This window comes from Corynebacterium sp. HMSC05H05 (genome assembly GCF_001807265.1).
GTDB lineage: Bacteria > Actinomycetota > Actinomycetes > Mycobacteriales > Mycobacteriaceae > Corynebacterium.
Genome location: NZ_KV788410.1, coordinates 54,884 through 111,204 on the forward strand (window position 1 = coordinate 54,884; position 56,321 = coordinate 111,204).

55 protein-coding genes and 1 tRNA gene (2 of these 56 running past the window's edge) are annotated in these 56,321 nt (G+C 66.3%); 23 read left to right on the plus strand and 33 right to left on the minus strand.

The genetic code is table 11. From position 1 onward, the window contains the following. From HMPREF3151_RS09435 to HMPREF3151_RS09470, 8 genes are all read right to left on the minus strand, one after another. Positions 1-1,668, minus strand: partial view of a heavy metal translocating P-type ATPase gene (locus tag HMPREF3151_RS09435; RefSeq protein WP_083290285.1) — the 5' portion only. The gene continues 939 nt to the left of window position 1, outside the view; 1,668 of the gene's 2,607 nt are visible here — the first part of the coding sequence; it begins with the start codon at positions 1,666-1,668; its stop codon lies off the left edge, out of view. After that, positions 1,665-2,159 carry a hypothetical protein gene (locus HMPREF3151_RS09440; protein WP_070475282.1) on the minus strand — a complete coding sequence of 165 codons (495 nt, stop codon included), beginning with the start codon at positions 2,157-2,159 and terminating at the stop codon, positions 1,665-1,667. The genes HMPREF3151_RS09435 and HMPREF3151_RS09440 overlap by 4 nt, the downstream gene beginning before the upstream one ends. Before the next feature lie 3 nt (positions 2,160-2,162). Then, positions 2,163-2,768: a hypothetical protein gene (locus tag HMPREF3151_RS09445; protein WP_141741393.1), complete on the minus strand. Its 606-nt coding sequence runs from the start codon at positions 2,766-2,768 to the stop codon at positions 2,163-2,165. 10 nt (positions 2,769-2,778) lie between these two features. Next, positions 2,779-3,780: a porphobilinogen synthase gene (gene hemB, locus HMPREF3151_RS09450; protein ID WP_371441215.1), complete on the minus strand. Its 1,002-nt coding sequence runs from the start codon at positions 3,778-3,780 to the stop codon at positions 2,779-2,781. Between the two features lie 48 nt (positions 3,781-3,828). Beyond that, complete coding sequence (locus tag HMPREF3151_RS09455) at positions 3,829-5,556, minus strand: uroporphyrinogen-III synthase (RefSeq protein ID WP_070475285.1); 1,728 nt, start codon at positions 5,554-5,556, stop codon at positions 3,829-3,831. A gap of 493 nt (positions 5,557-6,049) precedes the next feature. Next, entirely contained in the window at positions 6,050-6,931 is an 882-nt protein-coding gene (gene hemC / locus HMPREF3151_RS09460; RefSeq protein WP_070475286.1) for a hydroxymethylbilane synthase, read from the minus strand. Next, positions 6,932-8,257: a glutamyl-tRNA reductase gene (locus HMPREF3151_RS09465; RefSeq protein WP_083290286.1), complete on the minus strand. Its 1,326-nt coding sequence runs from the start codon at positions 8,255-8,257 to the stop codon at positions 6,932-6,934. It lies immediately after the preceding gene. Between the two features lie 46 nt (positions 8,258-8,303). Then, the gene (locus tag HMPREF3151_RS09470) at positions 8,304-8,540 is read right to left on the minus strand and encodes a glutaredoxin family protein (RefSeq protein WP_070475288.1); all 237 of its coding nucleotides are present in this window, start codon (positions 8,538-8,540) and stop codon (positions 8,304-8,306) included. Positions 8,541-8,624: 84 nt separating this feature from the next. Here HMPREF3151_RS09470 and HMPREF3151_RS09475 point away from each other — a divergent pair, with 84 nt between their 5' ends. After that, positions 8,625-9,659 carry an HAD family hydrolase gene (locus tag HMPREF3151_RS09475; protein WP_070475289.1) on the plus strand — a complete coding sequence of 345 codons (1,035 nt, stop codon included), beginning with the start codon at positions 8,625-8,627 and terminating at the stop codon, positions 9,657-9,659. Next, a complete protein-coding gene (locus HMPREF3151_RS09480) occupies positions 9,652-10,155 on the plus strand; it encodes a GNAT family N-acetyltransferase (RefSeq protein ID WP_070475290.1) in 504 nt (167 codons plus the stop codon). The genes HMPREF3151_RS09475 and HMPREF3151_RS09480 overlap by 8 nt, the downstream gene beginning before the upstream one ends. A 1-nt stretch (position 10,156) precedes the next feature. Here the strand turns inward: HMPREF3151_RS09480 and HMPREF3151_RS09485 are convergent, their stop codons facing one another. From HMPREF3151_RS09485 to HMPREF3151_RS09505, 6 genes are all read right to left on the minus strand, one after another. Next, the gene (locus HMPREF3151_RS09485) at positions 10,157-10,627 is read right to left on the minus strand and encodes an ASCH domain-containing protein (RefSeq protein ID WP_070475291.1); all 471 of its coding nucleotides are present in this window, start codon (positions 10,625-10,627) and stop codon (positions 10,157-10,159) included. 237 nt (positions 10,628-10,864) lie between these two features. Further along, positions 10,865-10,966 carry a 30S ribosomal protein bS22 gene (locus tag HMPREF3151_RS11645; protein ID WP_003855542.1) on the minus strand — a complete coding sequence of 34 codons (102 nt, stop codon included), beginning with the start codon at positions 10,964-10,966 and terminating at the stop codon, positions 10,865-10,867. Between the two features lie 208 nt (positions 10,967-11,174). Further along, entirely contained in the window at positions 11,175-11,366 is a 192-nt protein-coding gene (locus HMPREF3151_RS09490) for a helix-turn-helix domain-containing protein (RefSeq protein ID WP_034997092.1), read from the minus strand. Between the two features lie 178 nt (positions 11,367-11,544). Then, positions 11,545-12,354: a pyrroline-5-carboxylate reductase gene (gene proC / locus HMPREF3151_RS09495; RefSeq protein WP_070475292.1), complete on the minus strand. Its 810-nt coding sequence runs from the start codon at positions 12,352-12,354 to the stop codon at positions 11,545-11,547. Positions 12,355-12,383: 29 nt separating this feature from the next. Next, positions 12,384-13,259: a hypothetical protein gene (locus tag HMPREF3151_RS09500; RefSeq protein ID WP_070475293.1), complete on the minus strand. Its 876-nt coding sequence runs from the start codon at positions 13,257-13,259 to the stop codon at positions 12,384-12,386. Further along, positions 13,259-14,224: a Ppx/GppA family phosphatase gene (locus tag HMPREF3151_RS09505; protein WP_083290293.1), complete on the minus strand. Its 966-nt coding sequence runs from the start codon at positions 14,222-14,224 to the stop codon at positions 13,259-13,261. The genes HMPREF3151_RS09500 and HMPREF3151_RS09505 overlap by 1 nt, the downstream gene beginning before the upstream one ends. Before the next feature lie 33 nt (positions 14,225-14,257). Here HMPREF3151_RS09505 and HMPREF3151_RS09510 point away from each other — a divergent pair, with 33 nt between their 5' ends. Next, a complete protein-coding gene (locus HMPREF3151_RS09510; RefSeq protein ID WP_070475295.1) occupies positions 14,258-15,169 on the plus strand; it encodes a DUF3109 family protein in 912 nt (303 codons plus the stop codon). A gap of 7 nt (positions 15,170-15,176) precedes the next feature. On the opposite strand, the gene HMPREF3151_RS09515 is transcribed toward HMPREF3151_RS09510, so the two are convergent. Genes HMPREF3151_RS09515 through HMPREF3151_RS09525 form a run of 3 tightly spaced genes read right to left on the minus strand, consistent with a single transcriptional unit; the run spans position 15,177 to position 17,799 of the window. Continuing rightward, positions 15,177-15,866, minus strand: a complete 690-nt coding sequence (locus HMPREF3151_RS09515) for a response regulator transcription factor (RefSeq protein WP_070475296.1) — start codon at positions 15,864-15,866, stop codon at positions 15,177-15,179. Between the two features lies 1 nt (position 15,867). Continuing rightward, complete coding sequence (locus tag HMPREF3151_RS09520; RefSeq protein ID WP_070475297.1) at positions 15,868-17,037, minus strand: sensor histidine kinase; 1,170 nt, start codon at positions 17,035-17,037, stop codon at positions 15,868-15,870. Between the two features lie 15 nt (positions 17,038-17,052). Further along, entirely contained in the window at positions 17,053-17,799 is a 747-nt protein-coding gene (locus HMPREF3151_RS09525; RefSeq protein ID WP_070475298.1) for a phosphoglyceromutase, read from the minus strand. A gap of 281 nt (positions 17,800-18,080) precedes the next feature. Here HMPREF3151_RS09525 and HMPREF3151_RS09530 point away from each other — a divergent pair, with 281 nt between their 5' ends. Both HMPREF3151_RS09530 and HMPREF3151_RS09535 read left to right on the plus strand, forming a co-directional pair. Then, entirely contained in the window at positions 18,081-19,217 is a 1,137-nt protein-coding gene (locus tag HMPREF3151_RS09530) for a chymotrypsin family serine protease (RefSeq protein WP_070475299.1), read from the plus strand. Positions 19,218-19,284: 67 nt separating this feature from the next. Next, a complete protein-coding gene (locus tag HMPREF3151_RS09535) occupies positions 19,285-20,430 on the plus strand; it encodes a chymotrypsin family serine protease (protein WP_141741394.1) in 1,146 nt (381 codons plus the stop codon). On the opposite strand, the gene mshA is transcribed toward HMPREF3151_RS09535, so the two are convergent. Together mshA and HMPREF3151_RS09545 are read right to left on the minus strand one after the other, a co-directional pair. Next, positions 20,431-21,693 (minus strand): D-inositol-3-phosphate glycosyltransferase, encoded by a 1,263-nt coding sequence (gene mshA / locus HMPREF3151_RS09540; RefSeq protein ID WP_070475301.1) that lies wholly within the window; start codon positions 21,691-21,693, stop codon positions 20,431-20,433. A 122-nt stretch (positions 21,694-21,815) separates the two neighbouring features. Then, positions 21,816-22,802 (minus strand): MinD/ParA family ATP-binding protein, encoded by a 987-nt coding sequence (locus HMPREF3151_RS09545; RefSeq protein ID WP_070475302.1) that lies wholly within the window; start codon positions 22,800-22,802, stop codon positions 21,816-21,818. A gap of 143 nt (positions 22,803-22,945) precedes the next feature. On the opposite strand from HMPREF3151_RS09545, the gene HMPREF3151_RS09550 reads away from it, so the two are divergent. Together HMPREF3151_RS09550 and HMPREF3151_RS09555 are read left to right on the plus strand one after the other, a co-directional pair. Continuing rightward, on the plus strand, positions 22,946-24,640 hold the full coding sequence (locus tag HMPREF3151_RS09550) for a long-chain-fatty-acid--CoA ligase (protein WP_070475303.1): 1,695 nt from the start codon (positions 22,946-22,948) through the stop codon (positions 24,638-24,640). Between the two features lie 33 nt (positions 24,641-24,673). Then, complete coding sequence (locus HMPREF3151_RS09555) at positions 24,674-26,410, plus strand: long-chain-fatty-acid--CoA ligase (RefSeq protein WP_070475355.1); 1,737 nt, start codon at positions 24,674-24,676, stop codon at positions 26,408-26,410. A 344-nt stretch (positions 26,411-26,754) separates the two neighbouring features. On the opposite strand, the gene HMPREF3151_RS09560 is transcribed toward HMPREF3151_RS09555, so the two are convergent. Further along, a complete protein-coding gene (locus tag HMPREF3151_RS09560; protein ID WP_371441216.1) occupies positions 26,755-27,756 on the minus strand; it encodes a UDP-N-acetylmuramate dehydrogenase in 1,002 nt (333 codons plus the stop codon). A gap of 24 nt (positions 27,757-27,780) precedes the next feature. On the opposite strand from HMPREF3151_RS09560, the gene HMPREF3151_RS09565 reads away from it, so the two are divergent. Genes HMPREF3151_RS09565 through HMPREF3151_RS09575 form a run of 3 tightly spaced genes read left to right on the plus strand, consistent with a single transcriptional unit; the run spans position 27,781 to position 29,871 of the window. After that, entirely contained in the window at positions 27,781-28,272 is a 492-nt protein-coding gene (locus tag HMPREF3151_RS09565) for a DUF2505 domain-containing protein (RefSeq protein ID WP_034997073.1), read from the plus strand. Further along, positions 28,272-29,081 carry a class I SAM-dependent methyltransferase gene (locus HMPREF3151_RS09570; RefSeq protein ID WP_070475304.1) on the plus strand — a complete coding sequence of 270 codons (810 nt, stop codon included), beginning with the start codon at positions 28,272-28,274 and terminating at the stop codon, positions 29,079-29,081. The genes HMPREF3151_RS09565 and HMPREF3151_RS09570 overlap by 1 nt, the downstream gene beginning before the upstream one ends. A 10-nt stretch (positions 29,082-29,091) precedes the next feature. Further along, complete coding sequence (locus HMPREF3151_RS09575; RefSeq protein WP_070475305.1) at positions 29,092-29,871, plus strand: LmeA family phospholipid-binding protein; 780 nt, start codon at positions 29,092-29,094, stop codon at positions 29,869-29,871. On the opposite strand, the gene HMPREF3151_RS09580 is transcribed toward HMPREF3151_RS09575, so the two are convergent. The 7 genes from HMPREF3151_RS09580 to HMPREF3151_RS09610 form a co-directional block, all read right to left on the minus strand. Further along, positions 29,859-30,134, minus strand: coding sequence for a DUF2516 family protein (locus HMPREF3151_RS09580; RefSeq protein ID WP_070475360.1), 276 nt, complete (start codon positions 30,132-30,134; stop codon positions 29,859-29,861). The genes HMPREF3151_RS09575 and HMPREF3151_RS09580 overlap by 13 nt on opposite strands. Positions 30,135-30,178: 44 nt before the next feature. Beyond that, a complete protein-coding gene (locus tag HMPREF3151_RS09585) occupies positions 30,179-30,718 on the minus strand; it encodes a CGLAU_01105 family protein (protein WP_070475306.1) in 540 nt (179 codons plus the stop codon). Between the two features lie 14 nt (positions 30,719-30,732). Further along, the gene (locus HMPREF3151_RS09590) at positions 30,733-32,016 is read right to left on the minus strand and encodes a DUF445 domain-containing protein (RefSeq protein WP_083290288.1); all 1,284 of its coding nucleotides are present in this window, start codon (positions 32,014-32,016) and stop codon (positions 30,733-30,735) included. 98 nt (positions 32,017-32,114) lie between these two features. Then, on the minus strand, positions 32,115-32,483 hold the full coding sequence (locus HMPREF3151_RS09595) for a hypothetical protein (protein ID WP_070475307.1): 369 nt from the start codon (positions 32,481-32,483) through the stop codon (positions 32,115-32,117). A gap of 100 nt (positions 32,484-32,583) precedes the next feature. Further along, positions 32,584-33,333 (minus strand): succinate dehydrogenase/fumarate reductase iron-sulfur subunit, encoded by a 750-nt coding sequence (locus HMPREF3151_RS09600; RefSeq protein WP_070475310.1) that lies wholly within the window; start codon positions 33,331-33,333, stop codon positions 32,584-32,586. Further along, positions 33,333-35,411 carry a fumarate reductase/succinate dehydrogenase flavoprotein subunit gene (locus HMPREF3151_RS09605; RefSeq protein WP_070475311.1) on the minus strand — a complete coding sequence of 693 codons (2,079 nt, stop codon included), beginning with the start codon at positions 35,409-35,411 and terminating at the stop codon, positions 33,333-33,335. The genes HMPREF3151_RS09600 and HMPREF3151_RS09605 overlap by 1 nt, the downstream gene beginning before the upstream one ends. A gap of 21 nt (positions 35,412-35,432) precedes the next feature. Then, complete coding sequence (locus HMPREF3151_RS09610) at positions 35,433-36,206, minus strand: succinate dehydrogenase cytochrome b subunit (protein WP_070475312.1); 774 nt, start codon at positions 36,204-36,206, stop codon at positions 35,433-35,435. Positions 36,207-36,472: 266 nt separating this feature from the next. Here HMPREF3151_RS09610 and HMPREF3151_RS09615 point away from each other — a divergent pair, with 266 nt between their 5' ends. Next, on the plus strand, positions 36,473-36,937 hold the full coding sequence (locus tag HMPREF3151_RS09615) for an SRPBCC family protein (RefSeq protein ID WP_070475314.1): 465 nt from the start codon (positions 36,473-36,475) through the stop codon (positions 36,935-36,937). 549 nt (positions 36,938-37,486) lie between these two features. Here HMPREF3151_RS09615 and lpdA read toward each other — a convergent pair. Further along, positions 37,487-38,899, minus strand: coding sequence for a dihydrolipoyl dehydrogenase (gene lpdA, locus HMPREF3151_RS09620; RefSeq protein ID WP_070475316.1), 1,413 nt, complete (start codon positions 38,897-38,899; stop codon positions 37,487-37,489). A gap of 80 nt (positions 38,900-38,979) precedes the next feature. On the opposite strand from lpdA, the gene HMPREF3151_RS09625 reads away from it, so the two are divergent. The 11 genes from HMPREF3151_RS09625 to HMPREF3151_RS09675 all read left to right on the plus strand — a co-directional run bounded on the left by HMPREF3151_RS09625 (position 38,980) and on the right by HMPREF3151_RS09675 (position 51,316). Beyond that, complete coding sequence (locus HMPREF3151_RS09625) at positions 38,980-40,422, plus strand: alpha/beta hydrolase (RefSeq protein ID WP_070475318.1); 1,443 nt, start codon at positions 38,980-38,982, stop codon at positions 40,420-40,422. Between the two features lie 333 nt (positions 40,423-40,755). Continuing rightward, positions 40,756-41,883, plus strand: coding sequence for an alpha/beta hydrolase (locus HMPREF3151_RS09630; protein WP_070475319.1), 1,128 nt, complete (start codon positions 40,756-40,758; stop codon positions 41,881-41,883). A gap of 1 nt (position 41,884) precedes the next feature. Further along, positions 41,885-43,849, plus strand: a complete 1,965-nt coding sequence (locus HMPREF3151_RS09635; protein WP_083290289.1) for a prolyl oligopeptidase family serine peptidase — start codon at positions 41,885-41,887, stop codon at positions 43,847-43,849. 11 nt (positions 43,850-43,860) lie between these two features. Continuing rightward, a complete protein-coding gene (locus tag HMPREF3151_RS09640; protein WP_070475320.1) occupies positions 43,861-45,108 on the plus strand; it encodes a M1 family metallopeptidase in 1,248 nt (415 codons plus the stop codon). Then, positions 45,105-46,283, plus strand: coding sequence for a hypothetical protein (locus HMPREF3151_RS09645; RefSeq protein ID WP_070475321.1), 1,179 nt, complete (start codon positions 45,105-45,107; stop codon positions 46,281-46,283). The genes HMPREF3151_RS09640 and HMPREF3151_RS09645 overlap by 4 nt, the downstream gene beginning before the upstream one ends. Before the next feature lie 6 nt (positions 46,284-46,289). Beyond that, the gene (rfbB, locus tag HMPREF3151_RS09650; protein WP_070475323.1) at positions 46,290-47,273 is read left to right on the plus strand and encodes a dTDP-glucose 4,6-dehydratase; all 984 of its coding nucleotides are present in this window, start codon (positions 46,290-46,292) and stop codon (positions 47,271-47,273) included. A 1-nt stretch (position 47,274) separates the two neighbouring features. Continuing rightward, a complete protein-coding gene (locus HMPREF3151_RS09655) occupies positions 47,275-48,591 on the plus strand; it encodes a sugar nucleotide-binding protein (protein ID WP_070475325.1) in 1,317 nt (438 codons plus the stop codon). Positions 48,592-48,606: 15 nt separating this feature from the next. Further along, a complete protein-coding gene (rfbA, locus tag HMPREF3151_RS09660; protein ID WP_070475327.1) occupies positions 48,607-49,470 on the plus strand; it encodes a glucose-1-phosphate thymidylyltransferase RfbA in 864 nt (287 codons plus the stop codon). 4 nt (positions 49,471-49,474) lie between these two features. Further along, a complete protein-coding gene (locus HMPREF3151_RS09665; RefSeq protein WP_070475329.1) occupies positions 49,475-50,272 on the plus strand; it encodes a glycosyltransferase in 798 nt (265 codons plus the stop codon). Between the two features lie 13 nt (positions 50,273-50,285). Beyond that, on the plus strand, positions 50,286-50,975 hold the full coding sequence (locus tag HMPREF3151_RS09670) for a glycosyltransferase family 2 protein (RefSeq protein WP_070475331.1): 690 nt from the start codon (positions 50,286-50,288) through the stop codon (positions 50,973-50,975). Then, positions 50,972-51,316, plus strand: coding sequence for a DUF2304 domain-containing protein (locus HMPREF3151_RS09675; RefSeq protein ID WP_070475332.1), 345 nt, complete (start codon positions 50,972-50,974; stop codon positions 51,314-51,316). Before HMPREF3151_RS09670 ends, HMPREF3151_RS09675 begins: the two co-directional genes overlap by 4 nt. Here the strand turns inward: HMPREF3151_RS09675 and HMPREF3151_RS09680 are convergent. Genes HMPREF3151_RS09680 through HMPREF3151_RS09690 form a run of 3 tightly spaced genes read right to left on the minus strand, consistent with a single transcriptional unit; the run spans position 51,313 to position 53,862 of the window. Further along, entirely contained in the window at positions 51,313-51,933 is a 621-nt protein-coding gene (locus HMPREF3151_RS09680; protein ID WP_070475334.1) for an MBL fold metallo-hydrolase, read from the minus strand. The genes HMPREF3151_RS09675 and HMPREF3151_RS09680 overlap by 4 nt on opposite strands. Beyond that, positions 51,933-53,027 (minus strand): S-(hydroxymethyl)mycothiol dehydrogenase, encoded by a 1,095-nt coding sequence (locus tag HMPREF3151_RS09685; RefSeq protein WP_070475336.1) that lies wholly within the window; start codon positions 53,025-53,027, stop codon positions 51,933-51,935. The genes HMPREF3151_RS09680 and HMPREF3151_RS09685 overlap by 1 nt, the downstream gene beginning before the upstream one ends. Positions 53,028-53,037: 10 nt before the next feature. Continuing rightward, positions 53,038-53,862: a GDSL-type esterase/lipase family protein gene (locus HMPREF3151_RS09690; RefSeq protein ID WP_070475338.1), complete on the minus strand. Its 825-nt coding sequence runs from the start codon at positions 53,860-53,862 to the stop codon at positions 53,038-53,040. Positions 53,863-53,915: 53 nt separating this feature from the next. Between HMPREF3151_RS09690 and HMPREF3151_RS09695 the strand changes: the two genes are divergently transcribed. After that, complete coding sequence (locus HMPREF3151_RS09695) at positions 53,916-55,544, plus strand: AMP-binding protein (protein WP_070475340.1); 1,629 nt, start codon at positions 53,916-53,918, stop codon at positions 55,542-55,544. Here HMPREF3151_RS09695 and HMPREF3151_RS09700 read toward each other — a convergent pair. Both HMPREF3151_RS09700 and HMPREF3151_RS09705 read right to left on the minus strand, forming a co-directional pair. Next, positions 55,544-55,616 (minus strand) — tRNA-Thr (locus tag HMPREF3151_RS09700). The genes HMPREF3151_RS09695 and HMPREF3151_RS09700 overlap by 1 nt on opposite strands. A 65-nt stretch (positions 55,617-55,681) precedes the next feature. After that, positions 55,682-56,321 carry the 3' portion of a DNA polymerase III subunit delta' gene (locus tag HMPREF3151_RS09705; protein WP_070475342.1) on the minus strand. The gene runs 560 nt beyond the window's last position, so only the last 640 of its 1,200 coding nucleotides appear in the window; its start codon lies off the right edge, out of view; its stop codon occupies positions 55,682-55,684.

The window sequence follows — 56,321 nt, forward strand, 5'->3', positions numbered from 1 at the left end:
GGTGACTGTTTCCACGTGCATCTCCGGCAGCACGAGCGTGCCCACGCGGTTGAACACCACCGTGTCCACCTTGGATAGCACCCGTAGCGCGTTGCCGTCGCGCATGAGCACGCCATTGCGCACGGCCGCCTCGATGCCCTGGCGGATGGCCAGCGCCGGAGAGATGGCGAGGCTGAACGGGGCGACCACCACCAAGATTGCCAAGGCTGTCGACGCCGCGGTGTTGATGTTTCCCGTAAACAGCAGCCACAAGCCGAAATCCAGGACCGCAATCGCGTACGCGGCCGGGATGAGCATGCTGGCAGAGCGGGTGGAGACCATCGTGGCGGCGTTCTGGTGCCGCGAGGCCTCCTCCAGCCAGCGATGCACCGCCGTCAACAGCGTGGTGTGGCCGACGCGGCTGGAGCGGACCTTGATGTCGCCCTCGCGCAGCACGGAGCCCGCCACCACGCGCTTGCCCACCTTCAGCTGCGGGCTGTCGTGGGTGTTCACCAGCTCCCAGCCGATGGAGCCGGACCCGCCGACAACCTCCCCGTCTACCGGGATGACTTGGCCTGCGCGGACACGGACGTCGTCGCCACGCATGATCTCTGTGGCCGGAAGGCGCTCCCTGCCGCCACCCTTCTTGCGGTGGGTGACCTCGTAGATCGAGTCTGCGCCGGGGCGTCGCGCCTCCAGCTCGTCCAGTAGGTTGGTGCGCACGCGCATGGAAAAGAAGCGCCCGAGTAGCAGCAGCGTGGTCACGGTGCAGGAAACTTCGAGGTAGAGCTCCGGGCCGCGGCCGATCTCCAACGGCACCCACGTGCCGCTGGATTGGTAGCCGATGCGCCCGGCCTCCGTGAACAGCAGCATGGCAAAGGACCACAGGTAGGACGCCAAGATGGCGATCGAACTCGCGCCGTCCAGCGCCGAGAGCCCGCGGCGCACGCCGCCGGCCATGGCGCGGTGGAACGGGGAGGCGCACCACAGCGCCACCGGGGTGGTCAGCGCGAACGCCACCCACTGCCAGCCCGGAAACCCCAGCGCGGGCACATAGGTCAGCAGCAGCACCGGGATGGTCAGCACCACCGCCAGCCACAGCCTGCCCGGGGTGACCAGGTCGCGGGCGGTAAACAGCACGTCGCCACTGCGGCGCTCCGCGCGGGTTTTGTTTTGCACGAACCCCTGGGCGCGGGCCAACAGGTGCGCGGCTTCCTCCTTGCGGTGGTGCTTGGCGCGCCGCGGCATGGGGTGTTCCGTCCAATAGCGGCCGTGGGCGCGGCGCTGCAGGGTGGAATCCGTGACCACGGGGGTCACGCCGAAGTCTTCGATGGTCTTGATCAGCTGCGGCAGCGGCATGGTCGCCGGGGCGGTCACCCACGCCATGCGGGTGGGGTACACCAGGCGCGCGGAAACCCCTTCCAGGGATTCGAGGGCGTCTTCGATCTCTGTCAGCTGCGGGCCGTCTTCCACCCCGTGCAGTTCGAAGGCGTAGGACGCGTTGGGGCGCACAAGCTCGCCGTCCAGGTCGCGCCTGGCGGTCGCCGGGTCGACGCCGGCTTGGCGGGCAGCGTTGCGGGCTGCCTCGATGCAGTTGTCGAGCTCCTCGCCGCTCAGCTGATCCAGCTTGGCGCCTTCGCGTCCGGTGGTGCTGAGCTTTTCCAGGTCCTCGCCCTCATACTTGCTCATTCCACGCCTTCCCAGACGTCGCCACTGCGTTTATCCACGAACGCGTTGGCGGCCGGGCGGAACACGAAAAACAGAGCGAAGACCAGCACGCCGACCACCGCGAACGCGGCCCAGCCGGCCACGCCGACGAAGAAGCTGGCCAGCTGCAAAAACACCGCCAGGCCGATGAACCCGGCCAACCAGCGGCGCGCCACCTTCGAGCCTTTGGGCAGGTAGGCGCAGCACGAGGTAATCAAGGAGCCGAGGATGATGCTGCCCCAGGTGTAGACCCGCAGGTTGCGTGCGAAGATGCCCTCCACGTCCGCGTCCAGGTCCTTGGGCGAATCCGCCACCATGGTCAAAAACGCGATGACGAACATCAGCACCGCCGCTATCAGGCACAGGTAGTAACCGATTTTCAGCGGCTTCGGCCATGCCTGGCCGACCTCGCCGGTAAAGCGCCGGTTCCTGTCGTTCGGGTCCGACACCATCGTCGGGAACATGCCTGCCACCGCTTAGTTCTCCTTCTCCTCCGGCGCCTCCGCCGCATCAGCACTACCGCTGGACTTGTCCTTAGGTGGTTTGGTCCACGCCACGGAGTCCTTATCCACTGAATAGATCACGCCCATCACGCCCGCAACACCAAGGATGATCTGCACGACGCCGTCCACGCCGAACAGCGCGGTCGGCACCGCGGTGGAGGCCGGCACCATCATGAACAGCGTGAGCATGCGCAGCGCGAAAAACACGGAGAAGATCTGCAGCAGCCTGCGGGCGTTTTCCGCCCATTTCGCCTGTTTTTGTACCGCGCGCAGCGCGAAGACGAACAGCAGGATCACGCCGAGCTGCAGCAGCGCCATGATGAAGATCGAGCCGTACACGCTGGCGTTCATCAGCGCCTCGGAGACCTCGCCGTCGCCGTTTTTGGCGCGCTCCTTGGCCACCTCGCGCAGCGCGGACGGGTCGATCACGCTCGCCGCGACGGCGAAGATCTGGTGCAGCAGTTCCCCGCCGATCATCACGGTCCAGGCCGCGAGCATGTAGCGCACAGCTTCAGGCATGGAGCCCTTGTGCTTCTCGACGGCCTCCGGTCCCACCCTGCTCGGTGATCCCGGATTCATTGGGGGCAAGCTAACCATTGAGCCTCTTTGCTGCCTCGATGGCGTAGTAGGTGAAAATTTGGTCTGCCCCGGCGCGCTTGATGGACATCAGTGCTTCCATCATCGTCTCCTCGTAGTCGATCCAGCCGTTCTGACCGGCCGCGTTGAGCATGGCGTACTCGCCGGAGACTTGGTAGGCGGCCACCGGCACCGGGGACATCTCCGCGATCTTGGCCAGCACGTCCAGGTACGGCAGCGCGGGCTTGACCATGACAAAGTCTGCGCCTTCGGCGATGTCCAGCTCCGTTTCCAAAAGCGACTCGCGCACGTTCGCCGGGTCTTGCTGGTAGGTGCGGCGGTCGCCCTTCAGCGAGGAGCCGACCGCGTCGCGGAACGGCCCGAAGAATTTGGAGGCGTACTTCGCGGAGTAGGCCATGATGGCAACGTCGGCAAAGCCTTCGTCGTCAAGCGCCCTGCGAATCTGCTCAATCTGGCCGTCCATCATGCCGGACGGGCTGACAATGTGCGCGCCCGCGCGCGCCTGGGCCACCGCCATCTGGCAGTAGATCTCCACGGTGGGGTCGTTGTCCACCACTTCCCTGCCGTGCGCGTCGGTGGTGAGCACGCCGCAGTGGCCGTGGTCCGTGAATTCGTCCAGGCAGGTGTCCGCCATGATGATCAGCTCGTCGCCGAACTCCTTGCGCAGCAGCGCAATCGCGCGGTTGAGCACGCCGTCTTCGGCAACCGCGACGGAGCCGGTGGCGTCCTTGTCCTCCTCGCGCGGCACGCCGAATAGGTCCACGCACTTCACCCCGACTGCGAGCGCCTCGCGGCAAATCTCCACCAGCGACTCCGGGGTGTGCTGGTACACGCCCGGCATGGATGGGATCTCCCGCGGGGCGTCGATGCCGTCGGCGATGAACAGCGGGAGGATGAAGTCGGCCGGGTGCAGGCGCGTCTCCGTGACAAACTCACGGATAGCGGGGGTTTGCCGCAAGCGGCGGGGGCGTCGAATCAAGTCGTAATCAGCCATGCGCCACATCTTAGAACGCGCACCCGACACGACCCAGCTGGAGCGTTGCTAGCCAGCCGCGGCCGCGGTGTCCTCGCCGGTGCTCTTCGCAGCTTTTCGACGCTTCTTGCGCGGCGGCGGCAACTGCCCCGACGCGCGCAGCCCTGCCACGTGGTCCGCCAAGGCGTCGACGAGGTTGGGGATGTCGGCGACCTCCGGGACGACGTCGACACGCAAGCCTTGCTCCCGCGCCTCCGCCTCGGTGACCGGGCCGATGCAGGCGATGATCGTGCGCGAATGCGGCTTGCCCGCAATACCCACAAGGTTCTTCACTGTCGACGGGGACGTGAAGCACACGGCGTCGAAGCCGCCGGTCTTGATCATGTCGCGCGTCTCCGGCGGCGGCGGGGCGGCGCGCACGGTGCGGTAGGCGACCACGTCGTCGACCTCCCAGCCCTTTTCCTGCAGGCCGTCCACCAGCACGTCGGAGCCGAGATCCGCGCGCGGCAGCAGCACGCGCGAAACCGGATCGATATCCTCCACGTACTCCGGGAACGCCTCCGCCAGACCAGCCGCGTTCTGCTTCGTGCGGTGCGGCAGGAGCTCCGGCTGCATGCCTCGGGCGATCAGTGCGTCGGCGGTCTTCTGCCCCACCGCGCCCAAGTGCACGCCGGCGAAGGCGCGGGCGTCCAAGCCCAGCTCCGCAAACTTGGACCACACCGCGTCAACGGCGTTGACGGAGGTAAACAGGATCCACTGGTAGCGGCCCTCCACGATGCCCTTGATCGCACGGTCCATCTGCGCCGGGTTGCGCGGTGGCTCCAGCGAAATCGTGGGCACGGACTGCGGGATCGCGCCGTGCTGCGACAGGCGGGCGTTCATCACGCCTGCCTGCGACTTCGCGCGCGGCACAAGCACACGCCAGCCGTAGAGCGGGCGGTTTTCCCACCACGAGTACTTCGAGCGGTCGTCCGCCGCGGTGCCGAGGGTGACCACCAGCGGGCCCTCCAGCTCCGCGTCGAGCTTGCCCACGGTGCCCAGCGTCGCGTCGAACGTGCGCTGCAGGCGGGTGGTGCCGCGCGTGGTCACCGTCACCGGCGTAGACGCCTGGAAACCGCGCTCCATGAGCTGCTCCACCATCTCCGCCAGGTGTTCCTGGTTCGCCTGCAGCACCAGCGGCTGTGGCGCGGCGGCGAGCTGGTCCCAGTCCACGTCGCCGTTGTTCAGGTCGGCTTCCGTGTACGTCGAACCGAGCGCGATGCCGGCGAACGACGGCACCGTCGACGGCAGCGACATGCCCGGCACCACCTGGAACTCCATACCCTCGGCGGCCACCGCGGAGATCTCCTCCATCACGGAATCGCGCGTCAGCGGGTTGCCGGAGACCAGGCGGATCACGTCGCCGTCGCCAGCCTCGCCGCGCTCCACGATGTCCGCGGCTTCCTTCAGCGCGAGCTTCAGCTTCTCGACGATCACTCCGCCATCCAGCCCAACCTCCTGCAACTCCGCAGCAGTCGGGTCCTCGGGGCGGGGTGGCTTACGCCTCGCGCCAGCTGCTTTCGCCTCGGCGCACATCTGCTCGTAGCGCTCGTTCGCCGCGTCCATCTTGGCTTTCGGCACTGGCAGCGCCGACGCGACGACGCTTCGGACCCCCGCCGACACCTCTGGGTCCACGAGGGCGATAGAATTGGATTCCATTACCTCGCGGGCGCGAACCGTGAGCAACTCCGGGTTGCCCGGCCCAGCGCCAACGAAGATCACCTTCCCCGGCTGGGGGGTGTGAGTGGGCTCTGTCATGGAGAAATCTCTTCTAGGCACAAATAAACCGCCCCCGCGCGGCTGGGTTCGCGGTGTTGCTTGGCCTCAATACGGCCCACCGACCCGATTGCGCGGAGGGTATTGAACGTATGGTATCTCCACCATAAAATGCTTCAGCCCGAGAACAAAACCAGCGCTGTATTCCGCTCCGTCCGCACCTCCCGGAGTCTCAACCCCCGGATCGTCTAGCAGCACCGCGAGCGAGACCGCTAGACGGTCCGCAAACCTGCCGCCTCAGCCACCGTTGCACACCAATCCTGCCGGATCTGCTAGTTCCCCCGGATACCCATCAAGCACGAACTAGCAGATCACACCACTGCTGAAAATAGTTGCCAACATCACCTGGCCAAACGTAAAGTTGGACACTTGATCTGCTAGTTGCTCTTTTGTGGGAACTAGCAGATCCGCAGATGAAGGCAGGTGCACAGTCGCGCACCTGCTGATAGAGACAAGCGAGGCTTACAGCCCAGCGCTACTCCATCACGTCGGCGGCGCCGCGCTCCAGCAGCACCTCGGCAACCTTGCGGCCCAGCTCGGCCGGGTCAGTGCCCTGGGCTTCCTCCACCAGCTGGCGGGAACCGTCCAGGGCGAACACGCCTGCGCGCAGAGTCACCTTTGCGCCGTCGAACACCGCCGACGCGGCCACCGGCGCGGTGCAGCCCGCCTCCAAACGGGCCAGCACTGCGCGCTCGGCGGTGGATTCGGCGGTGGCGGCGGCGTCGATAAGCTTGTCAATCGCCTCGCGCGCCGCAGCGTCGTCGGAGCGGCACTCCACGGCCAGCGCGCCCTGGGCGGGAGCGGGCATGAACACCTCGGGCGCAAAGACTTCGGTGGCGCGGTCGCCGTAGCCGCCGCGCACCAGTCCCGCGTATGCCAGGATGATCGCGTCCAGCTCGCCGTTTTCGACGTAGCTCATGCGGCGTTCGATGTTGCCGCGCAGCGGGCGGATATCCAGGTCGGGGCGCATGGCTTTGAGCTGGGAGACGCGGCGCGGCGCGGAGGTTCCCACGCGTGCGCCTTCGGGCAGCTCGGCGAGGGTCAGTCCGTCGCGGGCGATGAGCGCTTCGCGGCTGTCCTCGCGGGTAGGGATGATCATGTGGGCGCGCGGCTCGTCGGCAGTGGGCAGGTCCTTGAACGAGTGGACCGCGATGTCCACCTCGCCGTGAAACAGCGCGTCGCGCAGCGCGGATGTGAACACGCCCACGCCGATGCGCTCCACAGGCGCCTGGGACAGGTCGCCCGGGGTGGTCACAATCTGCAGTTCGGCGGGGTGGCCGTGCTCGCCCAGCGCGTCGCGCACATGCCCGGTCTGGGTGGTGGCCAGGTGGGATCCGCGTGTACCGATTTTGAACATCTACTTCTCCTTGCCGTGCAGTTCCTCGGGCAGCGGCAGCTTCTGCGCGTCCACCGCCACCGAGGGGCTTTCCAGCCCGAACAACTCGGTGACCGCCTCTTCAACGCTCACCGTCTCCGACGTCGCCGCGAGCTCTTTAATCTTCACCGTAGGCGCGTGCAAAAGCTTATCGACGACACGCTTGACCATGCGGCTGACCTGATCAAAGTCGTCCTCGGACATCTCCGGAAGACGAGTTCGCAGACGCTGCAGCTCCTGGCCGGAAATCTCCGCGGCGTTGCGGCGCAGCCGCGTCACCGCCGGGGCCACCTCGCGCACGCGCTGCTCCGAGCCGAAGGTGTCCACTTCTTCGGCCACGATCTCCTCGGCGCGGCGCAGCGCGCGGGAGTCCTCGTTGTCGCTACCACGCATCTTCTCGTGCAGGGACTCGATGTTGACTAGGTGCACGCCGTCAATGTCTGCCACGGCGTCGTCGATGTCGCGCGGCAGCGACAAATCCGCCAGCACCAGCGGGCCGGGGATGTCGGCCGGGGTGATGGTGAACTCGTCGGAGGCGGTGGCGGAGACCACCAGATCCACGCGGTCCAGCACCGAGGCGCGGTCGGCGAAGTCCACCACCTCGGCAGGCACGCCGGCTTCGCGGGAGTGCTCCGCCAGGCGCTCGGCGCGGTCGCGGGTGCGGTTGGCCAACACCAGCTTGTCAATGCCCTGTTTGCCCAGGTGGGTCGCGGCCAACGAACTCATCGCGCCGGCTCCTAGGACGAGTGCGGTCTTACCCCGGAGGTCGTCGACAAGCATCAACTCCATCGCCTCCTCGAGCGCGACGGTGACCATGGACGCGCCCGAATCGTCGATGCCGGTTTCGGAGTGCACGCGCTTGCCGGTGTGCAGCGCCGCCTGGGCCAGCGAGTGCAGGTTCGGGCCCACAGTGCCGCGCTCCACGGCGTCGACGTAAGCGGAACGCACCTGGCCGATGATCTGCTGCTCGCCCACCACCATCGAGTCCAGGCCCGATGCCACGGTGAAAATGTGCTCCGCGGCCGCGTCCGAGTAGCGCACGTACAGGTAGCGGCGCAGTTCAGCCACGTCGACACCGGAGACGTCGGCAAGCACTCGCAGGACGTCCTCCACCCCAGCGTGGAACGCGTTGGTGACGGTGTAGACCTCCAGGCGGTTGCACGTGGAGATGATCATCGCCTCAGACAGCGACGGCTGCGTCACCAGCGCGCCCGCCGTGCCGTTTTGGACCTCCGCGTCCATGCTGAGCCGCTCCAGCAGGGCCACAGGCGCAGACCTGTGCGACATCCCCACAAGCAGAACACTCACGCAAAACCCTCCAGTCCGGTTGAAAATCACACTAAAGGATAGTCCTTTAGTTGGACAGCTCCGCGTCGAGGTCGTCGTTGTCCACTTCCCAGCAGGCGAACTCCTCGCCGTCGATGACCACCACCGGCACGCGGTCGCCGTACTCCGCAGCCAACTCGGGATCTTGGTCCACGTCCACCAACGCGAGCTGAACGCCGTGCTTTGCCACCACAGGGGCGATCTGGCCCGCCACCCGCTCGCACGAACCGCACGTGGACCGGACCATCAGCTCCACCTTTTTCATCCCCGCTCCTCCTGTGAGTGCATTTGCCAGGGCGTTGTACGATTGCACACGCTAACACCCCCACCCGAAAGGGCCCGTAGTTCCATGTCTGATCAGCGCGAACTCCTCGCGCAGTGGTCCCAGTCCCAGGGCAACCTGCGCCGCTTCCTTGAAGAGCGCGTCATGCCCCCGCTCGACGACGACGCGCAGCGCACCGCCGGCCGCGCCGCCGCAGCCGCCGCAGTGGAAGAGACCTTCGGCATCAACATCGACGACTTCGCACTCGGCGTGGACTCCGTCGGCGGCGCTTTCGAAACGGCCGGCCGCCAGAAGATCACCCCGCCCGACCCGGAGGTCCCCCAGGACACCGAGGCCGCCGCGTTTTTCGACGTGGACAACACCCTCATCCAGGGCTCGTCGCTGATCCTTTTGGCCCAGGGGCTGTTTCGCAAGCGCTTCATCACCCTGTCCGAGCTCGCGCCCGCGCTGCGCAAGCAGATCCGCTACCGCGTCTCCGGCTCCGAAAACGCCGACGACATCGCCGAGGGCCGCGAACAGGCTCTGGCCATTGTGAAGGGCAAGAGCGTGGAGGAGCTCAAGCAGGCGTGCCGGGAGATCGTGGACAACCGGATGCTGGAGAAGTCCTACGCCGACACCATCGAGCTGGCCTCCATGCACCTCGCCGCCGGGCAGCAGGTGTGGCTGGTCTCCGCCACCCCGGTGCAGATCGGCCAGGCACTGGCCGAAACGCTCGGCTTCACCGGCGCGCTTGGCACCGTGGCGGAGGAAAAGGACGGCAAGTTCACCGGGCGCCTCGTCGGCGACATCCTGCACGGCCCCGGCAAGAAGCACGCCGTGGCGGCGCTGGCGGCGCTGCAGCAGCTGGATTTGTCCAAGTGCACCGCTTACTCCGACAGCATCAACGACCTGCCCATGCTGGAAATGGTCGGCTCGCCGGTGGCGATCAACCCGGACCGGGCGCTGCGCAAGCACGCCAAGGCCCAGGGCTGGGCGGTGCGCGACTACCGCTCCGTGCGCCGGGCGGTGCGCCTATCCGCCCTGCCGGTGTTGGGCGTCGCGGGTGCCGTCGCTTTGCGACGGTTGTGGAACACGCGGCAAGAAAGGACTCACCGTGGATGATTCTTTTGCGCTGCGCACCCCGCGGCTCAGGTTGTCTGTGCCCTCAGACACGGATATCAACGCCATCTTTGACATCCACTCCGACACCCGCACCTACGAGCACCGGCCCGAGCTGGCCATGAAGACCAGAGAGGAAGCCGTAGAACTGGCACAGTCTTGGCAACAGCATTGGATTGAAAAGCAGCTGGGCTATTACACCGTGCACACGCTCGACGGCACGACCATCGGTTTTACAGGGGTACGCCACAGCGAAGAGGCTGGCGAGGACGTCCTGAACCTCTACTACCGTTTCGCACCCGAATCGCAGGGCAAGGGCTACGCCAAGGAGGCCGCAGCCGCTGCGATTGCCAGCGCACGCGAGCGTTTTCCACAGCTGCCCATCGTCGCCATCATCGATCCGTCCAATCAGGCGTCCATTGGCCTTGCGCTCAAACTCGGACTACAGCACGTCCCTGGGGCAGGAGTTCCAGGCGACTACGAGGTGTACCGACTGTAGATCAACGGTGGGTGCTCGGCCACGGCTCCATTGGTGTGATCGGGTAGCGCTCATCGACGGTAAAGCGTTGGCACACCACTTGGGTGTCGTCGTCGATATCAAGGTCGCCGATGTACTCCACGAATTCCGGTGAACGCCAATACCGTTCATGCCCAACGCGCCATTCACCGGCGTCTGCGTAGCCCTCCCCCTCAGCGATGGCGTGCTCGTCACTCACGTCCGCCAAGCGCCGAACCTGCACGTCCGTCGTACGGATGACGCACACCACGTTGTCGTGTGAGTCAAGGACGGCCTCAAGGGAGCCCACTTCCTCGTTTGGCTGGAAACCGTCGGAATATTCAACCAGCAGCGATGCCGTCGCGGTTTTCATACCGTCCAAGATCGCTTGAACAAGAACGTCTCGAAGCGGGCCCGGGAAGGCGAACTCGCCACGAGGCAGCTCCGAAACGGGGGCTAAAGCGTCCTGCGTCATACGGCCCCATATTACGTAGCCAGAGGGATGCGTCTCCCTGGCGCGGGTTCTGGGACCCTAGATGCTTACCCCAGGACGCTTACTTCTCGAGTGACGCGGCGGCCGCGGCCGGAGGTTCGTCGAGAAGTAAGCGTTTAGAAGTAAGCATCCTCGGGCGGTAAGCATCTAGGAGTAAGCATCCTGCCGCAGAAACGAAAAACCCGCCTCCCTCAACGGAGGCGGGTGAAAGCGCACGGCTTACTTGCCGAGCTTACGACGCTGCACGCGGGTGCGGCGGAGCATCTTGCGGTGCTTCTTCTTGGACATGCGCTTGCGGCGCTTCTTAATCACTGAACCCATTGGGCTACCTCTTTCCTGTTCAACGTGCGTACGTACGCGGCCGGCGCAACCGCTTCCGCGGCCCGCGGGAGGTGCACACTCCCACAAGAAGTGGCCGACCTGATCGTTCAAAGCATACCGGCAGGGCTTTTCAGGGCCAAAAACCCCCGCCGCACCGGAAACCGGCACGGCGGGTGTGTTCTCGAGGTCCTGTAAACGAGACCGGCAGCTATCCCACGTCGTAGACGGAGGACTCCAGGTACTCGCTCACTGCCGTCTCGTTCACGCGGAAGGAGCGGCCCACGCGGACGGCGGGCAGCTCACCGGAGTGGACGAGGCGGTAGACGGTCATCTTGGAAACACGCATGATCTCCGCGACCTCGGCGACCGTCAGGAACTTTCCTTTATCTTCGTTAACCACTTAATTCATACCTCTCGGCACGCAAACGCGCTGCAGGCTTCCCCTCCCGCAGGACGAACACGCACGTGCTTGAACCACCCTAACGTGAAACCAGCGCCGAGTGCGACTTAAGTGGAAGAAAATTTTCAAAGTGCAGGCAGTGAACCCACAGAAACGGTTGTGAAAGTTGGGATTTGGGCTACTTACCCAACTCGTCCGAACGCTCCGCGCAGATCTCGGTGGCCCGGTAGAACGCGCCGCGCAGGCCAGACTCCTCCAGCTCGCGGATCGCGCGCACCGTGGTGCCAGCCGGCGAAGAGACCTTCGCCCGCAGCTGCACGGGGCTGTCCTCGCCCTCGAGCATCGCGCCGGCGCCGGCGGCGGTGGCGCACGCCAGCCGCTCCGCCAGGTCGCGCGGCAGACCGAGCGACACGCCCGCATCGACGAGCGCCTCGGCCACCAGGAAGAAGTACGCGGGACCGGATCCGGAGATCGCGGTCACGGCGTCCATCTGCGATTCAGCAACTTCCACGACCTGGCCCGCGGCGGCCAGCAGCTCCACCACAGCCTTGCGCTGCTCGTCGCTGACAAACCGTCCGCAAGCGGCGGCGAGCACACCTTTGCCCACCAGCATCGGCGTATTCGGCATCACGCGCACGATCGGGGTGCCGGCGGCGGAGACGGCACCTTCCATCGCACTGATAGTTACGCCCGCGGCCATGGAGACCAGCACGGTCGAAGATCCCGAGTCGGTCAGCTCCTCTCCGACCTCCGCGATGACGTCCAGGATCTGTGCGGGTTTGACGCACAACAGCGCCACGTCCGCGTCGCGCACGGCCTCGCGATTGTCGGAAGTGGTGCGCACCCCGTAGCGCTCCGACAGCTCGGCGCTTCGGGACGAGGACCGGTTTGTCGCGGTGATGGAGCCCGGCTCCACCCCATTGGCGACGAGGCCCGAAATGAAGGCCTCGCCGATGTTGCCTGCACCAATGACGGCGATGCGTTCCATGTCGCTCCTCAAAAAGATGGTCGGGAGTTTTACAGCAGTGCCGGGCCGAAGGCCACCACTGCGGCGGCCAGGCCGGCGATGATCATGGTGACCTTGTCGCGGCTGCCAGCCATCGCGCCGACAGCGGCAACCACCGCGGCCACGGCGCCGACGCCAACCAGCGCGGCCACAATCGCCATCGTGTTGGCCCACAGCCACTTGAACGCGAGGAAGCCCAGCACGCCCAGCAGCACGCCGAAGAACACCAGCAGGACAAGCAGGATCGGGTTAACCGATGCCTCTTCGACCTCGTAGTCGGTGTCGTACTCAGCAGCCGGCCCGTCGAAGAGTTCTTCGTCTTCGCGCTGCGCCTGCTGCGGCTCCGGCGCGTCTACGGTGCGGATCTCGTTGGTGTCGTCCGGCTGCGAGAGCTTCTGCTTTGCGACGGGCTCCGCCTTGCCCTCAGCTTTACCCTCAGCCTTTCCTTCGACTTTGCGCAGCACGGTGGTGTCGTCGGTGGCCGGCTGCACCTTGGTGACCGAGGATCCCGCTGGCGCTGCCTTGGGCGCCTGCGGGGCCGGTTTCTCAGACGGCTTTTCGGCTGGTTTGTCGGCTGGCTTTTCTGCGGGGCGCAGCTTCACGGACTCAGCCCGGGCCGGCTTCGACGCCACCTTCGGTTCAGGCTCCGGCTTCGGCGCCTGGGTGGGGGTCTTTTTGGGGGTATCCGAAGGTGCGTCGATAGGCACGCTGGAGTGCTTCACCTCAGCCGGCTTGGCGTCGACCTTCTTAAACGAGTCGGTCAACTCGGCGACGGAGACACCGCCGTCCTCCAGGCTGCGGCGGCGGCGTGGGCGGCGCGCACCGGACGGGTTTTCCTTCTCGGCGCGCGCGAGGAGCTCGGCAACAGTGAGCTGTTTGTCGGCCATTAGTTGTCGTCTCCTTTATTTGCTTCTTGCTCAGCGTCCAAAGACCCCTTGTCAATGCGCTTGAGAATCACACCCTCGCGCAAGGCCCACGGGCAGATCTCCAACTTATCAACATTCAGTGCGCGCATCGCGGCTTCCGCCACCAGCGCACCAGCGACGATCTGGTGGGAGCGGTCCGAGTTGATGCCCTCGAGCTCCGCGCGGTCCGCCGCCGTCATGCGGGAAATAAACGCGATGAGCTGGCGCAAACCCGGTGCAGTCAGGGTGCGCTTCACAAACGGTCCAGCCGACGAAGGCGCAGCACCGGTCAGGCGGGCCAGCGAACGGAACGTCTTGGACGTGCCCACGGCCAGGCCAGCCTCCCCCATCGCCTTGAACTGCTCGGCAGGCCCGGCGAGTTCTGCGTCGATGTAGTCGCGCAGCATGTTGATCTTCTTGCGCTCCGGCGGGTCGGTGTCGAACCACTCGTGAGTCAAGCGCCCCGCACCCAGGTCTAGGGACACCGCGAGGTCCGGCATCTCCTCGGTGCCCGTGGAGATCTCCAGCGAGCCGCCGCCGATGTCGAAGTTGGTGATGCGGCCGGCGGACCAGCCGTGCCAGCGGCGCGCCGCCAAAAACGTCAGCCGCGCTTCCTCTTCGCCGGAGAGGATGTTCAGCTTCACGCCGGTCTTCTTCTCCACGCGCTTGAGCACGTCGGCGGAGTTGGTGGCTGAGCGCACCGCGGAGGTGGCGAACGCCACGAGTTCTTCGCACTTGAGGTTGTCCGCGAGGTCGGAGGCCTCCTGGACAGCGTCGACAAGCTTGTCCACGCCCTTGTCCTCGATATTGCCCTTTTTGTCCAGCAGCTCAACGAGACGCAGCGGCTGCTTCCAATCGCTCATCGGCGTCGGCCGGCTACCGCTGTACGCGTCGACCGCCACGAGATGGATCGTGTTGCTGCCGACATCTAATACACCTAATCGCACCACCCCAGGGTAACGGGTCTACCGTGTCCAGGTGTGAATCAACCAGCCCCGAAACCCGTTTTTCTCGGCTTCCCCGCGGACTCGCCGGCAGGCCGCTCCATCCTGGCAGGTCGCGAAACCCGCCCCGATTTCCCGCGCGAATGGTTCGAATTCGTCCACCCGGATGATCCGAACCACATCTTCTCCATCGATCTAACCTGGGCGGAAGCCACGTGGTCTTGCCGCTTCGGCACGCCCGAGTGCCTCGGCATCGACGAGTCCAACCCGGCCGTGGGCTGCTGCATCCACGGCGCCTACATCGCAGATGAGGAAGACCGCGACACCGTCTACAACGCCGTCAAGGAGATGCCGGCGAAGTACTGGCAGCTGCGCCCAGCCGAGACGGACGCCTACTTCGCTGCAAACGACCCGACGTGGCTCGAGCCGTGGCTGGAATGGGACGAGGAGGAAGAAGACGCGCTCGAACCCGACCCCGACGACGAAGAGGCCGGCCCCCACATCAAGACCAAGGTCGTCGACGGCGCCTGCATCTTTGCCAACCGCCCCGGCCACCCCACCGGCGCCGGCTGCGCGTTCCACCAATTCGCCATGGCGGAAGGCCGCAACATTGTGGGCACCAAGCCGGAGGTGTGCTGGCAGGTGCCGTTTTCCCGCGAGGACGCGTGGGAGGAACGCTCAGACGGCCAGGAGATTCTGCGCACCACCATCGGCGAGTACCACCGCCGTCAGTGGGGCGGCGGCGGAGAGGACTTCGACTGGTGGTGCACCTCCGCACCCGCGTGCCACACCGGCGGCACACCCATCTGGCAGTCCATGAAAGACGAGCTCATCGCACTGATCGGGGAAAAGCCGTATCGTGTCGTCGCTAAGCATTGCGAAAAGCGAGCTCAGCTTAGCGACGACCTCCGGGCCACCCACCCCGCGACCCAAGCCGCGCGCGAGTAGCCGCGCCTCACGCCTCGAACTTGTAGCCGAGGCCGCGCACCGTGACCAGCTGGGTGGGCCGCGACGGCTCCGCCTCGATCTTGGTGCGCAGGCGCTTGACGTGCACGTCCAGGGTCTTGGTGTCGCCGACGTAATCGGCGCCCCAGATACGGTCGATCAACTGGCCGCGGGTGAGTACCCGGCCGGCGTTGCGCAGCAGGTACTCCAAAAGGTCGAACTCTTTCAGCGGCATGGGCACCGGCTGGCCGTCCACAAGCACCGTGTGGCGCTCGACGTCCATGGTCACGCGGCCGCCCTGCAGCAACTGCTCGTCCTCTTCCTCGACCACCTCGGCCTCAGGGCCGCGGCGCAGCACCGCGCGGATACGGGCGACCAGCTCCCGGGTGGAGTACGGCTTTGTCACGTAATCGTCCGCGCCCAGCTCCAAGCCCACAACCTTGTCGATCTCGCTGTCGCGGGCGGTGACCATGATGATCGGCACAGACGACTCAGCGCGCAGCTTCTTGCACACCTCGGTGCCACTCATGCCCGGCAGCATCAGGTCCAGCAGCACCAAATCGATGTCCTGGGATGCGAACAGGTCCAGCCCTTCCTGTCCGTCGGCGGCCACGACCGCCTCGAAGCCTTCCTTACGCAGCAGGTAGGCCAAAGGATCGGACAGCGATTCCTCGTCTTCAACGATGAGAATGGTCGTCACTTCACTCTTCCTTTTCTGTTCCGCCGACGGCCTCGGGGTCGTACAGGGGCAGCTCGATGGTGAACGTGGAGCCCGTCCCAGGCCTCGACCACAACGTAATGCTACCGCCATGGTTCGCCACCACATGCTTCACGATGGCCAAACCCAACCCCGTGCCACCCGTGGAGCGCGAACGCGCCTTGTCCACCCGGTAGAACCGCTCGAACACACGCTTTTGATCCTCCGGCGCGATACCGATGCCGCGGTCGGTGACCCGGATCAGCACCACGTTGTCGCGCACCAACTTCTGCGTCACACTCACCGGCTGCCCGCTCGGCGAATAGTTGATCGCGTTAGTGATCAGGTTCGACACCGCCACGGTGAGCATCGCGCGCTCCCCCATCACCCGCAGCCCCAGACGCTGGCCGCGGTTGAGCTCAATGCCGTGGTTTTCAGCCGCGACTAGGTTGCGCGAGACCGCGTCGTCCACAATGTCGTCCACCCGCACCGACGCCATATCCGGCAGCGCCTCCGCGCCCTGCAGCTTGGACAGGGAAATCAGATCCGTGATCATCTCCCCCATGCGGTGGGCCTCTTTATGCAGCTTGTTGCCGAAGTAGTCCACCATCTCCGGGTCCGTGGGGTCCTGCAGCAGCGCCTCGGCCAGAAGCGCCATACCGCCAACCGGAGTCTTCAGCTCGTGGGAGACGTTGGCCACAAAGTCGCGCCTGGCGTTTTCCATGCGCACGTTTTCAGACTCGTCCGAGCCGTACACAATGGCGTACGAGTTGTCCGTCAACGTCAGCGGCGCGACCAGCGCGCGCACGTTACGGATGCGGCTGCCGGTGGTGCGCTGCGGCAGATCCAGGTCGAGCACGTGCTCTTCCTGCTGCTCAAGCACGTCCTTCGCCACCTCCAGCACGCGGGGGTTGACGCTTCCGTCGTGCACGATGGACATGTCGTGTGCCCGCGCGTTGGACAGCATCACGTTGCCGCCGCGGTTGATCACCGCAATACCGGTCGGCGAACCCTGCGTGACCAGGTGCAGCACCTGGCTGACCGCGGCGACGGTGTCGTCCTGGCCACCGTCGTCCGCGCGATTTCGGGCGCGCCAGCGAAGCGCCCGCTGGCCGAGCAGCACAGCGGGCACGGTAAGCGCGGTGCCGATGAGAAAAGCGAGAATCGGCGTCACGGTTTACTTCGAGGCCTACTTCTGCCCCTGGTTCGCCACAGCGGCGGCGCCCGCCTCTGCCGCCTCCGGGTCCAGATAGGTGCCACCGGGGTTGAGCACCTTGCCATTCTCGTCGATCTCGTAGACCAACGGCATGCCGGTGGGGATGTTCAGCCCGGCGATGTCCTCGTCGGAGATGTTGTCCAGGTACTTCACCAGCGCGCGCAGCGAATTGCCGTGAGCTGCGACCATGACGTTCTTGCCAGCCATGGCGTGCGGCGCGATGACGTCGATGTAGTACGGCAGGAAACGCTCCACCACGTCCTTGAGGCACTCGGTGCGCGGCACCTCAGGCAGGAAGGCGTAACGCGGATCGTCGGTCTGCGCGTACTCGTTGTCCGTGTCGATCTCCGGCGGCGGAGTGTCGTAGGAGCGGCGCCACTCCATGAACTGCTCCTCGCCGAACTCGTCGCGGATCTCCGCCTTGTTCAGGCCCTGCAGCTTGCCGTAGTGGCGCTCGTTGAGGCGCCAGTTGCGCTCCACCGGGATCCAGTGGCGGTCCGCCGCGTTCAACGTGATGTTGGCGGTGCGGATCGCGCGACGCAGCAGCGAGGTGAACAGGATGTCCGGCAGGACGCCCTTTTCCACCATAAGCTTGCCGGCGTTGACGGCCTCAGCCTCGCCCTGTTCGGTCAGGTCCACGTCCACCCAACCGGTGAACTGGTTCGACTTGTTCCACTCGCTCTGCCCGTGGCGAACGAGAATCAGCTTTCCGTTACCCATGCCTCCAAGCATGCCACGGATGGGGACAGCTGTCGGGGGTTTACCGGGGCGGGTGCGGTTTTGGGGTTTGCGGAGTGGAATCCCGGCCGCTCCGGGCGCCGCTCGGGCACTGCTCAGTCGCCGCCCGGCCCCTCACCCACGGATCCAGCTAGTCGCACCTCGTTTTTCGCCTCCAGGGGCCGATTAGCTGGACCCTTGTAGCTGGATCCGCGAGCGGTAGCGGCCGGGCGGGGAGGGCCGGACCGCCCCGTGCCTGCGGGCAGGGTTTAGGGTCTGAAGGCATGTTGAAATCCCGCCCCGTAACCCGCCCCGCAGCTGCCCTCGCAGCCACCCTCGCCGCCGCCTGCGTCGCCCTCGGCGCCCTCGGCACCCCAAGCACCGCCGCCGCAGCCCCCGCACTCGCCGCGCCCGGTGCGCCGATCGCCATGCTCGACGAAGGCTCCGACTCCTTCGCCGACACCGCGCGGTGCAGCCAGGGCCCGGTTGGTACCGTGCGCACCCCGGACGGTGAGACGAAGCAGGTGATGGTCACCGCGGCGCACTGCCTCGAGTCCAAGAGCAAGACTGTCCGCCCGGTCGTGTTCACGCCGCTGCGTGAAGGCGGCAAGGTGGGCTACCCGCGTGTGGGTGACGTCGATAGGCAACGCACCCCGTTTGAACTGGGCAACGGCGAGTTGATGGACTTCTACCGCATCATCGACGAGCCCGATTGGGCGACGGTGCGCCTCGCGCCCGGTGTGGAGGCGTCGGGCGCGGCGTCGTCGGTGGACCAGAAGGGCCGCGGCCCGTCCGCACCGGTGGCGATCACGGGGGTGAAGGACTACCGCAATCTGCGCGGCGACGAGCTGATCAGCTTCGACAACGCCGGCCAGCCCATCTGCAAAGACGGGATGCGCACGGGCCGCTCGTGCGGCGTGCAGATGTTCCGCACCCAGAACTTCGTGTGGCACTTCGGCGTGGGCTACGAGTCGGGCGATTCGGGCGGCATCAACTACGATCCGCGCACCGGCGAGGCTGTGGGGCTGAGCATCATCGGCTTCGGCCCGCTGGGCAACTCGCAGCAGGTGGATCGCGCTCTTGAGGACGCCTACGGCATCCCCGACGGCCAGGTCAACGAGGCGTTCACCCCGGCGGCCCCTGCCCCGCGCGCCGACTTCGCGCCGTTGTACGAGGAGGTCGGGCAGTTCTCCCCTGACAAGGCACCGCAGCTTGTCGACGGCCCCCAGCCACGCGAGCTGCTCGACCGCGCCGTCATGGGCGCGCAGGCGGACGCGGCGCGGTTCAGCGCGGAAGCCGCGCAGCTGCCGCAGGCTGAGGATCCGGTCGTGGCGGCGCAAGACCTCGCCGGCCGCGCAGGCGTGGCGGCGCAGCAGCACGCCGACGATGTGCGCGGCGCCGTCGACGCGTTCCTGCGTTAAATAACACCGCTGACCTCTGGCGTGGTTTTCGGCGCGATCAGCGGACTCGCGCGTTAAGGTTATTCTCATGCGATTCAGTCTCCGAACACCAGCCGTAGCACTCACGGCAGCCAGCATCCTTACAGCTCAAACTATTCCCGCACCGGCGGAAGCCGCGCCCGCGCTCGTCGCACCCGGCGCGCCGATGCGCGTGTTCCCGCAGGATCCGCCGAAAACAATCGACCTGCCCACCGGCGAGAAGCTGACCATGCCGCGTGACGGCTGGACCGGCACCTGCTCCCAGGGCCCCAACGGCACCCTGCACTTGCCCGGCAAGGAGCCGCAGCGCGTGATCCTCACCGCGTCGCACTGCGTGAACACCATGCCCGGCTTCCCGGAGGTGAAAAACGAGTTCTACGCCCCCGTGGGCACCGAGTACAAGCGCATCGGCGAGCGCGTGGCGTCCAACCACGTCACCCCGGAAGCCATGAGCCTGGGCAACCCGATGCAGTCCATCCGCACCGCCGACTGGGGCGTGGTGCGCATCGACGACGGCGTGACCGAGACCGGCCTGTCTCACTCCCGCGACTTCAACGGCGGCGTGCAGGGCGAGCCGGTGAAGATCACGCACGTGCGCGACTTCCGCACGCTCGCTCCGGGCGAGGTCTCGGTCGACAACTTCGGCCAGCCCATCTGCAAGGACGGCGCCACCACGGGCCGCACCTGCGCCAAACAGATCGGCCGCACAAGAAACGGCATCTACAGCTGGGGGCTGAACTACGTGCAGGGCGACTCCGGCGGCGTGAACTTCGACCCCCGCGACGGCGCCGCGGTCGGCGTGTCCTCCATGACGCTCGGGCCGCTCGGCAAGGCGCAGCCTGTGGACCGCATTATCGAGGACGCCTACGGCATCCCCGACGGCCACGTCAACGAAGTGTTCACCCCCACCGACTCCACCGCGCCGCGCGAGAACTTCACCACCTCCGGCGATGAGGAAGAGCGCGTCGCGGCCGAGATCAAGCAGCTCAACCCCGACTTCAAGCAGCCGGCACCTCGCGAGGAGCTCCGCAAGGCCGTCGACAATGCCCAGCAGGAAGCGGCCGGCCTAGCGCAAAAGGCCTCGCAGGGCCAGTTCGACCCGGCGGAGATCAACCGCGCCATCGGATACCACTCAGACCGCATCGGCTACTGGGGCGGGGCCTCCATCGGCGAGGAGATTGGCAAGCGCCTCTAGCTACATTCCGCCGGCGTCCCGGGTGGCCTCGCCCGGGACGTAGCCGGACAGGGTGTCGGCGTAGACCTCCATCAGTTTGTCCGCCGAGGCGGCCCAGCTAAACGCTTTCGCGTGGCTGACGGCCTGTTCACCCATGTGGATGCGCGTGGGATCGTCGATAAGCAACTGTTCGAGTGCTTCCGCCCACGCCTCCGTGCCGTGGCCCTGAACCAGCAGCCCCGTCTCCCCGTCCGCGACCGCGAGCGGGAGGCCCCCGACGCGCGCCGCGACGACCGGAGTGCCCGTGGCCTGCGCCTCCACCGCGACCAGTCCGAAGCTCTCGTTGTAGCTGGGCACCGCCACAATGTCCGCGGCCTGGTAGATGCTCACCAGCTCCTCCGGCGGCCTCGGCCCGAGGAAACGGGTGCAGCCGCCGATGCCCTCTTCCGCGGCGAGCTCGCGGTAGCGCTCCACCGACGAGCCCGCACCACTCGCGCCGCCGCAGATGATCACGCGCAGCGGGCCGTCGACGCGGCCGCGGCGCACCACTTCCCCCATCGCCTGAATGAGCACCTGCGGGCCCTTGAAATCCTGCAGCCGGCCCACAAACGCCACCACCTTCGCGTGCAGCGGGATACCCAGGTGGCGCCGCGCCAGCTCCGTGTTGCGGTTCGTTCCGGGGGTAAACAGCTCCGTGTCCGCGCCGGGGCTGACCACGGAAATCTTCGCCGGGTCCACGTCGTAGAAGCGCGCGAGCTCGCTGGTCTCGTCCTCCGTGTTGACCACCAGGACCTCGGCGTTGTCCACCAGCTGCTGCTCGCAGATGCGGCGCGCCTCCGACTCCGAAGCGTCAGTGGCGTAGGCGTTTTTCACCGCCGCCCAGGTGTGCCCGGTGTGCACCAGGGGGATGCCCGCCAGGTCCGCCAGAAGCCACCCCACCTGGCCGGAGAGCCAGTAGTGGGAATGGATCAGGTCGTAGTTTTCGTCGTTCGCGCGGGCGAACTGCACCACCCCGCCGGAAAACGCGGCGAGCTGGGTGGGCAAGTCGTCCTTCTCCAGCCCCTCGTAGGGCCCGGCCACCACGTTGATAACCCGGTAGCCGGGCTCCACCTCCACCACCTCGCCCTGGCTGGGGCGGGTCGCGCGGGTGAACACGTCCACCGTGGTGCCCTGCCGGGCCAGCTGGGTGGCGGTGTTGTGGACGTAGACGTTCATGCCGCCCGCATCACCCGTCCCCGGCTGCTCGAGCGGGGAGGTATGCATTGAGATCATGGCGACGCGCATGCGGGCAAGACTAGCGCGGCGGGTGGGTGGACGGAGCGGAATAGTTCACTATCCCCAGGTCACCAAAAGCTCACGGCAGAATAATTCACGGGCGAATGAACGATCCCGCATACCCGCACCCGTCAGTGGGCGGCGTGGCGGTGCCAGGACCCGAAGTCGGCGGCGACCGTGGCCGCGAGGTGCTGGTACGCCTTCAGTGTTGTCGGGGCGACGCGCTCCAGGTCCACCACGGCGCCTTCGGCGAGGTGGCGGTCGTAGGGGATGGTGTGCACCGCGCGGGTTCGAGAGGCAAAGTGGTCGGCGACCTTGCCCATGTCGATGGTCGGCTTACCCGGCGCGGACGCGGAGATGACCACGACTGCGTTGGCGGCGAGCTGGTCGTAGCCGTGCAGGTTCAGCCAGTCCAGGGTGGCCGACGCGGACTGTGCTCCGTCGAGCGCAGGCGAGGTCACCAGCACCAGCGCGTTGGCGAGATCCAAAACGCCCGCCATGGCCGAGTGCATCAGGCCTGTGCCGCAGTCGGTGAGGATGACGTTGTAGTGGTGCTGCAGGATGTCGATGGCGCGGCGGTAGTCGTCCTCCGAGAACGCCTCGCTGACAGCTGGGTCGCGCTCGGAGCCGATGACCTCCAGGCGCGAGGACGCCTGGTTGGTGTAGGCGCGTACCTGCGGGTAGCGCTCCGTGCCCGGCGCCTGCAGCAGGTCGCGGATGGTCGCCGGTGGTGCGGTGGCGGCGCGCTGGGCGAGGGTGCCCAGGTCCGGGTTGGCGTCGACGGCGATGACACGGTCGCCGCGGGTCTGCGCGAACACACCGCCGAGTGCGACCGTGGTGGTGGTTTTGCCCACGCCGCCTTTCAGGCTCATCACGGCGATGCGGTAGTCGCCGCGCAGGGGTGCCCGGATGGCGTCGAAAAGCTGCTGCTGCTCCAGCTCCCGCCGGGAACCGCCCGGGTTGATGCGGCCGCGTGTGGCGGAGTGGATGAGCTTGCGCCAGCCCTGCTTTGGCGGCGCTTTCACCGGGTCCACCAGGTTGGACTGGTCCAGCACCGCAGGTGGCGTGAGCTCAAACCCGGCGTCAGCGTCAACGGACGGCTCGAAATAGGTAGTCATGGTCTCCCCCAATTCCCCCTTGCATGGTTTCGCGCCACAGCCTAGGGCAAACCCGCGTGTGCCGCAGCGCAACAAACCTACTGCAACGTAGGTTACACTTGTCGCCATCTTGTTTCGTCCAACTAACCATAAGGAGGGCCTCCGTGGGAGCCTTTGACACCAAAGCCTGGATCGACCACTACGCCAAGTGGACCGACCCCGCCCCCAATACCGGGACGGACACCCTCGTGAGCTGGTTCAACCAGTCAGTGGCCATGCAGCCGAAAAGCACGGCCACCTGGTTCATGGGCAAAACGATGACCTACGCGGCACTGAACGAACAGGTCGCCCGCGCCGCCGCCGGGCTGACACAACTGGGCGTGCGCCGCGGCGACCGCGTGGCCGTCGCACTGCCGAACTGCCCGCAGCACGTCATCGCCGTCACCGCCATCCTGCGCCTGGGCGCGACCGTGGTGGAGCACAACCCGCTCTACACCGCGGCGGAACTTCAGCCGCAGTTCGAAGACCACGGCGCCCGCATCGCAATCGTCTTCGACCGAGTCGCGGGCACGTTTACGCAATTAACCCAGAACACCCAGCTCGAAACCGTGGTGGCAGTGAACATGCTCGAAGAAACCCCGCTGCACCTGCGCGCGGCGCTGTCGCTGCCCATCCCGCCGGTGACCAAACTGCGCGCCGAGCTGACCCAACCCGCCCCCGACGCGATGCCGTGGCGCGAGTTCATGCGGCAACGGTCCCGCTCCGTGCACTTCCCACAGATCACCCAAGAGATGCAGGCGTTCATCCTCTACACCTCGGGCACCTCCGGCAAGCCCAAGGGCGCGCCGCTGACGCATGGCAACATCGTGGCAGTGCTCAAGGCCGGCATGGAGTGGCTGGAGGACTGGGGCGCGGTGCGCGAGAAAGTTCTCGGTGTGCTGCCCATGTTCCACATTTACGGCCTGGCGTTGAACTACGCGCTGCCGCTGACCATCGGCGCGGAGATGGTGCTCGTTCCGGCGCCGAAGCCGAAGCTCTACCAGGCTGCGATCACAAAAACGCGCCCGACCGTGCTTCCTGGTGTGCCCACCCTCTACGACAAGATCATCGACTGGGCGGTGGAAACCAACGCGGATCTCTCGTCCATCCACACCTCCATCTCCGGCGCGTCCACCCTGCCTGTGGAAACCATCGAGCGCTGGGAAGCCGCCACCGGCGGGCGTCTCATCGAGGGCTACGGGCTGACCGAGACCGCCCCAATCCTGGCCGCCAACCCCCTCGACGGCACGCGGCGCCCCGGCTACATCGGCCTGCCGTTTCCCAACACCGAGATCCGCATCGCCGACCCGGACGACCCGTCGCGCACCATGCCCGACGGCGAACCCGGGGAGCTGCTCGCGCGCGGCCCCCAGGTCTTTTCCGGCTACCTCAACAGCCCCGAAGCCAACGAGCGCGCGTTCCACGACGGCTGGTTCCGCACTGGCGACATGGCCGTCATGGAGCCGGACGGCTGGATCAAACTGGTCGCGCGCATCAAGGAAATGATCATCACCGGCGGCTTCAACGTCTACCCCGACGAGGTCGAAGGCGTGATGCGCAACCACCCGGACATCGAGGACATCGCAGTCGTGGGCCGCCCGCGCCCGGACGGCTCCGAGGATGTCGTCGCCTGCATCACGCTTATCGACGGCTCCGCCCTCGACCCCGACGGCCTCAAGGCCTACGCCCGGCAGCGCCTGACCCGCTACAAGGTCCCGCGCGACTTCTACCACTTTGACCAGCTCAACCGGGACCAGACCGGCAAGATCAGGCGGCGGGAAGTGCGCGACACGCTCCTCCAGTTGCTTACGCAACCGTAGGTTCGGGGATGAGAAAAGCGTAGGGTGGTGCGCATGGCTCTCACCCCATCCAACGTCAACGACGAAAAACCCTGGCTGCAGTACTACCCCGAGTGGACCGCACACTCGCTGGAATACGGCGAGAAAACCCTCGGCGAGCTGTACCAGGAAAACCTGTCGAAGAACGTCTCTCGCATCGCCACCAGGTTTTTCGGACGCACCCAAACCTTCGGCGAGCTCGACCGCGAAGTGCGCCGCGCCGCCGCCGGGCTGAAGGCCTTCGGTGTGCGCCCCGGCGACCGCGTGGCCATCATGCTGCCCAACTGTCCCCAGCACGTCGCCGCCTTTTTCGCCGTGCAGATGATCGGCGGTGTGGTAGTCGAACACAACCCCCTCTACACCGCCCACGAGCTGCGCCCCCAGTTCATCGACCACGGCGCCCGCATCGCCATCGCCTGGGACAAGGCCGCCGACACGCTGGAGAAACTGCGCGCGGACACCCCGCTGGAAACCGTGGTCAGCGTCAACATGACCAAGGCCATGCCGCGCGCCCAGCAGCTCGCCCTGCGCATCCCACTGCCCAAGATCCTGGAGGCCCGTGCGGCGCTCACCGCCACCAGCAAGAACACCTCCCTGCACACGGTGCCCTGGGAGTCGCTGACCAGCTCCGCCATCGGCGGCCTAGGTGCAGACCTGCATGTTCCCGAGGACGTCACCGCGGATTCACCCGCCGTGATCCTCTACACCTCCGGCACCACCGGCACCCCGAAGGGCGCGGCGCTGTCGCACCGCAACCTCATCGCCAATCCGCTGCAGGGCCAGGCCTGGGTCAAGGAGCTGCAAGAAGGCAACCAGCGCATGCTGGCCACCCTGCCGTTCTTCCACGCCTACGGCCTGACGTTCTCCCTGACACTGACCATGCTGGTCGGCTCCGAGCTCGTGCTCCTGCCGGCGCCGAAGACGGACCTGATCATGAAGGCCATCCGCATCACCCCGCCCACCTTCATCCCGGGCGTGCCTACCGTCTTCGAGCGCATCGTGAAGACGGCGAAGAAGAAAAACGTGGACCTCTCCGAAGTCAAGATCGGCTTCTCCGGCGCGTCGTCGCTGCCCGCCGAGGTCATCGAGGACTGGGAGCGCGCCACCGGCGGCCGCCTAGTCGAGGGCTACGGGCTCACCGAAACCTCCCCCATCATCGTGGGCAACCCCGAATCCGGCGACCGCCGCCCCGGCTACATCGGCATCCCCTTCCCCGACACCCAAATCCGCATCGTCAACCCCGACAACCCGGACGAGGACATGCCGTTCGGCGAAGCCGGCGAAATCCTGGCCAAGGGCCCCCAGGTCTTCTCCGGCTACTTCAACAACCCCGAAGCCACCGAGAAGGTCTTCCACGACGGCTGGTTCCGCACCGGCGACATGGGGATCATGGAGGAAGACGGCTTTATCAAGCTGGTCTCCCGCATCAAGGAGCTCATCATCACCGGCGGCTTCAACGTCTACCCGGCGGAGGTCGAGGAGGTCATCCGCACCCACAAGGACGTCGCCGACGTCGCGGTCGTGGGCCGCCCGCGCGAGGACGGCTCCGAGGATGTCGTCGCATGCATCGTGCTTAACGACGGCTCCGCCCTCGACCCCGACGGCCTCAAAGACTTCGCCCGCGAGCGCCTCACCCGCTACAAGGTGCCTCGCACGTTCTACCACTTCGACGAGCTGGCGAAGGACCAGATGGGCAAGATCCGCCGCCGCGAAGTGCGCGACGACCTTCTGTCCAAGCTCGCCGAGCGCTAGCGCTTCGGCGGTGCTGGCGCGGGTCCGGGCGCAGGGCTGGGCGCGGCGGCGTTTAGCGCGTAGCCGCGGCTGGCGGCGACCACCCCAAGGTCCTACTCACCCCTAAACCGGCTACCTACAACCGGCTGCCAGCACAAAAACGGCATAGTAGCCGGTTGTAGGTAGCCGGTTTTCCGCGCTCTGTGCCATCGGACCGCACTAGCCCACAGGTGGTGACTTGGTTTTCACCATCTGTGCGAGTGCGCGGCGACAGCAGCGGGGGCTGGGTCACGGAGCGGGCTGGGGGCACGAAACAGGCTGAGGCCCGAAACGGACTGGAGCACGGAGCGGGCTGGGGCCGGCACCTAGAGGCCGACCCAGACGGGCTCGGGGTGCAGCTCCACCCCGAACGCGTCGCGGACCTGGGCCTGCACGCGGCGGGCAAGGTCGACGATGTCGGCCGCGCGGGCGTTACCGCGGTTGGTCAGGGCGAGGGTGTGCTTGGTGGACAGGCGCGCCGGGGCATCCTCTCCGGGGAAGCCGCGGTGGCAGCCGGCGCGCTCGATGAGCCAGGCCGCCGACAGTTTCTCTTTGCCGTCGCCGGTGGCAAACCGTGGCATGCTGTCCTCGCCCACCTGGGCGGCGATCTCGTCGGCAAGCTCGGACGGCACCACGGGGTTGGTGAAGAACGAGCCGGCGGACCAGGTGTCGTGGTCGGCGGCATCGAGCACCATGCCTTTCGCCCGGCGCGTCTCCAGCACGGACTCGCGCGCCTCGGCCAAAGAAACGCGCGCTCCGCCCAGGTGGCGCAGCGGGATGGACTCGTCGGTCTTTTTCAGCTGCAGCTCGATCTCCAGCACCACGGCGCGCGAGGTGAACTTCAGGTTGGAGTACCGGTACGCCAGATCCAGCGAGGACGCAGGCACCCACTCGTTCACGCCGGTCTCGCGGTTCCAAAGGCGCACGCGGGTGAGCACGTCGGCGATCTCCGCGCCGTAGGCGCCGACGTTCTGCACCGGGGTCGCGCCCGCGGAGCCCGGGATGCCGGACAGGGCCTCGATGCCGCCGAGGCCGTGCTCCACCGCGTAGGCGACTACTGCGTCCCATTCGGTGCCGGCTTGGATGCGCAACCGGTGGTCGTCGATAAGCGAGATGCCCTCGTTGCGCACAAGCACCGCCGCGAGATCGAGATCGCCGTCCGCCACCACAAGGTTGGAGCCGCCGCCGACGACCAGCAGCGGAGTGCCGTCGCGGTCGAGCTGAGCCACAGTTTCGGCGAGTTCGTCGGCACTATGGCACTCGTAGGCCGCGGCCGGGGTACCGCCGACGCGCAGCGTGGTCAGGGAGGCGAATGATGGGGCAATCACGTCCACAACGGTAGTCTGTGAGCCATGACTGCACGTAGTGAGATCACTGTGACCATCAACCAGCCGATCGAGAAGGTCGCGCAGGCCTACAGCACCCGCGAATACTGGGAGTTCATCGCCGAGAAGCTCTCCCCGGAGCCGGGCGAGCTCAACGAGTTCGCGGACAACACCGCCACCCTGTTTGAGATCCTGCCCAAGTCCATCCTCCCGGAGGCCGCGCAGGCCATGGTCTCCCAGGACCTCAAGCTCAAGCGCGTGGTTACCGTCGGCGAGCTGGACGGCGACACCGCCAAGCACACCATGACCGGCGACGTGAAGGGCACCCCGGTGGACCTGGGCGCCGAGTACACCGCCACCCGCGACGGCGACAACACCAAGCTGGACTACGAGCTCGAGGCGAAGGTGAACATCCCGTTCATGGGTGCCGCACTCGAGCCGAAGGTGGCCGACGCGCTCGAGGAGATCGTGGAAAACGAGGCGAAGCTTACCGAGCAGTGGATTAGCGAGAACCTCTAATTCCCCACTACCACAACCTGCGCGCCACCCCGGGTTCCGCCGGCAAGCCCTACGGGGTGATCACCCGCGGCACCACCGGGGTAAATCGTTTGCGCAGGTCAGACCGCTGGACCCGCTTTAACCCGCGGGTCCAGTCCCTTTTGCGCTCCGCCGCCGCGCCGCTGGCGGTGGACGTGGGCTACGGCGCGTCCCACACCACCACCGTGGAGTGGGCCGGGTGGCTGCGCCAGATCCGCCCCGACATCGAGGTCGTGGGGCTGGAGATCAACCCCGAGCGCGTCCTCCCGCCGCGCGACGGCGTCCGCTTCGAGCTGGGCGGCTTCGAACTCGCCGGCTACCGCCCCCACCTCGTGCGCGCCTTCAATGTGCTGCGGCAGTACGACGTGGACCAGGTCCCGGACGTGTGGCGCACGGTGTGCGCTGGGCTTGCCCCCGGTGGACTGTTCGTGGAGGGCACCTGCGACGAGCTCGGGAGACGCTGCGCATGGCTGCTTATCGACGCCTCCGGTCCCTGCACGCTGACCCTGTCCTGGGACCCCTTCCACACCTCGAAACCCTCGGACGTGGCGGAGCGGCTGCCCAAGGCGCTCATCCACCGCAATGTGCCGGGCGAGCCCATCCACCAGTTCCTCGCAGACGCTGACGCGGCCTGGGAGCGCGCCAGCGGCTGGGCTCCGCACGGCCCGCGCGTGCGGTGGCGCCACGCGCTCGAAGACCTGGCCCGGGACTGGCCGGTGCACCCGCAGCGGCGCCGCCTGGCCGACAATTTTGTCACTGTGGATTGGCTGGCAGTCGCTCCTGCTTCGTAAACTGGCCCGCATGAAAACTGCGTGGAAAGTTGTCCTGTCGATCATCGTGGCGGTGCTACTGCTGTTCATCGTGGCGGAGGCGGGCATCCGGGCGTTCGTGGCCAACCAGGTCACCTCCCAGGCCCCGGAGGGCACGTCGGTGTCCTTCGGCGCCAGCCCGGTGACCATCGGGCTGCTCGGCGGCAAGTTCCCGCACATGACGGTGGACCAGCAGTCCGACCTGCAGATCAACGGCGACCAGATTTCCGGCACCCCGGCGTCCGTGGTGGACATGGACAACGTGCGCCTCAACAACGGCGAGCCGGTGGCTGAGTCCGTGCGCCTGACCACGGAGCTGCCCAACGACTTCGTGCGCGCCATGCTAAACCAGCAGATCCAGAATCAGATCGGCGACATCTTCCTCGCCAACGTCATCACCGTCTCCGACGTGGTGTCCAACGAGGAGGCCGGCACGTTCTCCATCGTGTTCACCTCAGGCGCGGCCGGGATTGAGCTGCAGCCGGTGATGCAGGACGGCCAGCTGACGTTCCAGGCGCGCAGCACCGAGCTGTTCGGCTTCGCGCTGCCCGACGACGTCGCCGACGCCATCAGCTCCGCCATGTCACAGGGCGTCGAACAAGAGGCCACCGGCGGGATGAGCGTGGAAGACTTCACGGTCATCCCCGGTGGCCTCCGGGTAACGGTTTCGGGCAACGACGTGAACTTCAAGGAGCTGCAGGATATGCAGGAGTCCTCGCAGATGCCGGGGCAGCCGGAGCAGGCGCCCCAGCAGCCCGCCTACCAGCCGTAGTCGCCGTTTAAGATGCGCTGGATCTGCGGGCGCACATCGAAGAAATAGATGCCGATGGCCACTGCGCCGAACCACGCGATGAACGGGAAGCGCAGCAGGCACGCCAGCGCCGCCAGCGCCAGGATGCCCACCCAGGCGCCCTTGGACTGGCGGTTCGCCGCCTCGAAAGCGTCGGCGCGGGTGGTGGCCGCCATAACAGCGCCGACGACGCCGGCTACGCCCACCACCAGCATCAGCACCATACCCACACGGGACGGCAGCATCATGATCTGGTGAATTTGGCTGACAGCGGCGGTATCCATGGCGTTTACTTCTTCAGGTCCTCGACGTTGACGGTGTTGGTGGTGTTGTCCACAACTTCGCCGTCGATGATATCGCCGCCGGTCTTCTCGCCGGCGAACTGGTCCTGGATGCGCTGCACCAGGCCCTCGAAGCGGGTGCGCAGGTCGTCCACGGTGCCCTCGATGCCCTCGGTCTGGGTGCCGTCGAGGCGCTCGTTGAACGCGGCGCGTGCGTCGTCGATAGTGCTGCGCAGCTTCGCCTTCACGTCGTCGGTGAACTGCAGGTCGCGCTCGCGCAGGCTGTTGAAGAGCTTCTCCGCCTCGTCCGTGAAGTTGGTGGCGGCGCCGCGCACCTCGCCCTCGGTGTTCGCCTTGCTCAGGTTCTGACGCGCGTCCTCGGTGGCGGTCTTAAAGCGGTCCGACAGCTCGCCGGTGGCCTTGGTCAGCGCCGCACCGATAGCGGAGCCGGCGGACAGCAGCGCGTCGCCGGCCTCGCGGAGGTTGTTGCGCACCTCGTCGCCGGAGTTGTTCTCGGTGTTGTTGTTCAGGTTGGTGTTGTCGGTCATCGTTCGCTCCTTCGCTAGTAGAAGATCAGTTGCGAACCAGTGTAAATAGCTAGCCCGGCCAGTGCACCGACGATCGTGCCGTTGAGACGGATGAACTGCAGGTCTTTACCCACCATGAGCTCGATTTTCTCCGCCGCTTCCTCGCCGTCCCACCGCTCGATGGTCTCGGCGATGATGCCCACGATCTGGTCGGCGCCGTTGTCCGCGGCGAAGTGCGTGGCCTTCTCCAGGGCCCGCTCGGCGTCGGCGCGGACCGCAGGGTCGTCGACAAGCTTTTGCCCCCACTCGCGCGCCGAAGCAGCTGCTTTACGACGAAGCCCGCTCTGCCCATCCGACGCCTGCGCCACAATCGACACCGAGAGCTGCTCCCAGATGCTGCCCGCCGCGGACGTGACCGCGCCGGAGCCCATGATGTCGGCCTTGAGCGCCTCCACCCGCGAGATCATCTCCCCATCGAACTGGAGGTCCTGGGCGAACTGGTTGATCTGGCGGCGGATCGCGCGGCGCGCCTCGTGGTGCGGGTTCGTGTCCACGTCCTCCATGAACGCCACCATCTCGTCGTAGACGCGCTGGCCCACCAACTCCTTGGCAAACCGCGGGGCCCAGCGCGGCATCCGCTCGTCGATCATGGTGACCACGGTGTCTTCCATGCCGTTGACCTTGCGGCGCCCCCAGGCGACGATGTCGTCGACGACCGGATCCACCTTGCCGTCCGCGATCAGCCCCTCCAGGGTGCGGCCCAGCGGCGGGCCCCAGATCGGCTCCGCCAGGCGGTCAATGAGCTGGGCGTTGATGAACGCCTCCGCCTCCTTCGGGTCGATGCCCTCGACCATCCGGACGGTGAACTTGCCTGCCTCCTCGCTGACACGCTCCGCGTTTTCCGGCTTGGCCAGCCAGCGGCCCACCCTCTCCGGAATGCCGGCAGCCATGACCTTGTCGGTGATGGTGCGGGCGTTGAGGAAGTTCTCGGACACGAAGTCGCTGAGCACCCCGGCAACCTGATCCTTTTTGTTGGGGATGATCGCGGTATGTGGGATGGGGATGCCCATCGGGTACTTAAACAGCGCGGTGACCGCGAACCAGTCCGCCAAACCGCCGACCATGCCCGCCTCCGCGGCGGCGCGGACGTAGCCGATCCAGGCGGCGTCGTTGCCCTGGGACTGCATCCACGAGCAGGTCAGGAACACCACCGCCATCAGCCCCAGCAGGCTGGTCACCGCGATCTTGTGCTTGCGCAGCACACGGCGGCGCTCGTCCTCGTTGGTGGGGGTGGGCATCATGGAAAGCTGCTCGCTCATGCCCATGATTAAAGCAGGCGCGCCGACACGGACACGAAAAATGCCCCCTCCGCAGGTAGAGAGGGCATTTCTAGGGGTGCGCGCGTGGCGCCGCGCGGTTAGTTCACGCGGCCGGTGCGCTTGCGGTACGCCTTGTAGTCCTTGCGGCCCACGACGACCAGGATGGCACCGAGGACGCCGGTGACCACTGCCTCGACAACGCCGAGGATGAGCAGGCGCTCCGCCAGACCGTGCGTCTGGGAGCCGAAGCCGTAGACCATCGCGCCGGCGCCCCACACGGCCAGACCGATGCCGAAGAGAGTGGACAGGATCAGGCCCATGGCGACCCAAGTCGGGATCCGGGTCAGGGAGGAGTGCGGAGCACTCAGAGACACCGGGTCGTAGCCCTCGATGTAGGTGTCATCGATGCGGCCAGCGTACTCCGGGTAGGACTCGTTGCGGATATCTGCAACTGCGGTGGAACCCATTGTTCTTGCTTCCTTCTTCAGCTTCGGTGTGGCTTCAGCGTGAGCTGCTGCGATGGTTCGAGTATACGACAGGCTTCATCGTTGCCCCTAGTCGTAACCCCTAGTCGTCGCCGCCCTTGAAGGCGGCGCGGGCACGCTCGGCGTTGATCGCGCCGACCGCATCCAGTGGGATACCGGCCGGGCACACGTCGGCGCACTCGCCGTACAGCGAGCAGTGGCCGAAGTTGGTCTCCAGCTCGTCGACCATCTTGCGGGCGCGGCGGGAACGCTCCTGCTTACCCAGCGGCAGCAGCTTCAGGTGCTTCAGCTTCGCGCCGGTGAACAGGTGCGCAGCACCGTTCGGGCACGCAGCCACACACGCACCGCAGCCGATGCAGGCGGCGTAGTCGAGCGCGGTCTCCGCGTCGTGGTGGTTCACCGCCAGGGTGTCGGCGTCCGGCGCGGTGCCAGCGTTGACGGAGACGTAGCCGCCCTGCTCCATCACGCGGTCCAGTGCGGAGCGGTCCACGGCGAGGTCCTTGATCACCGGGAACGCGCCGGAGCGGAACGGCTCGATCTTCAGGGTGTCGCCGTCCTTGTAGTTGAACAGGCGCTGCAGGCAGGCAGTGGTGTTCTGGCCTGCGCCGTGCGGGCGGCCGTTGACCAGCAGGCCACAGGTGCCGCAGATGCCCTCGCGGCAGTCGGAGGCGAAAACGAACGGCTCCTTGCCCTGCTCGACGTAGGTCGCGTTCACGTGGTCGAGCAGCTCCAGGATGGACATCTGCTCCACAGCGTCATCGACCTGGACGGTCTCGAAGCTGCCCTCGGTGTCAGGACCAGCCTGGCGCCAGATTTCAAGTGTCAGTTTCATTACTTGTAGTTCCTTGCCATCAGCGGGATCGAATCAAAGTGCAGGGGTTCTGCGTGGCGGATGAACTGGCCTTCACCGGCCGGCTCCCAGGCCGACACGAAGCACCAGTTGTCGTCGTCACGCTCAGCCTCGCCGTCATCGGTGAGGTGGTCCATACGGTAGTGCGCACCGCAGGACTCGTCGCGGTCCAGCGCGTCGATGCACATGAGCTCGCCGAGGTTGATGTAGTCGACGAGGCGCAGTGCAGCCTCCAGCGTCTGGTTCATGTCGTTCGGGGAACCCGGAATGGAGATGTTGGTCCAGAAGTCCTCGCGCAGGGCGCGGATCTTGCGGATGCCTTCCTCCAGGCCCTCGACGGTGCGGGACACGCCACAGTGCTCGTAGAGGATATCGCCGAGCTGCTCGTGGAAGTGCTCCGGGCCGTGCGGCTCCGGGCCGCGGATGGACATGATGCGCTCGATGCGCTCGGTGACATCAGCCACCACGTCCTGGGCCTCGCGGGAATCCTCAGCCAGCTTCTCCTCGCCGAGGTGGCCGGCCAGGTAGTTCGGCACCGTGAACGGCAGGGTGAACCAGCCGTCCACAGAAGCGGACAGCAGCGAGTTCGCGCCCAGGCGGTTCGCGCCGTGGTAGGTCCAGGAGCACTCACCTGCGGCGAACAGGCCGTCGATGGAGGTCATCTCGTTGAAGTCCGTCCACAGGCCACCCATGGTGAAGTGGACGGTCGGGGCGATGCGCATCGGGGCCTTGTACGGGTCCTCGCCGGTGGAGTCCTCGTACATCTCGAACAGGTTGGAGTAACGCTCGCGGATGGTGTCCTCACCGAGGCGCTCGATGGCGTCGGAGAAGTCCAGGTACGCGGAGTTGTGCAGCGGGCCCACACCGTAGCCGGCGTTGAGCTGCTGGGAGATGGCGCGCGAAGCCACGTCGCGAGGCACCAGGTTGCCGAAGGCCGGGTAGCGGCGCTCCAGGAAGTAGTCGCGCTCTTCCTCCGGGATGGTGTTCGGGTCGCGGTCGTCACCCTTTTCCTTCGGGGTCCAGATGCGGCCGTCGTTACGCAGGGACTCCGACATCAGCGTCGTCTTCGCCTGCCACTTGGCGTTGACCGGCAGGCCGGTCGGGTGGAACTGCACGAAGCACGGGGATGCGAGGTACGCACCGCGCTCGTAGGCTCGCATCATGGCGGAAGAGTTGGAGTTCTTCGCCAGCGTGGTCTTGTGGTACACGTTGCCGTAACCGCCGGTGGCGAGGATGACAGCGTGGCCGGTGAACGGCGCGATCTCACCGTTGATCAGGTTGCGGGTGACAATGCCCTCGCAGTGCTTCTTGCCGTCCTTCTCGGTGATGATCAGGTCCATCAGGTCGTGGTGGGTGAAGATCTCCACGTTGCCCAGGTGGATCTGACGCTGCAGCGAAGACGCGGTGGACAGCTGCAGCTGCTGGCCTGTTTGGCCGCGGGTGTAGTAGGTGCGGGAGACCTGCACGCCGCCGAAGGAGCGGGTGGCCAGGGTGCCGCCGTACTCGCGGGCGAACGGAGCGCCGATGGCGTTCATGTGGTCGATCACACGGACAGACTCGACGGCCAGACGCCAGCAGTCGGACTCGCGGCAGCGGTAGTCGCCGCCCTTGACGGTGTCCTTGGTGTGGCGGTAAGCGCCGTCGTTATCCACCTTCTTGCCGCGGGCGGAGTTCACGCCACCCTGGGCCGCGATGGAGTGCGCACGACGCGGGGCGTCGTGGTAGGTGAAGGCCTTGACGTTGTAGCCGAGCTCGCCAAGCGCCGCCGCCGCGGCACCGCCGGAAAGGCCGGTGCCGACCACCAAGACGGTGAACTTGCGGCGGTTCAGCGGCGAGACCAGGTTCATGTGGTCCTTCTGGTGCTGCCACATGTCCTTCATGCGAACCTCGTCGCGGTTCGGCTCGTTGGACTCGAGGACGTTACCCGGGGTCACGCCTGCAGCGGCGGACTCGGGCTGGCGGAAGCCGCCGGTGCTCTGCTGGCCCTTGGTCTCAGCGGAAGTCTGCTCCCCGCCGTTGGAACCCTGGGCCCCGGAAAGACCGGAAATAGAGGTAGTCATAGTTGTTCTCCTAAAAAGCCGTTACCTGGAAAAATCCGGGACCCAGCCGAACGCGATAGCGAGCGGCATGACAACGTTGCCAGCGACAACGATGAACGGGAGGATGTACGCGAGGATGACCATCAGGCCCTCGCCGCGCTTGCCCAGCCAACCGAGGTCGGACACCGCAAGGTAAATACCGTGGGTCAGGTGCAGCAGCAGCGCCAGGTTGGCAACCACGTACACCAGGGTGACCCACCAGCGGCCCGGGGCGAAGGTGGCGAGCAGGTTGTTTCGCACCGCACCGTGGACGAACTCGTCGGAGGCGACCGCCTGGCCGAGCGTCAGGTCCAGCAGGTGGAAGACGATGAACAGCAGCAGGATGATGCCGGTCCAGATCATCGACTTCGTGGCGGTGGACTGCCATCCACCCATCAGGTTCGTGCGCTTGAAGCGGCCGCGGGACGCGCTGGAGCGGGCGCGCAGGGCAAATGCACCCCACACGTGCAGCACCAGGCAGGCCAGCAGGGCGATGCGGAGAATCCACAGGAAGCCCTCGCGCGGGAACAGCGGCTCGCCGATCGTGCGCAGGAACTCGCCGTAGTCGTCGATCGGCGCGGAGCCGTCGGCGTTCAGCGGCATGAAGATCTTCAGGTTGCCCACCATGTGGCCGAGGACGAACAGGCCGAAGATCAGGCCAGTGATCGCCATGGTCAGCTTGACGGCCCACGTGGGGTAGGACGGCCGCTCGCGCAGCGGCTTCTCAGTAATTTTTCCGTGACGAATGGCTTCACGGTCTGCGTTTTGTACAGTCATGGCACCTCCAGTGTCGCTAATACTCTAAGAGATAGTCCCCGCTCACACACACCGGATTGCCAGCTTCACCCCACGGGCCCCCTAACCTCAACCGCCACTTGAGCCCTTCATCCAGCGCTCCACATTGTTTGTGACCTTGGTCACCACATTGCCCATCCACCTTGGACCCCACATTCTCCACCCCGTTCAGTGTCAATCTTTGGTTGGTTAGCTCCGCCTAACCTCCGAGCCAACTCCATTCACCGAAAATCGGTACCCTGGCTGCCATGGCTATCGACAAGAACACTGAGAACAAAGCAACCCGCCAGATCGACGCTCCTGCAGCCGAGATTTTCGACATCCTCTCCAACCCCGAGCGCCATGCTGAGACTGACAATTCCGGCATGGTCGTCTCCGCGGACCAGGGTGAGCGCCTGAAGAACGTCGGCGACACTTTCACTATGAACATGACCAAGGAGGACGGCGACTACCAGACCGTCAACGAGGTCTTCGCCATCCAGGACGACCGCATCATCGGCTGGAAGAACGTGGAGAACACCACCGCCGAGGTGAAGGTTGGCGCGAAGTGGCTCTACGAGCTCGAGCCCATCGACGCCGACAACACCAACGTCACCCTCACCTACCAGCGCGACGAGCTGGAGGAGAACCTCCTGTCCATGACCGAGAAGTTCGACGACGACTTCCTGGCCAAGTCCCTCGACTCCCTCGCAGAGGCAGTCGCAGGCGCATAAGCCCCAGCTTTACGACGTCACCAAAGGCGGCCCGCCGGACCCAGCGCCCGGCCGGCCGCCTTTCGCATGCCCACGCCCCCGCCCGACCCCCGCTCTCGCCGCCGGGGTGTCGGAGCACCTCGCTCATCTATGGATAACTCGCCGCCATCGTTATCCACAGCCCAGGTCTTTTGGAGCCTCTCTGCACAAAGGACGATATCGGCATTTGCCGTCCTGCCCCGACCGCGACCAGGGCTTTTGCCGCCGCTTCGGACCTAAATGCCGATATCGTCCTTTGTATTCGCCCCCTGACCCCGCCCCGCAGGTACCGTCGCACCTACGACCACTGCTTCCACCATCGACACCGCCTGTGCCGGTAATGCGCATCAGATTCATTACGAACTGGGGAAATGCAGTCGACGTTTGCTGATGGTCTAGCAAGGGCGCACGCGCTGCTAGACCATCAGCAAGCAGGTGCGGGCAGGCGGCGAGCGGGCAGCCGCCACAGCACGCAAAAAGGCGGGCCCGGGGTGAACGGGGCCCGCCTTTGGTGCGTCGTAAAGCGAAGGCTTAGAGATTGATCATGTGGCCTTCGACGCCGTGCGAGATCTCCTTGAGCACCTCGGACAGGGTCGGGTGGATGTGGATGGAGCGCGCGATCTCGCCTGCGGTGAGGTCGAAGCGCTGCGCCAGCACGACCTCCGGAAGCAGCTCGGAGACGTTCGCGCCGACCAGGTGCGCGCCGAGGATCTCACCGAACTCGGCGTCCGCGACGAGCTTGCCGAAGCCGGCGGTCTCGTTCAGACCGACTGCCTTGCCGTTCGCGGTGAACGGGAAGGTCGCGACCTTGATGTCGCGGTCCGGCCACTTCTCCTTCGCCTGCTCCTCGGTGTACCCCATGGAGGCGACCTGCGGGTTACAGAAGGTGGCGCGCGGGGTCATCATGTAATCCTCGATCTCGAGGGTCTCCGCGTCCGCGATGGTCTCGGCGGCGATGATGCCCTGGGCCTCAGCGACGTGGGCGAGCTGCAGCTTCGCGGTCACATCGCCGATGGCGTAGATGCCGTCGACGTTGGTGCGCATGCGCTCGTCAATGGCAATGGCGCCGCGGTCGGTGAGCTCGACGCCCGTGTTCTCCAGGCCGTAGCCCTCGGTGCGCGGGGCGAAGCCGACGGAGATCATCACGCGGTCCGCGGTGAGCGTCTCCACCTTATCGGTGCCGTTCTTCTTCACGTCCACCTCGACGGAATCGCCGTTGTCGCGCACCTCGGTGGTGGCGTGGCCGGTCAGCAGCTTCACGCCGAGCTTCTTGTAGACCTTGGCGATCTCCTTGGAGACGTCCTTGTCCTCGTTGGGCAGGACGCGGTCCTGGTACTCGATGACCGTGACGTCAACGCCGTAGTTGGACAGCACGTAGGCGAACTCCATGCCGATCGCGCCAGCGCCGACGATGACCATCTTCTCCGGAGCCTCCGGGTTGAGGATCTGCTCCTCGTAGGAGACCACGTTCTCGGACAGCTCGATGCCCGGCAGGGTGCGCACCACAGCGCCGGTGGCGATGATGCAGTTGTCGAAGGTGACAGTCTTGCCCTTGTCGTCGCCCTCGGTGATCTCGATGGTCTTCGCGTCGGTGAAGGTGCCCAGGCCGTTGATCTCCTGGATCTTGTTCTTCTTCATCAGGTAGTGCACGCCGCCGACGATCTTCTGGGAGACCTTGCGGGAGCGCTTGTGGGCATCGGTGTAGTCGAACTCCACGTCGCCCTTGATGCCGAACGTCTTTGCTTCGTGGTTGAAGATTTCAGCCACTTCAGCGTTCTTGATCAGGGCCTTGGACGGGATGCAGCCCACGTTGAGGCAGACACCGCCCCAGTACTGCTTCTCAATGACAGCTACCTTTTTACCAAGCTGAGCTGCACGGATGGCGGCGACGTAGCCACCGGGGCCAGCGCCGAGGACAACAACGTCAAAATGTTCTTTACTCACGCTGCATATCGTACGTGGCCGTCTGGCAAAATGTTGCGGAGCATCTTGTTTCTTCCTTGAATGAAAGTGAGCGATTCACTGTGAAGTTCACGCGTACGGCGGTAGCCCTGGGTGCCGCTGCCCTCATTGCCGCAGGTTCCGTTCCCGCCGTTCAGCACTTCGCAGCGGAGGGTGACGCAGACAAGCAGGTCGCCACCCTGTCCCCGGCGGCGACGTCGGTGCAGACCTCGCTGCCGACCTCGACAGCCCCTGCCACCACGTCACAGAAGCCTTCGGTCATGCCGAAGACTGAAGAGACTCCAACGACGGCGACAGGCACGTCGCAGACGAGCACGAGCCCGACCGCAACCACGCAGACCACCCCGGTGACCACCACCACGGAGCTCAAGGTTGTGGACGAGGAAACCCCCGCCGAGGACACGGAGCCGGCCGAGGAGGAGCAGCCGGAAGAGCACCCGAACGTTAAGCCGCTGGGTGAGGCGCCGAAGACCTACAAGGGTGAAGACCAGGCGTGGGTGCGCATCCTCGCTCGCCAGCGCGGCAACTGGGACAACGAGGCAATTCGCGTGTACTCCGAATCCATGGAGCGCGACATTCCGGTTGCGGTCTTCTACGCCACCGACGAAAACGGCGAGCGCAAGGAGAACGCCCCGACGGTCTACCTGCTCAACGGTGCCGGCGGCTCCGAGCAGGACACCGACTGGGTCGCGCAAGCCTACGATGAGCTGGAGAAGACGTACAAGGACTCCGGCGCGAACGTGGTCATCCCGATGGAGGGCGCGTTCTCCTACTACGTGGACTGGGCCGCCGAGCCGCCGGTGGACACGGAAACCAACCCGTTCTTCCACGGCAAGCAGATGTGGTCGACCTTCCTGGCGGATGAGCTGCCGCAGGCGGTTGAGCCGTACATGAAGGCCGACGAGGAGCACCGCGCGGCCGCAGGCCTGTCCATGGCTGCGACCTCGGTGCTGCTGCTGGCGGAGCACAACCCGGGCTTCTACGACGCTGTCGGCTCCTTCTCCGGCTGCGCGGCGACTTCTACCCCGCTTCCGTGGAAGTTCCTGGACCTGACCGTCAGCCGCGGCGCGCCGAACGTGATGTCGCCGGAGTACATCTTCGGCGAGCGTGGTTCGGACTACAACCGCCACTACGACGCGCTGGTCAACGCGGCGGATCTGAAGGGCACCGCGGTGTACCTGTCCACCGGCACTGGCCTGGCGGGCGAGACTGACATGACGGGTTACCTGAAGGACCGCCTGATCAACCATTACGGCGTGGACCCGGACGTGGCGTCGACCCGCGCGCTGACGAACGCGATGACGCTGCAGGTTGAGGGCGGCGTGATCGAGGCTGCGATGAACGCTTGCACCCACGATCTGATGGTGAAGATGCGCGCCAACGACGTGGAGGTCACTCACGCTGAGCTGCGCAACGTGGGCACCCACAGCTGGGCGTCCTGGCGCGATGACGTGAAGCTTTCCTACGAGAAGGTGTTCAAGAAGGCGCTCGGTTTGGAGCAGTAAGCACTTGCTTGACGACGCCTAACGGCGCCTCCCCGCTTCGAGCCGGGAGGCGCCGTTTTTTGGTGTGCGGAAACAGGCTTTAGAACATGCCCATGCCGTAGGCGATGGTGGAGGACATGGAGGAGCCTGCGTGGACGAGCTCGCCGAGCACCTGGTTGATCTGCACCTGGAAGGTTTCGATGGGGTTCATGTTGGGGGTCCTTTCGGAGTTTTGGGGCGGGCGGCGCAACACGCCACACGCGTAACGCTGGCCACTACAGTAACGAATGTCCCATAGAATGGCGCAATAATTGCCTGTCAGTTTAACCCCCTCCCCCAGGACTGGATACACAGATGAAGAAGATCAAGGCGGCGGCGCTTGCCGCCCTCACGGCAGTCTCCCTCGCATGCACCAGCGCACCGGCGGTTTCCGCCCAGCCGGCCGGCCAGGAGGGCCAAGAGGGAATTGTGAAGGCGTGGGACGCGCCGGCGAACCCGCCGCTGATCACCCGCACCGGCCAGGCGCAGGAGTGGGTCAACCAGGTGGACCACAAGACGGTGCTGTCCTACAACGTGTTCTCCCCCTCCATGCGCCGCGACATCCCGGTCGCGGTCGTGCCGGCCACCGACGCCGCCGGCAACCGCGTGCGCAACGCGCCGACGCTGTACCTGCTCAACGGCGCCGGCGGCGCGGAGCAGAACCAGGACTGGCTGAAGCTCTACCCCGTGAAGGACTACTTCGCCGGCAAGGGTGTGAACGTGGTGGTGCCGCAGGCCGGCGCGTTTTCCTACTACACGGACTGGGTGAAAACGGACGTCGCTTCCGACTACGTCAACGGCCCGCAGAAGTGGGAGACGTTTTTGACCAAGGAGCTGCCCGGCCCGATCGAGCGCACGCTGGGCGCCAACGGCCGCCGCGCGGTGACCGGCGTGTCCATGTCCGCCACCTCCGCGCTGCTGTTCGCGCAGCATAACCCGGGGATGTACCAGGCCGCGGCAGCGTTTTCCGGCTGCGCTTCCACGTCTTCGCCGCACGGCTACAACTTCGCGCGCGTGACCGTGAACCGCGCGGGCACCCCGAACTTCCAAACGGTCACCCCGGAGATGATGTGGGGCCCGATGAACGGGCCGTACAACCGCTACAACGACGCGCTGTTGGGCGCGGAGAAGCTGCGCGGCACCCGCTTGTACGTCTCCTCCGGCACGGGTCTTGCGGGCCATCCGGACCAGGTCAGTTACCTGCTGGGCAAGGGCGCCCCGATGCCGGCGGCGCAGCTCGGCGCGGGCGTGCTGCAGGTCGAAGGCGGCGTGATCGAGGCCGCGGTGAACAAGTGCACCCACGACCTGAAGGCCAAGCTGGACGGCCTGGGCATCCCGGCGCACTTCGAGCTGCGCAACGTGGGCACGCACTCCTGGCCGTACTGGACCGAGGACATGGACCGCGCCTGGCACACCACCATCAAGCCTGCTCTGGGGGTCTAGCGTGCGCGACATCGAGCCCAAGCTTCTCGACGACCTCACGGCCGCCCCCGCCCTCGAATGGGCCCAGGAGTGGTCCGACGAGACTGAAGCGCGGCTCGATTCGTCCGCGCTGCGCGAGCGGATCCGCGCCGCCTTGGATGCGGACGACCGGATCCCGTTTGTCACCCGGCGCGGCGAGCACCTGTACAACTTCTGGCGCGACGGGGACCACCAAAGGGGTCTGTGGCGGAGGGTAACCGTGGATGCATACCTCGCCGACCAGGATGACTGGGAGACCCTCCTCGACATCGACGCGCTTGCCGAGGAAGAGGGCAAGGACTGGGTGTACAAGGGCGCGACAGTGCTGCCGCTGAGCTGGGACCGGGCGCTGATCCGCCTGTCGCGAGGAGGCGCGGACGCGGTGGTGGTGCGCGAGTTCGACCTTGAAACGCAAACCTTCGTCGACGCGTCCGACGGCGGCTTCGCACTCGACGAGGCGAAAACATCCGTCGACTGGGTGGACCGCGACACCATCCTGGTGGGCACCGACGAAGGCCCGGGCACGGTGACTAACTCCGGCTACCCCATGCAGGTGGCGCGCTGGACCCGCGGCGGCGAGAGGACCGTGATCTTCACGGGCGAGCCCGACGATGTTGGCGTGTGGTCGGGCTATGACGTGGTGGACCGGAGGACCGTCGTCACGCGGGCGCTCGATTTCTACACCTCGCGCACGTGGGTCGACGGCGAGTTTGTGGACGTTCCGGACGATTGCGACGCCATCCCCCACCGCAAGTGGCTGTTCATCCAGCCGCGCACCGAGTTCGCGGGCGTGCCCGCGGGTGCCCTCGGCGTAATCGAGCTCGACGCGTTCCAGCAGGGCGGCCGCGAGTTCACCGTGCTCGAGCAGGACGCGACCGTGGAAGCGATCGCGTTCACCGAAAACGCGCTGCTTCTCACCTGCCTGGTGGACGTGGCCACCAGCATCTCCCGCATCACGCTGGGGACATGGGAGCGCACCGAACTCGCGCTGCCCGCAGCCGCGAGCGCACACGTGGTGGCCGCGAGCCCGCTGGCCGGCGACGAGTTCTGGGTCGCCGCTTCCTCCTTCACCACGCCGACGACGCTGCTGCGCGGCGACGCCACCGGCGCGCTCGCCGAAGCCAAGCGTGCGCCTGCCCACTTCGACGCGTCCGGGCTAGAAACGCGCCAGCACTGGGTGACCTCCGCCGACGGCACTCGCCTGCCGTACTTCATCACCGGCGACTTCTCCCTTGGCGCCCGTCCCACGCTGGTGGGAGGCTACGGCGGCTTCGAGGTCTCGCTCACGCCCGCGTTCTCCAACGTGCGCGGCATCGCTTGGCTTGAGCAGGGCAACTTCTACGTCCAGCCCAACCTGCGCGGCGGCGGCGAGTTCGGCCCCGAGTGGCACTCGCAGGTGGTCAAGACCAACCGCCACAAGGTCTGGGAAGACCACAAGGCAGTGCTCGAGGACGTGGTCGCCCGCGGCTACGCCGAACCTGCGCAGATTGCCATCCGCGGCGGCTCCAACGGCGGGCTGCTCACCTCCGGCGCGCTGGTGCAGTACCCGGAGTGCTTCGGCGCCGCCGTGATCCAGGTGCCGCTGACGGACATGCTGCGCTACCACACCCTGTCCGCCGGCGCGTCCTGGATGGCGGAGTACGGCGACCCGGACAACGTCGATGAGCGCGCAGCGATAGAAACCTGGTCGCCGCTGCACAACGTCCGCCCGCGCGACGAGGTGGCCTATCCCCCGGCGCTGGTGACCACCTCCACGCGCGACGACCGCGTCCACCCCGCCCATGCCCGCACCTTCGCCCTCGCGCTGTGGCGGGCGGGCCAGCCGGTGGACTACTTCGAGAACACCGCAGGCGGGCACGCCGGTGCCGCGGATAATGCACAGGTGTCGCGGGTGGAGGCGTTGATCTACCAATGGATCGACGACAAGATCGGAAAACCCCTGGCGTAGACTTCCCGGCGATGAGAAACCTGAGGCTTCGCTCCACACCCATCCCCGGAACCCGCGACCGCTACACCGGCGTGGAGTTCAACCTGGGCTTCCACGTCACGCACTACGACCTGGATTTTGACTACAAGGTTGCCCCGAACCGTCTCGAAGCAACTGCGACGTTGACGCTGAGCACCTGGCGCGAGCTGAACCACCTCACCCTCGACCTCACCCAGGGCCTGTCCGTGCGTCGCGTGGAGGTGTCTGGCGGCTTCGGCATCAAGCGCTACCGCCACCACGGCGGCAAGCTGCGCATCACCTTCGACCAGTTCATCCCGGTGGACACGGAGCTGCAGCTAAGCATCCGCTACGCGGGCTCCCCGCGCCCGCGCCGCACCGCCTGGGGAATGCTGGGCTGGGAGGAGCTGGAAAACGGCGCGCTGACCGCCAACCAGCCCGACGGCGCACCGTCTTGGTTCCCCTGCGACGACACCCCGGACGAGAAAGCCACGTACACCTTCAACGTGCGCGCGGACCGCGGGTACATGGCGGTGACCAACACCACCGCCCGCCCGATGGCGACCTACCTGGCCACGGTGCAGGTGGGCCAGTTCCGCCGCGTGGAGCTGGGGCGCAACACGGTGGCGTGGCTGCCGGCGGCGACCCAGATGGGCGACCTGGACAAGCAGCAGGCCATGCTGGACTACTTCGAATCCGTCTTCGGCCACTACCCGTTTGAGAACTACCAGGTGGTCGTGCACGAAGAGGAACTGGAGATCCCGCTCGAGGCCCAGGGGCTGTCCATCTTCGGCGTGAACCACCTGCGAGGCAACGAGCGCCTCATCGCGCACGAGCTGGCGCACCAGTGGTTCGGCAACTCGCTGGGCATCGCGCAGTGGGAGGACATCTGGCTCAACGAGGGTTTCGCCTGCTACGCCGAGTGGCTGTGGGCGGACTTTACGGGGCAGATGCCTATCGACGCCTCCGTGCGCACCCACTACGACAAACTCACGCCGATGCGGTTCACCCTTGCCGACCCGGGCGCGCGCGACATGTTCGACGACCGCGTGTACAAGCGCGGCGCCATCACATTGCACGCGCTGCGGCGCGCCTTCGGCGACACCGTCTTTTTCAACGCGGTGCGCGATTACGTGGCCACCAACGCCCACGGCATCGTGGAAACGTTCGACCTGGTCAACGCGTTTAAGCGCCAGGGCGCTGACATCTCGCCCATCCTGGACGCGTGGATCCAGCACCCCGAACTTCCGGAGTGCCCGTGAGAAACCTCTCCCTGGCCACCATCTTCGCCGCGGCCAGCGGCTTTGTGGTCATGTGGATTGCCAGCTGGGCGCTGGACGCCGAGCACGGCTACAACGCTTTCCTGGCCTACTGGGGCCTGTTTTTCGCCTGCACAGGGCTCATCGACGGCATCACGCAGGAAACCACCCGCGCCGTGGCCGCCTCGCGCGAGACGGACGTGCGTGGCGGTGCCAACCCGTGGAAGCTCGGCGCCGCGGTCGGCGCGGTTGTCGCGGCGGTGGTGCTGCTGGCGGGGCTTGCCGCCATGGGCCGCATCGTGCCCACTCACCCCGGTGCGACCACGGGACTGTTGGCGTTCGGCCTGCTCAGCTACGCCTTCCAGGCGGTGTTATCCGGCATCCTGAGCGGCTCCGGACTGTGGAACCGCTACGCCGCGCTGGTCGCCCTGGACTCCGGTGTGCGCCTCGTGTTGGCCGTGGTGGTGTGGGCGCTCGGCGGCGGACTGGTGGAGTTTTTGGCCATCACCGTCATCGGCGCGCTGAGCTGGGCGGTGATCCTGGTTCTCGCCCCAGTGCGGGTGCAGCTGGACGTGGACCGCCGGGCGTTTGCGCGCCGCGTCGGCTCCGCCATGGTGGCCTCCGGGGCGTCGGCCGCACTGATCACGGGCTTTCCCACCGCCGCCTCCGCAGCCTTCCCCGCCGCAACCGCAGGGGCTACCGTCGCCGCGATCAACAACGCCGTCATGCTCACCCGCGCCCCGGTGTTGGTGCCGCTGCAGCGTTTCCAATCGGCGCTGGTGGTGCGCTTCGTGGAGCGCCGCGACACCGTCTACAGGGCGCTTGCCGCCCCCGTCGGCGCGATCCTGGGCGTCGGCCTCATCGGCTTCGCGGCGGCCTGGCTCATCGGCCCGTGGATCCTGCGGGTGGCGTACAAGCCGGAACTGTTCGTGGGCGGCCTCACGCTCGGCCTGCTCACCTTCGCCTCCGCATTCATGGGCATGCTCATGATCACCGGCGTGGCCGTGCTCGCGCTGGAACGCCACGCGTTCTACGTCGCCGGCTGGCTCGCCGCCACCGCCACCGCGTTCGCCGTGCTCTTCCTCGCGCCGTGGGGCGTGACCACAACCGTGGTGGTGGCGCTGTTCGCCGGGCCGATCGTCGGCGCGCTCGTGCACCTGGCGGGCCTTGTAAGGTAGCTGGCTATGGAACGTTTGCTGGTCACTGGCGGTGCGGGGTTCATTGGGGCGAATTTTGTCCGTCAGGCGTCGCAACGCTTTCGCGTCACCGTCGTGGACAAGCTGACCTACGCCGGTAACCGCGCGAACCTGCCCGAGGGCATCGAGTTCGTGGAGGGGGACATCTGCGAGCAATCGCTTATCGACGAGCTCGTGGCCGCCACCGACACCGTCGTCCACTTCGCCGCCGAATCCCACAACGACAATTCGCTGCGGGACCCGTCCGCGTTCGTGCACAGCAACCTCAACGGCACGTTTGCGCTGCTGGAGGCGGTGCGGAAGTTCGACAAACGCCTGCACCACATCTCCACCGACGAAGTATTCGGCGACCTCGAGCTCGGCGGCACCGACGCGTTCACCGAGACCACGCCGTACAACCCCTCCTCGCCTTATTCGGCGACGAAGGCTGGCTCCGACCACCTCGTGCGCGCCTGGGTGCGCTCGTTCGGGGTGCGCGCGACGATCTCGAACTGCTCCAACAACTACGGGCCTTACCAGCACATAGAGAAGTTCATCCCCCGCCAGATCACCAACATCCTCACCGGCCAGCCCGCGAAGCTTTACGGCACCGGCGCGCAAGTGCGCGACTGGATCCACGTGGACGACCACAACGACGCCGTCCTGGCGATATTGGAGCGCGGGCGCATCGGCGAAACCTACAACATCGGCGCGAGCTTGCCTGGCGACACTCACGTCACGAACAAGCAGGTCATCGAGACCATCTGCGAGCTGATGGGCGGCGAATACGTCCACGTCGCAGACCGCCCCGGCCACGACCAGCGCTACACCATGGACGCCACCAAGCTGCGCCGCGAGCTCGGCTGGGCTCCGCAGCACACGGACCTGCGCAGCGGGCTGAAGCAAACCATCGCGTGGTACACCGACAACCGCTGGTGGTGGGAGGACGACAAAGCAGGCATCGAACGCGGGTACGCAGAAAGGGGACAGTGACATGGAGACCACCACCATCGACGGCCTCGAGGTCCACCGGCTCACCGTCCACGAGGACAACCGCGGCTGGTTCAAGGAGAACTGGTCCGGACAGAAACTCACCCCGAAGCAGCACAACGTCAGCTTCAACGCCCGGCGCGGCGCGACCCGCGGCATGCACGCCGAGCCGTGGGACAAGTGGGTCTCCGTGGCCACCGGCCGCGTGTTCGGCGCGTGGGTGGACATGCGCGAAGGCTCCGCCACGTTCGGGGAGAAGTTCACCTGCGAGATCGGCCCGGACACCGCCGTGTTCGTCCCCCGTGGCGTGGCCAACGGCTTCCAGGCCCTCGAGGACGACACCACCTACATCTACCTGGTCAACCAGCGCTACTCCCCCGGCGGCGCGTTCTGCTCCTACAAGGAAATCGACTGGCCACTCGAGCCCACCGAGCTTTCCGCCAAGGACCTCGAGCACCCTTTGCTTTGCGACGCCACTCCGCTGCCCCCACGCCGCATCCTCGTCACCGGTGCCAACGGCCAGCTGGGGCGCGCGCTGCGCCAGATCTGGTCGGAGGACCAGGCCCACTTCGTGGGCCACGACGAGTTCGACATCACGAACCCGCCCGAACTGGATTGGGCCAATTACTGGGCCATCGTGAACTGCGCCGCCTACAACGACGTCAACGGCGCGGAGGACGACCGGGCCGGAGCATGGGCGGTGAATGCGGCGGCGCCGGCGGAGCTTGCGTCGATAAGCAATGCACACGACCTCACGCTCGTGCATGTTTCCAGCGACTACATCTTCGACGGCACCGTCGAGGTGCACGACGAAGCTGAGGTGCCGTCGCCGCTGAGCGCGTACGGCGCGTCCAAGGCCGCGGGCGACACCGCCGCACAGGTGGCGCGGAAGCATTATGTGGTGCGCACGAGCTGGGTGTTCGGCGACGGCCGCAACTTCATGTCCGTCATGGCCGACCTCGCTGATCGCGGTGTCGCACCGAAGGTCGTCTGCGACCAGCGCGGGCGCCCTACCTGGGCCGAAGACCTGGCCAAAGGCATCGCGCACCTGCTTTCGACCGGTGCCGAGTACGGCGTGTACAACATCACCTCCGACGGCGACGCCGTCACGCGCGACGAGATCGCCATGGCCGTGTTTGTGGCCGTCGGCGGCGACCCCGCGGACGTCCACCCCGTGACCACCGAGCAGTACGGCGCCGAATTCGGGGTGGAAGCGCCCCGCCCGCGCGAATCCACCCTGGCGCTGGACAAGATCACCGCCGCTGGATTCAGCCCGACAAACTGGCGCGCCGCGCTCGCGCTCTACGTCGCGCTGCGGTAGCTAGACTTCGCATTCATGAAGGGCATCATCCTCGCTGGCGGCTCGGGCACGCGCCTGTACCCGATCACCCAGGGCATCTCGAAGCAGCTCATGCCCATCTACGACAAGCCGATGATCTACTACCCGCTATCCACCCTGATCAGCGCGGGTATCCGGGAAATTTTGATCATCACCACCCCGGAGGATCGGCCGAACTTTGAGCGATTGCTTGGCGACGGCTCACGTCTCGGCATCATGCTCCACTACGCCGAACAACCCCGCCCCGAGGGGCTGGCGCAGGCGTTTTTGATCGGCGAGGAGTTCATCGGCAACGACTCGGTGGCGCTGGTCCTCGGCGACAACATCTTCGACGGCAACGGCATCTCGGAGGCGCTCGGGCGGGTGCGCGACATCGACGGCGGGGCGATCTTCGCCTACGAGGTCTCGGACCCGCAGCGCTACGGCGTGGTCGAGTTCGACGCCGCCGGCACAGCGCTGTCCATCGAAGAAAAACCGGACGCGCCGAAGTCCAACTTCGCCGTGGTGGGGCTGTACTTCTACGACAACGACGTGGTTGAGATCGCGAAATCCATCGAACCGTCGGCGCGCGGCGAGCTGGAGATTACCTCCGTCAACGAGGCGTACCTGCGCCGCGGCGACCTGAAAGTCCACCGCCTGCACCGCGGCGACGTATGGCTGGACACCGGCACCATCGACTCCATGAGCGAGGCCAGCGCCTACGTCGAGGTGCTGCAGAAGCGTACCGGCACCGTCATCGGCTCGCCGGAGGTGGCCGCCTACCGCGAAGGCTTCATCGACGCCGCGCAGCTGGAGGCCTTAGGCGACCAGGTGCTGAAATCCGGCTACGGCCGCTACCTCATCGACGCAGCAAGGGACTAAAACAATGGCGAGGATTACGGCACTGGTGACCGTCTACCACGGCACCGACGAGAACGACCTTGAGCGCGCCCTCGACTCCCTGCAGGCGCAGACGCGGCCCGCAGACGAGCTGGTCATTGTGGCGGATGGGCCGGTGGGTAAGGGGGTCCGGCAGGTCGTCGAAAAGCACAATGCCCGGGTTATCTGGCTGCCGGAGAATGTGGGCGCGGGCCCGGCGTCGCAGGCTGGGCTGGCCACGATCGACTCCGAGTACACCGCGCGGCTGGACTCCGACGACGCCGCGAAACCCGAGCGCTTCGCCCGGCAGCTCGAGTATTTGGAGGCGCACCCGGAGGTCGGCGCGCTGGGCAGCGCCGTTGAAGAGTTCGCGGACACGCCGGGCGACACCGGCAAGGTGCGCGCTCTGCCCGAGAACCCGCACGACTACGCGAAGATGAACTCGCCGGTGAACAACCCCTCGGTGATGCTGCGCACGAAAGCGGTCAAGGCGGTCGGCGGGTATAAGGACGTGCACTTCATGGAAGACTACGACCTCTACGCGCGGCTGATCGCCGGCGGCTGGCACGTGCGCAACCTGCCCGAGGCGCTGACGGACTTCCAGGTCACCGACGCGCAGTTCTCCCGCCGCACCGGCCGCGAGATGCTCGCCGCGGAGGCAAAGATGCAGCGCAACTTGGTCGCCTACGGGCTGGTTTCGCGCCCGCGGGCGGCGTTCAACCTGGCGGCGCGCACCGCATACCGCGCACTTCCCACAGGTGTGCTCCGGCGCGTGTACGCCGCTTTGTTCCACCGCGGGGAGTAACCTAACTTCCGACATGAGCGGATTTTCAGACACTTGGCTGATCGTGCCTTGCTACAACGAGGGCACGGTCATCTTCGACGTGCTCACGCACGCGCGCGAGACGTTCCCCAACATCGTGGGCGTCAACGACGGCTCCGCCGACGACTCTGCGGCGCAGATCCGCGCCGCCGGGGCGCATTTGGTGGACCACCCGGTCAACCTCGGCCAAGGCGCGGCAATCCAAACTGGCGTGGAGTACGCCCGCGCCCAGCCCGGCGCGCAGTACTTCGTCACCTTCGACGCCGACGGCCAGCACCAGGAAAAGGACGTCGTCCGAATGATCGAGCGGCTGCGCACTGAGCCGCTGGACATCATCGTCGGCACGCGGTTCGCCGGCCAGGACAACTCGCAGGTGCCGTGGATCAAGCGCGCGGTGCTCAAGACGGTGGTGATGCTGTCGCCGCGCACGAAGAAGCTTGGTCTCACGGACGCCCACAACGGGCTGCGCGCGTTCAACCGCAAGGTGGCCGAAGAGATGAACATCCGCATGAACGGGATGTCGCACGCCTCGGAGATCGTGTCCATGATCGACAAGCACGGCTGGCGCGTGGACGAGGAGCCGGTGGACATCCTTTACACGGAGTACTCGATGTCGAAGGGCCAGTCGCTGATCAACGGCGTGAACATCCTCGCCGACGGGCTCGTTGCAAGGAGGTTGCCATGATTCAGGCGTTGTTGCTGCTCGCGGTTGTCGCGTTGGCCTGGTACTTCTTTGCTAATCGACGCAAAGCTAACGCCAAAGCCTGGGTAAAGATCGGCTTCGCCCTCATGATCGTCGCGGCCATCTGGGCAATCGCCCGCCCCGACGACGTCACGGTGCTGGCCAACTGGCTGGGCGTGGCCCGCGGCACCGACCTGATGCTGTACGTGCTGGTGGTCGCGTTTTTCTTCGTCACCATCTCCACGTGGACGCGCTTCCGCGAGCAGGAGTTGCGCTACGCCCGCCTGGCCCGCGCCGTCGCGCTGCAGAACGCGCAGGCGCCGGAGCAGGACGCGGAGCGCTAGAAGCCGCGGCGGATCCACTCCTCTAAGTGCGGCGCCTCATCGCCGATGGTGGTGTGGTCGCCGTGGCCGGTGCGCACCACCGTCTCCGCCGGCAGGTCCAAAACGGACTTCTGCAGGGAGTGGATGATGGTGTCGAACGAGGAGAATGACCGGCCTGTTGCGCCCGGCCCGCCCTGGAACAGGGTGTCGCCGGAGAACAGCTCGCCGGCTTCCTCGGCGTAGATGACCACGGATCCCGGCGAGTGGCCCGGGGTGGACATGACGCGCAGGTCGGTGCCGGCGATGGTAAACGTGGCGCCGTCGAGAAGCTGGCGGTAGTGCGCGCCAGGGTTCTGGCGCTGCCACAAAAACCCGTCGGTGGGGTGCAGGTACACCGGGGCGTCCACAAGCCGCGACAGCTCAGGCGCGGCGTCGATGTGGTCGGAGTGGCCGTGGGTGGCCAGGATGCCCTTCACGCGGCGGTTGCCCACAGCCTCGGCGATGGCTTCGGCGTTGTGGGCGGCGTCGATGATGTAGACCTCGGAGTCGTCGCCGACGATCCAGACGTTGTTGTCCACCTCCCACTCGCCGCCGTCGAGCTTGAACAGGCCGGAAGTAACGACGTTATCGATGCGCATTAGAACTCCACCACGCTTCGCAGCACGTCGCCGCGCTTCATCTTCTCGAAGGATTCCTCGATGTCGCCCACGCCGATGCGCTCGGAGACGAACTCGCCCAGCGGGAAGCGGCCCTGCTTGTACAGCTCCACGTACGCCGGGAAGTCGCGCTCCGGCAGGCAGTCGCCGTACCAGGCCGGCTTGATGGACCCGCCGCGGGCGTACAGGTCGATCGCGGGGATGTCCACGTGGTCGGTCTGGTTGGGCACGCCGACCATGACCATGCGGCCGGCGAAATCGCGGGAGTAGAACGCCTGGCGCCAGGTGGGCTGGATGCCCACGGCGTCGATGGCCACGTCCGCGCCGAAGCCGCCGGTGAGCTCGCGCACAGCCTCGATGACTTCGTCCTCGCTCATGTCTTTGGCGCAGATGGCGTCGGTGGCGCCGAACTTGGATGCCGCGTCGCACTTTCGCTTATCGACGTCTACAGCCACCACCGTCGTCGCCCCCGCCAACGCCGCACCGGCCACAGCCGCAAGGCCCACGCCGCCGAGGCCGAACACGACCACGGACTCGCCGCGCTGCACGTCACCGGTGTTGACGGCGGCGCCGAGGCCGGCCATGATGCCGCAGCCGAGCAGGCCAGCCGCCGCCGGGTCGGCCTCCGGGTCGACCTTCGTGCACTGCTTTTCGTGCACGAGGGTCTTCTCTGCAAACGAGCCGATGCCGAGTGCGGGGGTGAGCGGAGTGCCGTCGTCAAGCGTCATGCTCTGCGAGGCGTTGTGGGTGTTGAAGCAGTTCTTCGTGTCGCCCTTGCGGCAGGCGCGGCACTCGCCGCACACCGCGCGCCAGTTCAGCACCACGAAGTCGCCTTCTGCGACGTGGGTGACGTCCTCGCCGACCGCTTCCACCACGCCGGCCGTCTCGTGGCCGAGCAGGAACGGGAACGCGTCCTCGATGTCGCCGTCGCGGTAGGCCAAGTCCGTGTGGCACACGCCGGTGGCCTGGACCTTCACCACCACGTCGTTGGGGCCGGGCTCGGGGATCACAATGTCCACGACCTCGACCGGGGCGCCCTTTTCGCGGGCGATTACTCCTTGAACAGTCTGTGTCATGTCCCCAAGACTAGGAGCGGGCGATGACGTTTGCCACGTGCTCGTGTCCGCGCTGGTTGACGTGGATGGGCAGGTTGCCCGGGCCGCCGTAGAAGTCCACCAGGCCGGCCCACATGCGCTTGTTGTCGGGGGCGCACATGTTGTTGTGCCAGGTGGAGGGTTTGAGGTCCAAGAACTCCACACCGGCGGCGCGGGCGGTGTCCACCTGCATCCACTGCGCGAGGTTCTCCCAACGCTGCACGTCTTGGAAGCGGGTCCAATCGGAGGTGTTCGGGGCGATGTGGAACAGGCACACGCGGTCGCCGGCGGTGATCTTCGGGTAGCCCACGATCTGGATGCGCGCGTTCGGCGCCGCGGCGCGGATGCGGTTAATCTGCGGGACCATGTAGCGGGTGAAGTCGCGGCGGATGTCGGCGTCCGGGCGGGAGGTGTTGTTGTACGTGTCGTTGAAGCCGACGGAGATGATCACGCGCGCCGTCGCCGGCGACAGGCCACGGTCTGCGATCGCGCGGTCCACCTGCTGGAACAGGCCCGGGCCCTTAGAGATGGTCACCACGCCGGTGCACGAGTAGTCGCGGGCCGCCAAGCCGAGCTTGGCGGCGGAGCGCTTGCCCCAGTTCGTGGCCGAGGTCGGGCACCAGGTGCCGTTGTCGGAACGCCCGCGCGGGTCAAGCCCCATCTTGCCGGCCGCCCACTGGCCCATGTTCGGGTCGGAGATGACAGAGTCACCGAAGATGACCATGTTGCGGTCTTGCGCACCCGCTGCCGGAGCAAGCGGGGCGAGAAGCGCGGCCGCCGCGACGAAGGCTGCGGCGATGCGGCGGGAAAATGACACGGCGAAATCCTTTCACAGGGGAAACTTGCGTAACAGTAGGCTACATTATCCACATGCGACCCACCCACCGTCCGCTGTTCTTACTCAAGTCTTTCGCCCGCTTCGTGCCCGCCGTTACACGCGCCGGCATCGTCAGCGCCGAAGGCGGCCCCCGCGCAGCCCTCGCGCTCGCGCCCAACCTCGCGCGCTACTGGTTCACCACCGCCCGCGAAGTCGAACAGGGTGCCGCCGCCACACCGGAGCGCGTCGCACTTATCGACGACACCGGCGTCCTCACCTACCGCCAACTCCGGGACGACTCACGCACACTGGCCAAATGGCTGCTGGCGCTGCAGGACGAACGCGGCCTGGACGAGCTGCGCATCGGCGTGATGGCCCGCAACGGCCGCGGCATCATCCTGCCGCTGGCAGCCAAAGGCTACGCAGGTGCCCACATCTTCCTGCTCAACATCGGCTCCTCGCCCGAGCAGCTCGCCGGCATCTTCGCCGAAAACGACATCAACGTCCTGTTCATCGACGACGAATTCGCCGACCGCCTCCCCGCCAACACCAACGGCATCACCATCATCCGCGCCGACGAAGACGGCGGCTCCGGGCTCTCGATCAGGCAGGTGGTGGACCGGAGGGACGTCGATAGGCAACTGCCCCGCTGGCCAAAACACGGCAACCTCGTCCTGATGAGCTCCGGCACCACCGGCATCCCCAAAGGCATCGTGCGGCCCGAACCGCGCATGCCGTTCGTCGTCGCCGGCTACCTCGAAGCCATCCCGTGGCGCTCAGGCGACACCGTGCAACTGACCGCGTCGATCTTCCACACTTGGGGCTGGTCCGCGCTGCAAGTCGCGCTGGCGACGCGCTCGACCATTGTCACCCGCCGCATCTTCGATCCGGAAGAGTGCTTCCGCCAAGTGGAGAAGTACCGCTGCGACGGGCTGATCTCCTCGCCCATCTTCTTCAAACAGATGCTGGACCTGGACGAGGGCTACGACACGTCCTCGCTGCGCTACCTCGCCTCCGCCGGCAACGCCGTGAGCCCGTCGCTTCTGCGCCGCACCACCGAGCGCTTCGGCCCGATCCTGGCTAACATCTACGGCTCCACCGAACTCGCCCTCGCCGCGGTCGCCTCGCCCGAGCAGATGCAGGCCGACCCCACCACCGTGGGCAAAGTCCCGCCCGGCACGGTGCTCAAGCTTTACGACGACCAAGGGCGCGAAGTCGCAACCGGCGAAACCGGCCGCATCTTCCTGCACAACGAAACAGCGCTGCGCGGATACACCAACCCGGCAACCGAGATGGTGGAGATCGACGGCCTGGTGGAAATGGGCGACCTCGGCTACTTCGACGCCGACGGGTACCTGCACGTGCAATCCCGCAACGACGACATGATCATCGTCGGCGGAGAAAACGTCCACCCGCAGTCCGTCGTGGAAGTCCTCGAGGACATGCCGGGGGTCAGCGAAGTGCACGCGCACGGCGTCGACGACGAGGAGATGTTCAAACGCATCGCTGTGTGGGTGGTTCGCAGTGCCGACATCACCGCCGACGCGGTGCGCGACTGGGTGCGCGCCCACCTGGCCGACCACTCCATCCCCCGCGACGTGCATTTCGTGGACGAGCTGCCGCGTAACGCCGTGGGCAAGGTCGTGCCGCGGTTCCTGCCCGGTTTAAGGCAAAAAAATTGAGCCACCTGCGAGAATCGAACTCGCGACCTTCTCATTACGAGTGAGATGCTCTACCGACTGAGCTAAGGTGGCCGGGCATGCAAGATGCACCACCGCGAAAGTGTAGTGCAGGCGGGAAGAACTGAGAAACCGGCAGCTCAGGACACCTTGCAGGCGAGCCTGATCCGGCCCAGCATCCCGCTTAACGCCACCGCCGGCTGCACCTGCTGCGCCAGCCGCTCGCGGCACTGCGCGATGGCCTCCTGGCACTCCACCAGCGCGTCCGGGGTGGTGCGCTCCGCGATCTCGCGCGCCAGCCCCTCGTAGTCCGGGTGGATCAGGGCAAGCCCCGCGCCGGACTGGATGATCATGGCGTCGCGGTACACCCCCGCCAGGTCCACCAGGACCAGGTCGAACATGTCGCGCTTGCGGCGAGTGCCGCGTTTCTTCTGCTCCTCTTCCAGCGCTTTTATCGACGACGCAACGCCCCCCAACGCCTTGCCCGCGCCCTTGCCCTTGGCTCCCATGCCGAGCGCGTTCTCCAGCTTCGCGCGTTCGGCTTCGTCGTCGGCCTTGTGGGCCTCCACCGCCTCGGTTTCCGCCGCTTTGACCAGCGCACCGACGGCCTGGAAGGCCTGCGCGCCGTGGAACACCAACTCCGCCAGGTTGATCGCCATGGAGCGGCGCTTTTGCACCTTGTCCGAGCGCACCAGCAGCCGCGCCCGGCCCACGTGCCGCATCGTTGCCGCCGCGGCAAGCCGCGCGTCGTGCTCGGTCGCGCCCTCCTCCTCGACAAGG

Bases quoted from the DNA above. Each gene is read 5' to 3' on its own strand.
- HMPREF3151_RS09685 (WP_070475336.1), bottom strand. From the start codon at position 53,027: ATGACACAGACTGTTCAAGGAGTAATCGCCCGCGAAAAGGGCGCCCCG.
- HMPREF3151_RS09585 (WP_070475306.1), bottom strand. From the start codon at position 30,718: ATGACCGACAACACCAACCTGAACAACAACACCGAGAACAACTCCGGC.
- HMPREF3151_RS09580 (WP_070475360.1), bottom strand. From the start codon at position 30,134: ATGCTGCCGTCCCGTGTGGGTATGGTGCTGATGCTGGTGGTGGGCGTA.
- HMPREF3151_RS09600 (WP_070475310.1), bottom strand. From the start codon at position 33,333: ATGAAACTGACACTTGAAATCTGGCGCCAGGCTGGTCCTGACACCGAG.
- HMPREF3151_RS09445 (WP_141741393.1), bottom strand. From the start codon at position 2,768: ATGAATCCGGGATCACCGAGCAGGGTGGGACCGGAGGCCGTCGAGAAG.
- HMPREF3151_RS09530 (WP_070475299.1), top strand. From the start codon at position 18,081: ATGTTGAAATCCCGCCCCGTAACCCGCCCCGCAGCTGCCCTCGCAGCC.
- HMPREF3151_RS09670 (WP_070475331.1), top strand. From the start codon at position 50,286: ATGAGCGGATTTTCAGACACTTGGCTGATCGTGCCTTGCTACAACGAG.
- HMPREF3151_RS09680 (WP_070475334.1), bottom strand. From the start codon at position 51,933: ATGCGCATCGATAACGTCGTTACTTCCGGCCTGTTCAAGCTCGACGGC.
- HMPREF3151_RS09640 (WP_070475320.1), top strand. From the start codon at position 43,861: ATGAGAAACCTGAGGCTTCGCTCCACACCCATCCCCGGAACCCGCGAC.
- mshA (WP_070475301.1), bottom strand. From the start codon at position 21,693: ATGCGCGTCGCCATGATCTCAATGCATACCTCCCCGCTCGAGCAGCCG.
- HMPREF3151_RS09605 (WP_070475311.1), bottom strand. From the start codon at position 35,411: ATGACTACCTCTATTTCCGGTCTTTCCGGGGCCCAGGGTTCCAACGGC.
- HMPREF3151_RS09590 (WP_083290288.1), bottom strand. From the start codon at position 32,016: ATGAGCGAGCAGCTTTCCATGATGCCCACCCCCACCAACGAGGACGAG.
- HMPREF3151_RS09545 (WP_070475302.1), bottom strand. From the start codon at position 22,802: ATGACTACCTATTTCGAGCCGTCCGTTGACGCTGACGCCGGGTTTGAG.
- HMPREF3151_RS09575 (WP_070475305.1), top strand. From the start codon at position 29,092: ATGAAAACTGCGTGGAAAGTTGTCCTGTCGATCATCGTGGCGGTGCTA.
- HMPREF3151_RS09595 (WP_070475307.1), bottom strand. From the start codon at position 32,483: ATGGGTTCCACCGCAGTTGCAGATATCCGCAACGAGTCCTACCCGGAG.
- rfbA (WP_070475327.1), top strand. From the start codon at position 48,607: ATGAAGGGCATCATCCTCGCTGGCGGCTCGGGCACGCGCCTGTACCCG.
- HMPREF3151_RS09455 (WP_070475285.1), bottom strand. From the start codon at position 5,556: ATGACAGAGCCCACTCACACCCCCCAGCCGGGGAAGGTGATCTTCGTT.
- HMPREF3151_RS09665 (WP_070475329.1), top strand. From the start codon at position 49,475: ATGGCGAGGATTACGGCACTGGTGACCGTCTACCACGGCACCGACGAG.
- HMPREF3151_RS09630 (WP_070475319.1), top strand. From the start codon at position 40,756: ATGAAGAAGATCAAGGCGGCGGCGCTTGCCGCCCTCACGGCAGTCTCC.
- hemB (WP_371441215.1), bottom strand. From the start codon at position 3,780: ATGGCTGATTACGACTTGATTCGACGCCCCCGCCGCTTGCGGCAAACC.
- HMPREF3151_RS09485 (WP_070475291.1), bottom strand. From the start codon at position 10,627: ATGACGCAGGACGCTTTAGCCCCCGTTTCGGAGCTGCCTCGTGGCGAG.
- HMPREF3151_RS09525 (WP_070475298.1), bottom strand. From the start codon at position 17,799: ATGGGTAACGGAAAGCTGATTCTCGTTCGCCACGGGCAGAGCGAGTGG.
- HMPREF3151_RS09470 (WP_070475288.1), bottom strand. From the start codon at position 8,540: ATGAAAAAGGTGGAGCTGATGGTCCGGTCCACGTGCGGTTCGTGCGAG.
- HMPREF3151_RS09655 (WP_070475325.1), top strand. From the start codon at position 47,275: ATGGAGACCACCACCATCGACGGCCTCGAGGTCCACCGGCTCACCGTC.
- HMPREF3151_RS09615 (WP_070475314.1), top strand. From the start codon at position 36,473: ATGGCTATCGACAAGAACACTGAGAACAAAGCAACCCGCCAGATCGAC.
- HMPREF3151_RS11645 (WP_003855542.1), bottom strand. From the start codon at position 10,966: ATGGGTTCAGTGATTAAGAAGCGCCGCAAGCGCATGTCCAAGAAGAAG.
- hemC (WP_070475286.1), bottom strand. From the start codon at position 6,931: ATGTTCAAAATCGGTACACGCGGATCCCACCTGGCCACCACCCAGACC.
- HMPREF3151_RS09675 (WP_070475332.1), top strand. From the start codon at position 50,972: ATGATTCAGGCGTTGTTGCTGCTCGCGGTTGTCGCGTTGGCCTGGTAC.
- HMPREF3151_RS09475 (WP_070475289.1), top strand. From the start codon at position 8,625: ATGTCTGATCAGCGCGAACTCCTCGCGCAGTGGTCCCAGTCCCAGGGC.
- HMPREF3151_RS09610 (WP_070475312.1), bottom strand. From the start codon at position 36,206: ATGACTGTACAAAACGCAGACCGTGAAGCCATTCGTCACGGAAAAATT.
- HMPREF3151_RS09535 (WP_141741394.1), top strand. From the start codon at position 19,285: ATGCGATTCAGTCTCCGAACACCAGCCGTAGCACTCACGGCAGCCAGC.
- HMPREF3151_RS09565 (WP_034997073.1), top strand. From the start codon at position 27,781: ATGACTGCACGTAGTGAGATCACTGTGACCATCAACCAGCCGATCGAG.
- HMPREF3151_RS09695 (WP_070475340.1), top strand. From the start codon at position 53,916: ATGCGACCCACCCACCGTCCGCTGTTCTTACTCAAGTCTTTCGCCCGC.
- HMPREF3151_RS09555 (WP_070475355.1), top strand. From the start codon at position 24,674: ATGGCTCTCACCCCATCCAACGTCAACGACGAAAAACCCTGGCTGCAG.
- HMPREF3151_RS09500 (WP_070475293.1), bottom strand. From the start codon at position 13,259: ATGGCCGACAAACAGCTCACTGTTGCCGAGCTCCTCGCGCGCGCCGAG.
- proC (WP_070475292.1), bottom strand. From the start codon at position 12,354: ATGGAACGCATCGCCGTCATTGGTGCAGGCAACATCGGCGAGGCCTTC.
- rfbB (WP_070475323.1), top strand. From the start codon at position 46,290: ATGGAACGTTTGCTGGTCACTGGCGGTGCGGGGTTCATTGGGGCGAAT.